Genomic DNA, 57,671 nt, shown 5'->3' on the forward strand with positions numbered 1-57,671 from the left:
CCCCTACACCTGAGATGGGGCAAACATAAGTATTTTCATTGAGGCAAGGATCAGGGTAAAAAATTATATAATTTTTCCGTGAAGTCACTAGACAAAGATGCCTGTTTTTTTACAATGCCATCAGTATCAGAATGCTTGGGTGTTGAAGTTGCTTTCTGGACTTTAAATCACCTTTTGCTTTCTGTGGTTGATGTTATTTACAAACAAAAAAGGGACAACGTGATGAAATTATCTCAGATTCTGCCATTGGTAGTTGGTGGTGCTGTTGCTGGTATTATGGTTAGTAGTGCATCTCCAGCGCAAGCACTAGAATTTGTAAGCAATGGGAATTTTGAATCTAATTTAACTGGATGGACGACGAGTGGTTGGTTCATGGCCTCTGGTAGCATCGGTGGCAACTCTTCTCTTAAGGCTGTGACAAATAACACGAATAGTAATCCAGGAAATCTCTCACAAACTATCAGCGGTCTAGTTGCGGGACAGGATTATAACTTTAGTTTTGACTACTACCAGCAAGCATCCACAAATGCCATCATAGCCACACTGGGTTCTACGACTCTAGCCTCTCTCATTAATACCACTCCGGCTGCTTTTACCAACTTTTCCACAACTTTTACAGCCACAGCACCCTCGGCTGTACTAAATTTCCAAGGTTACAATGATTTTGGTGGTGGTGCTTTTTTAGACAACGTATCCTTGAACGATGCTGCTACCCCAGTACCCTTCGACGTTCCCGGTGGTGCAACCATCCCCACAGTCGGTTCTCTTTTTGCTCTAGGATTGATGAGACAAGCTAAAAAGCGTTTGGCAGTAAAAAAACTTGTTCTTAACCCTGTGGAGACTGTAGCTTCATAGCTTAAATGTCTGAATCAGGATATCCAGGATTTAAGGATTTTCAGGATGGTTGATTAGGGTGCGTTTGATATTTAAGAATATGTTTATTGATATTATTTATATAGTTTAAATTAGCATCAGCTAAACCACAGATAAAACCCTACAAAAAATATGGTTGATTCTCATATTTTAGGTTTATTATTATTTTTTAATTACTAAAATCTTGATGTTAACAAAAAAACCATCCTGTAAATCCTTAAATCCTGGATATCCTGATTCTGACAAAAATTCCTAACTTCTAAAATCCTGATGTTAACAAAAAAACCATCTTGTAAATCCTTTAATCCTGGATATCCTGATTCTGACAAATTATATAATTAAACGCAGATAAACGCAGATAAACGCAGATTTTTAATTTTTAATTTTTTTAAGGAATGATATCTTGAATCCATTAGTCGTTGTTAAATTCACGAAAGTTATCTGGTATGTCTTCTCCTGAACTGCTAACGCTCCAATCTGCCATTCCTGTGGAAAAAATTCGTTACGATGATAAAGGTTTAGTACCGGCAATTATCCAAGATTATCTGGATGGTACGGTTTTGATGATGGCCTGGATGAACCAGGAATCTTTACAAAAGACGTTGGAAACTGGAGAAACTTGGTTTTGGAGTCGTTCCCGTCAGGAGTTTTGGCATAAAGGGGCTACTTCTGGACATATTCAGAAGGTGCAGACTATTCGTTATGATTGTGATAGTGATGCTTTACTGATTGGTGTTGAGCAGTTGGGAGATATTGCTTGTCACACTGGGGAACGTAGTTGTTTTCACCAGGTTGATGGAAAAGTGACACCACCACCAGGGGATATGTTATCACAGCTTTTCCAGGTGATATGCGATCGCCGTGATCATCCCAATGAAAGTTCTTATACCTGTAAGTTGTTAGCAGGTGGTGATAATAAGATTTTGAAAAAGATTGGTGAGGAAAGCGCCGAGGTAGTTATGGCGTGTAAAGATGATGATGCAGATGCGATCGCCGGTGAAGTTGCAGATTTGTTTTATCATACCCTCGTTGCGATCGCTCATCATCAAGTTGATTTAAAAGCCGTTTATCGGAAATTACAAGAACGCCGTAAGTAGGGACTGGTGACTGGTGACTGGTGACTGGTGACTGGGTAAGAGTTTTTACCAATTACCAATTACCAATTACCAATTACCTAAAATGTAAACGTTGTTCTGAGTACACCTACTAATGTAGTGTCGGTGGTGCTGTTACCTTCAGGGTTAAACAGGACAAACGCACCAGGGGTAATACTTACATTGTCATTAATCCGAAAACGTTGCAACCACTAAGAAACAAATTTTCTACAACCACTGATAGTTATATTAAATACTAGTTGTATCAAAAATAGATCCAAAGAATTGTTAAGACTGTTTATACTATACTTTTACTTAGCTTTTTTGGTATAAATTATTTATAAGTAAATTAACTACAAACAGGAGGGTGAAAAAGTCATGCACCAAAAGGCTTTCATTACTGAACGCTGACCACTGTTATAGCTTGATGATTTATTTTGTTATCGAATCTTGATATTTTTGTAATTCTTATCATTAGCTGTAATTATCCTCTTTAATTCCACAGAGTTTCCACAGGAATTTTACCAGTTTTCCACAGATGATTTACGAACCAATCAAGTCTTCCTGACTTACTGGGGATTTTATACTTTCATGACTGAACAAGATCATAGACTGAGTTTATGTTAAGTTATGTAACAAAAATATAGATATAACCCTTATTATTTCGTGAATATTTATTTTTTGTCTCCTAATTTTTAACATTTCGCAGCATTGACAAATCCACCCTCTCTGAGCGCACAATGATTCGACTTGCTTTTTTATGCCGTTCAAGAATGAGCATCAATTCTGCACATTGAACTCAGGTATTAGCACGGCTTATAGGGTGGGTGACAATACTTGTCGGTTAAGGGAGAAGGGAAAGAACAACCTTTAACTCTTAGCATTAGCCTTTTTCCAAGCCAATTAAAAATTCAGGTACGAAACCCCGTGCAGCATTCCTGGTGGTTAGCAATTGTACCGCCAGCCGCATCTTCTGATAAACCTTATAGAAGGAAAATTTTATGAACACAACAGTTAGTATCTTTACACTGGTTCCCGAAGCACTCCACGAATCCTTAAACAACTACTTAGAAACCCATCCTGATTGGGATCAAAACCGAGTATTAACTGCGGCGTTGTCGTTGTTTTTGCTGCAAAATGGAGAGAGCGATCGCCATGCGGCTCGTATCTATTTAGAAACTTTGTTCAATCAGTGCTAAATATAAATGCGCTGAGTAAATGGGGAGATGGGGAGAAATATGAATTTTACTTCTGTGATAATTTTCATACCTACCCTACACCTCACAGCCTAAACCGTACAAGCTTTATCCTAGCACTTAGTCATTTTGTGAATTAGTAGTAGATTCAAACTTGTAACCCACACCACGTACAGTTTGAATTAATGCTGGTTGACTAACATCAATTTCAATCTTCTTGCGGATTTGACCAATATGGACATCGACAACCCGCTGATCTCCTACATATTCATAATCCCAAACCTCTTGTATAAGTTCTGAACGTCGCCAAACGCGACCTGGATGACTGGCTAAAAAATGCAATAAATCAAATTCTAAAGCCGTTAAGGGTACAGGTAAGTCATTAAAAGTTACTTCCCTTCGTACCGGATCAATCATGAGCTTTTCAAAGATGAGGCGTTTATGTTCTGCGGTAGTAACAACCCGCTGTCGCCTCAAAATTGCGGCTACTCTGACTTCTAGCTCTCCTAACCCAAAAGGTTTAGTGAGATAGTCATCAGCACCTTTAGAAAAACCGCGAATTTTGTCAGCTTCGTCAGTGCGACTGGTGAGCATAAGTACAAAAACGCCATTTCGGCTTTGCATTTCCTGACACAGGTTAAAGCCGATTGCATCTGGTAAATTTACATCTAGAATTACCAAGTCTGGGTTAAATTGCTCAAAAACAGCTAGGGCAGTCTTACCATCTTCAGCAGCTTCTACTTGATAATTCTGTTTGATCAAAAAGCGTTGGATTAAATTCCGAACGGCTGGGTCGTCATCAACTACAAGAATCTTGGCAGGAGCCATGACCATCACTTTGCACAAAAATTCATTATGATTAACAGGAAAATTACGTAAAAACGCATTTTCCACTTTGTCAGCACTTAAAAATCTACAAGGGGTAGATACGAGTATCCTGATTGTTCAAATAAACTGTAACTACAATTATGAACGATGTAGACACTAATCTTTTGATCATCAGGTTAAAATTTCAGTATATCTACTAAATATACTCAATGGTTTTTCTGATGCTATGTGTAAATTTTATCTAAACTTGGATAAGGTGTACTTGGTGGGACAACAATTTAAAACTCCGTGATTGTAAATCACTAGCAAATTTATACCATAAAACATAGTGATTAAAATTCATAATTGACGAAAATACTGTGGTGCTAGTATTAAGTCAACTAGATGAAACAGTAAAAATATGGTTGTAATTATAATGATAATCAATACCTATTCAACATTCTCACTGAGAATTCTCGACTCCAACCTTAAATAACAATATGTTAAAGTAACTAAAGTTAAAACTCTTGGGTCGAACAAACTCAGCCGTGCTAACATCCTGTTAGAGGATAATCATCGGTTAGGTTTATTGTTTCGATGACAATACAACCTCAAGTTGTTTTTTCTTCAACATCAACGACTGCTGCTGACTAAGGCTGAAGTAACAAACTGCCATGAGCGATCAAAATCCCTACGAAAAACTTGGGGTATCAGAAGATGCTAGCTTCGATGAGATTCAGGATGCTCGCAATCGCCTGTTGGAGCAACATGGTGGTGAAAGCAATGGTCGAGAATTGATTGAAGCTGCTTATGACGCGATTCTAATGGATCGCTTACGAATGCGCCAAGAAGGGAAAATTAAAGTCCCTGAGCGTATCCGCTTTCCAGAGATGCGAGTACCATCTCCACAGAAAGAACCTCTAGTGCCTCGTGAGCAGTCACCTGAATGGCTGCAACGAATGTTAGATCAACCAAGTCTACCAGATATACTCCTACCAGGAGCTTGGTATCTGGGCTTAAGTGCAATCAGTATATTTGTTCCTGCTGCTGGCGATCAGGTTTTGCAGCTGGCTTTGGCATTGGGAGTGGGGGTAAGTATTTATTTTCTTAACCGCAAGGAAAACAAATTTGGTCGAGCAGTTTTATTGACTCTAGCAAGTCTAATTATTGGCTTAATAGCTGGGGGAATTATTGCTGCTTGGGTATTACAGCAACTACCGATGATCAATATTACCGCAAATCAGTTTTCTACAGTTTTGACGTTTATACTGATGTGGTTAATCAGTAGCTTTCTGCGTTGATGGTGATGATGTAGTCGGCTAGTACCGTAGGGCGGAAGTCAAAAGTCAAAAGTCAAAAGTCAAAAGTCAAAAGTCAAAACGAAGACAGCATAAGATTGTTGGAGATTTAGAATGGTTGGTTTATTTACGCCGTGCTGTACTAGTATATTGCTGATTTAACATCAAATTTTGCCTCACGCAGAGGCGCTGCCTCATATCAGCCTATGGGATAAACTAACTCTCTGACACTGATGGCAGAATCTTGATTTAATGCCACAGAGGCGATCGCTTGAGCTTCTGTGATGGTTAACTGTGAAATTGCTTGTTTGAGAGGTGCGATCGCTTGGGGATTGACACTCAGCTCATCTAACCCTAAACCTAATAAAATGGGTGCTACTAAGGTTTCTGCTGCGACTTCTCCACATAATCCCACCCAAATATTAGCAGCATGGGCAGCTTGTACAGTTTGCTGAATCATTCGTAATACCGGAGGTTGCAAGGCATCAGCTAAAGTTGCTACTCTAGGGTTAGTGCGATCGCCAGCCATCACATACTGACTCAAATCATTTGTACCAATACTAAAAAAGTCCACTTCCCGCGCTAACTGATCAGCAATAGCGACTGCTGCGGGTGTCTCGATCATCATCCCCACTTTAATATTTTCATCAAAAGCTATAGCAGCTTGTCGCAGTTCTTCCTGTACCTGGTTAAAAATTGTTTTAGCTGCTCGTAATTCGGTTAAAGTGGCAATCATTGGCCACATAATTTTAATATTATTCCCCACACTAACCCGTAAAATTGCCCGTAATTGAGTTTTCAAGAATTGAGGATTTTCTAAACAGAACCGAATTCCCCGCACACCTAAAAAGGGGTTAGCTTCCGTAACTGAGGAACTCAAATAAGGAAGGTGTTTATCTCCACCTACATCCAGAGTGCGAATAATTAATGGACGATGATCCAAAACTTTTGTAATAGCCTGATAAACTTCTAGTTGTTCTTCTTCGGTGGGTGGTTTTGTTTTTTCTAGATATAAAAATTCTGTGCGAAGCAACCCCACACCTTCTGCACCATGACTTATAGCAGCTTTAGCATCTGCAACACTACCGATATTAGCAAAAACTTTAATGTGAATACCATCACGGGTAATTGCTGGTTGATGTGCTTGCTTTCGTGCTTCTGCTTGGGCAATTTTCCAAGCCTCTCGCTTAACTTCCAGTATCTCTAATGTTTCTGATGCTGGTTGTACCCACACTTTCCCACTTTCACCATCGAGCGCCATCAGAGTTCCATTTTGCAAGTTTAGCACTTGGGCATCTACACCCAAAACCGCAGGAATACCAAGGGTTCTAGCAATAATAGCACTATGGGAAGTCGCACTACCGGAAGTCATGCAGATACCCATGACTTTGGTTGGATCTAGTTTAACGGTATCTGAGGGACTTAAATCTGTGCCTACAACAATAGATGGTTCTGTCAGTTCCAAGTGGCTGGGAGCATTACCCAGTAATATTCTTAACACCCTCCGCCCGACATCCACCACATCGTCAAATCGTTCTTGTAAATAAGCATCCTCTAGTTTGCGGTAAGAATTTGCCACTTCATCAACTACAGCTTGCCAAGCAAATTCCGCATTGAGACGTTCTTGAACAATATGCTGACGTGCTGCCTCTAGCATCACAGGATCTGCTAAAAATAGGAGATGAGCATCAAAAATAGCTGCTTCCGCATCACCAATTTGAATAGATGTATGGGAGAGTAAAGTTTCTATTTCCTGTTTAGCGACTTGAATAGCAGATTGTAATCTTTGCCACTCTATATTTACATTCTCTATGTAATATTCGGTAAAAGGAATCACAACAGATTGATAATGAACTAATGGAGCGATCGCCACACCTGGAGAAGCCGCAATTCCCTTTAGTTCTCCCTGGGTAGGTGCGGTAAATTCTTGGAAAGGTGGTGTTAATTCTACAAGGCTATCATTTTCACCAAAATTGTGAATAATCAATGTTTGTAAAGCTTGTAGAGCGTCTTGAGCATCAATTCCCGTGGCAGTAATCAGCAATTCATGTCCTTGACGTACTCCCAAGGTGGCGACTTGGTTAATACTGTCACCCCGGACAGCTTCCGTATTTCTCGTTAAATTTTGTACCCGGATTTGCGATTGAAACCTGGATGCAGTGGCGACAAATTGGGCAGATGGACGAGCGTGTAAACCTAAGCGGTTACTGACTTTTATTCTTATTTCTCTGGTTGCAACTTCATTAGTGATGGGGTTACTGACTATTGATAATGGACTACTCACTAAACCTAATTGTGTTGCTTTTGCGACTAATGCTCCTTGTGCTTCAGCGATTACTTGCTGGATATTCCCACCAGCAGCAGCAGCAACAGTAGCAGCAATGGCACCCTCTACTAAAGGTGCTGCACAGAGATATACTTTTTCTCGCTGTTCTGGGGGTAGAAACTCCAGCGCCATTTCCGCACTCATTAAAGCACTACCTAAATCCATCAATACGAGAACACCATCATCAGAGAATACGGAGGCGATCGCTTCATAAACCCTTATCGCATCTGTACCTAGTGGGTTTGCAGGATCATCAATACCTGCTGCAACAGCTAGGGGAACTTTTCCTTGAACCATCTGTGCAGCTAGTTCTCGTACTCCCAGAGCCAATTGTTTACTGTGCGAAACAATAACAATGCCAACCACGGTAATACCTTAGCCAGTTACCCATTCCATTATGAGTTGTGAAAATGCAAAGACCGCATTTATTTAGGTTGTATTTAGGTTTTAGTGGAGAAGATTAATTTTTGTAACAAGAAGCAAGAAAAGGAGTCAGGAGATAAAGTCCCCTGCTTCTACAAGCAGCGGGTTTTGCGTCGGGGTAAAATCCCCGTTGCAAAACGTAATTCTAAATTCTAAATTCTAAATTCTGCATTCTTTTAATAGCTGTTCTGTAACTTCAATAAGCTCAAGTACAGAGTTTAGAGTTATTGTAGTAGTTTTGAAACCGTGAGCGATGGCATTTCGTAACTGACAATTATTCATCAGTAATTGGTAGTCAGTTTGAGAAATAACACCCTCAGTTACTAATAGCTTTAATAAATGCAATGGTGATTCTAGTTTCTGCAACATCAAACCTTCGTTTTCAGCAAGTAGTCTCAGAGTTGCTTCAGCTAAAGACCAAATATAAAGAATTGCTGATTCTGGATGATTACTTGTTAATTGTTTAGCTATTTGTAATCTTGATTTTATTTCCTCTGCTTGCAAAGAATTTTCTATTTTAGAAGAATATAATTCATCCTCTGGATTAGTCATTAATAATTCTAATCTCCAACCAGGATGGGTATTTACTACCTCAGCTAATTTTTTGAAATTTGGTGCAGATGACATAATAGAACGACGTGATTTTACCTCAATTACAGCTGCATCTTCTCCTCGACGTACTATCATGTCAGGAAGGTAACGGTAGTCTCTAAGAAAATCAGGTAATTCTTCCAGCTTGGGTGAAAGTATCACCTCATAGCCTTTTTGACGGTATTCCTGGGCTACTTTGAGTAATCTTTCTCTTTCCAGTTGTTTAGTTTGAGCATTCATCATTCTATCATTACTAAAGTTTCTTAATTTGATTATCCGCTAATTTCAATAATCTTTGTGCCTCATTATAGGAAGTTGTTCCTGTTTTCACACTACTTAATTGATTCATAACTCTGATAATTGCAGCCTTTGTCTGATTCTTATCAGTTGGTGGTGAAGCAATCAAACCTTGAATTTCTTTGTTAGCTTCATCAAGAATTTCCTTAGCTTCACCTTCAGCTTGACGGCGATTTTTAATAGTTCCCAAGTTAGTTTGATACTGTGCCATTAATTTTTTCGCTTCCACATAACTTGGTTCTTGAACTTGAATATTATTTAATTCTTGAATTGCCTTTTCCCACAAATCTGCAATTTGTTCCCATTTCTGCACAGTATGGGGTGGATTTTGAGAAGCTTGCGCTGCTGCTAAAGCATATTGTTTTGCTGCTGCAATTAATGTACTACTACGTGGATCAATTACAGTTTTTTGTTTGACTTGGTAGGAAGCAATTAATTTCTGTGCATCTACATATTGGGGATTTTCATTTGGTACTTTTTCCAGTCTGTAAATTGCTTGTTGCCATAGTTCCGCTGCTACTTGAGAGTTTGTTGGTTGAACTTTTTGAGCTTCTAAATCAAACTCTTGTGCAGCAGTAATATAACTACTAACCCGCGCATTTTCAAAATCGCGTTTGTAAGCTATAAGTTGAGTTTGGGCTGTTTTACCTGCCAATGTTTGTTGAGAAATTTGTTCTAATTGATCTATAGCTGCTTGCCAATTTGCAATGGCATTTTCTCGATCTTTTGTATTTTCAGCCTGTGCATATTGCTGTTTTGCCGTCTCTAGAGCATTTTTCGCTTCATTCAAAGGAACTAAAGCATTTTTGTCTTGAAAAACAACCGCATCCAGTCGCGCTACTCTTTCTCTGGCCTGTTCAAATTCATCTAAGGTAAACTGCCAACTACAACTAAACAAAGTACAATAACGCTGAGGATAGTAACCCAAAAACCAGACTGGTAAATTCTCCAAGTGTTTTTTTGCCGCTTTTACCTTCTCTCCACCCAGTTCAATATCCGCACTGCTGGTAGCGCGACTCACTAACTGATCCGCTTGTTCTAAGGAATCTATCGCACCCCGATAGTGATGATCCATACTGATAAAACTAGGTAACAACAGAATTGGTGCTACCTGTGCGACAGGTCTGCGGATCATAGGATATGGTAAATTGACAAGCCACACAACCCCCGCTGTACCTGCGATGAAAAAAGCTGCAAATTTGATTTTACCGAACATGGTTATACCCTGAGCATACTAAATATCTTTAAATCTAGTATTCCCTCTTCCGACTATAAATAATACAAAGATTACCAAGAATAATTTTCCTGTCTGCACACAACTGCTAGGCAGGGTTGCTACCATAAATAAAGGTGAAAAAATAAATCAGATAATATCTAAAATGTCAACAGCTTTAATTACCGGTGCGTCAGGTGGAATTGGTAAAGCTTTTGCTGAGGAACTTGCTGCACGCAAAACAAATCTTGTTCTTGTTGCACGTTCAGCAGAGAAACTTAACGAAATAGCCACTAAATTACAAAAACAGCATCAAATAAAGGTCGAGTTTATAGCCAAAGACTTGACAGAAACTAATGCTACAAATGAGGTATTTGATTTCATTAAACAAAAGGAATTAACCATTGATTTGTTAATTAATAATGCTGGTTTTGGCGACTATGGAGAGTTTGCCGAACGAGACGGAGAACGGCAATTAAAAATGATTCAATTAAATATTATGGCATTAGTAGATTTAACCCACAAATTTCTACCTTTAATGCGTCAACGTCGTTCTGGTAGTATTATTAATGTTTCTTCAATTGCCGGTTTTCAACCAATGCCTTATATTTCTATTTATGCTGCAACTAAAGCTTTTGTTCTCAGTTTTAGTGAAGCAATTTGGGCAGAAAATAAAGATTATGGTGTGAAAGTTTTAGTAGTTTGTCCTGGTCCCACAGAAACTGACTTTTTCACTGAAGCTAAGTTTCCTGAAAGTTTGGCAAATCCAAATAATAAAATAGCAACTCCTGAACAAGTTGTACAAGATGCTTTACAAGGTTTAGAAAAGGGAGATTCTACTGTGGTTAGCGGTGGTTTAGGAAATCAAATCATCGTCAATATGCACCGATTTTTACCACGAGAATCTTTGGTAAGTGCGATCGCAAAACAGTTTAAAAAAGGGTAATTGGGAAAGAAGGGAACAGGGAACAGGGAACAGGGAACAGGGAACAGGGAACAGAATTTTATTTTTGACTTTTGAACTGATTATTCCCAGTCACCAGTCACCAAGCCCTACATATATCTAGTCAATTGCACGCGGTAACGGTCTTTTTTAGTAACAGCAATTTCGCCAACTTCTAAACGTCCTTTACCGCGAATTGCGATTAAATCTCCGGTTTTTAATTGAGAACTAGCTTGAGTAATTTCTTTCCAATTAACGCGCACATCACCGGAGTCGATAAAATCAACCATTTTGCTGCGGGACATTCCAAAACCAGCGGAGGCGATCGCATCTAATCTTAAAGAAGCTTCTACTGTAGTTAATTCTTTCTTTTTCGGTTCTCTAATTTTTAATTCGTTGATATCAATAGGTTGGGTTTTCACAGGAACAGAACGCACTTGCTGCAAACTCATCTGCAAAAATTCTGCGAGTTCAGGAACTACAATTGCTTGCGCTCCCCTTTCTCCCAAAATAATAATATCTCCCGTTTTTTCCCGCACAATTCCTGTACCCAACATTGCACCTAAAAAGTCACGATGGGTAGCAGTATCAAATAGGAAATTTCCAGCAATTTCGACAACGGTAATAGCAACTTGAGATTGATCTAATGGTAATTCAGAACGAGCGATCGCCACTCTTTGACGTTCAGCTTGAGGATATCCACCCCAGGCTACTAAATGCACATCTGTTAATCGACTAAAAACCCGTTGAATTTCTATTAACTCCGGCGGAGATAAAAAATCAGTGAAAACTACTTCCCAGGTCTTTATAGCTTGCTCTGCTTGGTCAATTACACGAGCAATGCTATCACGATTTTCAACACCTTTTAAAAGTTCTTCTCTGGGTAACATGGGGACTGAGGACTGGGGACTGGGGACTGGGGACTCTTAAGAAAGCATGGGAGGTAGGGGAAGCAGGGGAAGCAGGGGGAGATTATTTACATTTTCCCAATTACCAATTAGCAATTACCAATTAGCAATTACCAAACATTAGTTTGTTTCCGCATAACCTTGGATATTTTCTGGGTCAAACTGGCGTAAGATGCGGGTAGCTTGGCGAGTCAGAGTTTCTGAACCCTGAACTACAATTATGTATTTACCAGCATTCAAGCGGTTGCGGTAAGGTAAAGCATCTCCACCACCGGAAACCAAACCTACACCACCACCAACAAAGACGCTACCCATAGCACCGCTACCAGCACCAAGCAAGCCACCAATAAAATGATTACCTATTTCTCCAGCCCAAGCAAAGGTATCTAAGCCAGTGATAAGACTGAAGGTAGCACCAGCAAAAAAGCCGAATGGTACTAGCCAGAATGCCATGAACCGTGCTTGTTTTGTAGCTTCTTCTTTAGGGTCAATTAAACCAAACTCGTCAGCGGTTTTGTATCCTCTACCTAAGATACTGCTATTTATGCCTTCTTTTTCTAAGTCTAAGTAAGCAGCTTCAGCTTGAATACGGTCTGATAATACGGCAACAAGGTAATTCATTAGTCTAAAAATTGTGATCTGAAAAAAATTGTCCTTAATTAACAGCGTATCAGCACTAGTTCCACCGATACTCGACACTAAATATTATTTTAGAGAATCTAACGGTTCACAAAAATTATTCACGCCTTGCTTGAGGACATATATTAAAACTGGAGTTGCCAAAATTTTGGGAAACTCTGGGATACTTCTCAAGTGTGACATCATCTTGGGAATCGAGCCATTGACCAAATCATCGCGATATTCTTGTTCACATATCACTGCACGCCATTTTTTTGCCAAAGCGTCTAACCACTCAGAATTTGTTCGTCCTGGTTCTTGTCCGGCTTTAATGGCCAGGGTCATAGCTACATCTTCTAAGTCTCCCTCACAATCTTCAATCAAGTCTAATACTTCCATTGCTTGGGAATCATCTGCAAATTGAGAGCGAAATTTGGCAATTTCTTGTGATGTTATTTTAGTCATTATTATTAGTTATTAGTCATGGTAGGGAATAGGGAATAGGGAATAGGGAATAGGGAATAGGGAATAGTAAGAATTTAGTTTTTACCCAGTCCCCAGTCCCCAGTCCCCAGTCCCCAGTCCCCAATCCCCAATCCCCTGTAATAAATATAGCGTTTTTAACTAAAAAGCCTCATTTAACAGTGTAATTACTGGCAATGAGGCTTTTTGTAGCTTTTAAAAGTTTTTATTTATTTACTTCTGAAAAGCTCTGGATGTAACGTAGCGTTGCAGCTCTGTCAAAGCACGATTATAATCCAGGATGGCGTTAATGCGATTACCTTCTGATCTTGTTAGTTCATTTTCAGAGTTAATGACATCTGTTTGCGTGCCTACACCAGCTTGAAAACGCAAACGCGCTAATCGTAACGACTCTTTAGCTTGCTCTAGAGCCGCATTAGCAGTTTGTACATTTTCCAAATTGGCAATCTGTCGAGAATAAGCATCTTCTACCTGAAGGCGGATTTGGTTGCGTTGTTCAGCAAAGTTAGTTTCGGCGATCGCTATATTACTTTTAGCCTGAGCCGCTCTTGCTTTTGCTGCACCACCATCATACAAATTCAGGGTTGCTTGTACTCCCACAGAATAACCATCGCTCACATTAACACTGTCATTGAAAACATCAAGCAAATTATAACTGCCAACTAAACTAATTTGTGGACCTAAAGATGCCACGGCTTGTTTTCTTCGTGCTTCACTAATATTCCGTTCTGCCAACCGCTGTTGTAGTTCGGGACGGTTTTGATAAGCTAACACAATGCTATCTTCTAAGCCCCGCTCCCACAGACCAGCTAACTGTACAGGATCAGCCGCACTAATATTGATTGACTGGGGCAGATTTAACCGGGTAGCTAACCGACGACGCGCGATAACTTGCTGAGAACGGGCGTTAGTTAAGTCTTGTTGGGCATTGGCTAAATTGACTTGCGATCGCAACACATCAAACCTTGTACCCACTCCAGCCCGTTCTAGAGCCATTGCATCTCGCAAACTAGCCTGAGAATTCTCGACTGCGGACTGAGCAATCCGTACTTGTTCATCTCTTTGCTGCAAATTATAGTAATCTGTGGCAACATTCAGGCGAATTTCCTCAGATTCTCTTTCTACATCCAATTCCTGAAAACGTACCTGTTCCTCAGCCTCTGTAATCGCCGCGTTTCGTCTCCCAGATGTGTAAAGGTCATATCTTATTTGTGCCTCACTATTGAAGCTAGTATTGGCTTCAGCGTCAGGTGCATTAGGATTTAACCGCTGTGTTTGTTTAGCTGCCAATGTACTGTTAACACTGCGGCTATTAGTGACACTACCATTTAATCCCACGGTAGGTAACAAAGCAGCTTGAGCTTCTTTCAAAACAGCTTGACTGCGTTGCAACTGCAATATGGACGCTTGTAGTTCGTTATTATTACGCTTGGCAAGTTCTAAAGCCTGTTCCAAAGTAATGGGCTGATTTGCCTGAAGTCTCACTTCCTCTGGTTTCGTGGGAAATTGTAGAGGGTTAGGACTAGGATTCAGGTGTTCCAGTGGTGATTCTGGAGAACTTGTTACAGGTGTTACAGTTTCTGAATTTTGAGGTGTTTCTGATTCAACAGGAGTAGTCACCTGGGCTACTTTTATGGTGTCCACATTTTTTTGTGAACAAGCCTTTAAAGCTAGAAGCAAAGCAGCTTGGCTTTTTTGATAGGACTGTAAACATTTTTTCGCCTCCACTGACTGTGTTAATTTTGCGCCAGTCACTGAAATTGGTAAAACTGTTTTCGGGCTGTTGTCTTTTGCCAAATTGGGATGATTAACCACAGTAACTTCTGTCACATTGTGATTAGCCCCAGGCTGCACACTAAGATTACTAAAATCCAGAGTAGGTAACAAAGCTGGAGAATTATCAACTACAGTATTTAGCTGTTGTCTGTTGGTGCTGTCTACAAGAGGGTTTTTCCCATAGGTTGTAGTCAACACGGTAGGAGAAGACACCAGCTTTACTTCACTGACTTTTACGGTTCCAGCCCAAGCTGACTGAGTTGTTAATACCGCTGCTGTTACACTAGGTAAGAAACTATGAAATAATTGTTGTCCTTTCACCGCATCCCCTCACACGAAAATCTATCTAGCGGCAGAAAACTTGTCTTCACACAGAATATAGCACGATACTAAATGAAGCAAATAATATACTACTATAGTTACTAAAAATATAGTCAAATATTTCTAGCTTGGTAAGGCTTACACCTTACAGGGCTAACTACAAGCCTCTCTATTGAGTTTCTATCAAAGATAGACTCCCCAACTACCTTTCTTAATATATTCAGAGAACCGTTTAAATCGGCAGCATAAGTTTGACCCGATTTGGACTTAAATAAACCTCTTTTAACTCTTTTGCCTAAATATTGCTCATGCTTTTTGATTGGTTCAAAATCCAGAAAACTACATTTTGATGTGTAGCTTTCCTCTGTCATTTGTACCTTGATTCCCACAAGTTTAGCTTTATATTCTAACTGCTGTATAAATCGCCCATGCGGAATATTGACAAAGTTTTGGTTAGTTTTACTCCCTAAGTTAATGCTTTGTTTCCAATTTTCGTTTTTACCTATAATCAAATGTGTTATATTTTGACTAACTAGCTGATTAATAATAAATCTACTAGCTGTGTGGAGGTAGTAATCCACTTTATTATTACGCTTGAGTGTTAATGATTCTATCTTTCTTGAAGATTTTTGATTTTTAGGTAATTGAGATTGAAGACTAGCTTTAACTTTATTGTAGAACTGATTACCAGATTTAATAGCTTTACCGCAAACAATAAAAGGTTTAAAATCTAAACAATTACTACTAACAGTAGCTAAGTTATTTAAACCTATATCAATTGCTGCCATTCTATTATTATTCACTTCTATAGTGGTTTCTTCTTGTTCATAAACTGCCTCAATAACGTAGACATTATTTTTAGGAATAATTCTCACTTCTTCAATTTGTGTAAGTTTAGTTTTCACCAATATGGGTAATCCAGAAAGTGAGATGAACCCCTGTTTTAAGGCTTTCTTGGAAACAGCTTGATTGTTAAAAGTTAAAACATTTCTCCCTTTTTGTTTATGCTTATATTTAGGTAATTTGGGTTTACCTAAAAACTTTTCTGGATTTAAGTTATATTCTTTCTTCGCCTCCTGGTAAGATCTAAAGCATTTATCAACTTGTTTGAATACTAATTGAGCAACTTTACTAGGTAATGCTTTATAATCATTAGTATTCTTGAGTGAATGGTATATTTGATTGAATGTTGGTATTGGTTGATTGGCGAAAAATGCTTGACGACATAAATAAACAGCACAGTTAAACAGATTTTTTGAGAAAAAGGACATTTGATCAATTTCTCTAAACCTGATGTTATTGTGTTTAATTAGATGTCGCTCAACCAATTGCATTCTGACTCCCGGTACTTAACAATACACACAGTTTAGTTTCTTGATCATAGCACAGATGATTATATTTGACTACATCTGACTATATTTTTGTTATTTAAACTCAATACCGAATTTAAAAATCAGAAATCTACTTTTCTTCAAAACGTTTGACAATGCGAGAAAGTTCCGCCTTTTCGTCCATGATAACGCGGGTGGGCGCTCCACTGACAATTCGTTCATAATTACGGAAAGAATCTTTGATATTAGGTCCGTCAGCCGTAATATTGTACTCGCGAATCCCCTTATCGTGCCATGAACCTCTCATTTTGAATACGTTAATTGCCCGTGACATTTCACCATGAATTTCTACATACTGCAACATGAGAATTGTATCAGTAATTGTGGAGATATGAGAATCAGTAATTGAATGTGATCCCATAAATTGGTCACTTGTATTGGTAAAGAAGCCTGTGATTTCTTCTTGTTTAGCATAACCTGTGACACCAATTACAAACTGACGAAAAGCATTATTGCTCACGCCTCTAGCCAGTGCAGAAAGGGAATCAATGGCAATTCTGGCAGGTTTAAACTCGGCAATTTCTGATTTAATAATTTGTAAGTGATCTTCTAAACCTGTTGATTCAGGGTAGGTACAAATTATTTTTAATAAACCTTGGTGTTCTAATTCTTCAAAGTCAATTCCCCAAGAATAGGCGTTACGAGACAGTTGAGCGCGGGATTCTTCATAAGCAAATAAAATTGCTCGCTCACCGCTGACACAGCCATCTTGAATAAATTTACTCACTAATAGAGTTTTACCAGTACCTGTAGCTCCTGTGGCCAAAATAATTGAGTCTTTAAAGAAACCACCTCCACACATTTCATCTAGAGTCTTGACTCCTGAAGATACGCGCACATTGGAAGACCTCTGAGTTAAACGCATTGCACCCAAGGGGAAGATGTTTACTCCTGCATTGGTAATTGTGAATGGGTATTCACCTTTCATGTGGGTTGTACCGCGCAATTTGAGAATTTCGATGGTGCGACGGCGGCGTTCTCCTTCTAAAACGTTGCGAACAATGACCACGTTGTCAGAAACAAATTCTTCGACTCCAAAAGAAGCTACAGGTCCATATTCTTCACCCCGCTCCGTTGTAATGATAGTAGTTACATACAACTGTTTTAAACGTGCTACTAAGCGAAAGATTTCTCGCCGCACTACTCCTACAGCTTCATATTGTTGAAATACTGCTGTAATTGAGTCAATAGAAACACGATGAGCTTTGTATTTACGGATTGCATATTGTAATCGCTCAATTAAAGCGGAGAGATCAAAATTACCGACAATATCTTGGCCTTCTGGGTCGGGGGATGCGTCGAGAATAAATAATTTACCTTCTTCAATTAGTTTTTGTAAATTCCAGCCAAAAATATGGGCGTTTTTGATAATATCGCTGGGTGACTCCTCGAAGGTAACAAATACTCCTGGTTCATCAAAGTAGGTGATGCCATTGTAGAGGAATTGCAGGGATAATAAAGTTTTGCCTGTACCAGAAGTGCCGCTAACTAAGGTTGTTCTCCCCACTGGCAATCCGCCATGACTAATATCGTCAAAACCCTCAATCATTGTGCGAATTTTCTCTACACCACCCATTTGGGGCTTTTGTGGTTCTTGTTTTTCTTGGTCACTCATTGCTGATCATATATGGGTATTTAACCCGATTTTTTAAATTACTAAAGTTTGTACTCAGTTTTTATGACTTTTCTGTCCGTCACTAGTACACGGTGGCGTAAGTGAATGAACCGTTTTCAATCTCCGAAAAGTCTATTCTGTTTTAATTTTGACTTTTGACTTTTGACTTTCGCAAAGCGGTACTAGGGTAATTAGGACAATTTTAAATTTGGTAATCTTTGTCAGACAAGCTGTAGAGACTTTCCGATGAAACGTCTCTACTAGATGAATAAGTATTTTACTGTTCCCAGTCTTCTTCACTCAATTCTTCATAAAGTAAGTCTAATCCTATTAAAACTCTTTCTCGATCTGAAAGATCACCGATAATTTTGCGAACAGGCGGCGGCAAAATCTTTGATAATGTTGGTGTGGCTAATATTTTATCTTCTTCTGCTAATTGTGGGTTTTTGAGAACGTCGATTACTTTGAGGGCATATACTCCTTTAAACTCCTGTTCTAATATGTTTTTGAGTGTGCTTAATGCTCGCACAGAGTTGGGGGTGTTCCCTGCTACATAAAGCTTGAGAACATAGGTTTTTTTGATTTTATTCATAAATTTACAAGCTAGATAGGAGAATTAAGAATACAAATTATGCTGAGTCAGGAGTGAAAGCCAGTTGATGTTTGATAGCGCAGGGTTGTCCATGTTTTTATTTTCAGTTGGGATCTCATTCACTTGTAATCTGCTATATCTAAATAAATAACAGATGTCAGTTTAGATAGGATTAATCTTAATGATTTTATCACCAATTCTGTTAATTCTTGAATCTTTAACTCCTGAGCCAAAATCCCCAATAGCATAACTTTATTCAGGTTATTTTAGAACTTGAACATCTATATACTTCACATAAATGCGCCAGAATATCTATCAATGTCAGTCTGTAATCGAGTAATGTTTCATCGCTCCTTCCTTCTAATTTTAGCTGTTTGGAAAATTCGTCAATCAGATCCATGTGAATTTCTATAATTTGTGGCACAGGAATATTAGCATAAAATAAGGCGTTGATAAATTTATCAATTGCTATTTTCAGATTTTTGTCTGTGATAAAGTAATCTATCAGGATGCTGCGGTAATCTGATTTCAACTGCTTTAATATTTCCTGCTTTTCCGATGGACTCATTTTCTGGAACCATTGCTGGCTTTTTTGTTCGTTGCACGCCAATACATGATCATATTGATCATGATGTTCCCATGGTTGATGATAGTTGGACTGTTGCCAATTATGTAAATATTGGATGTTTATAGGAGTGGTAGCAATCAGTGGCAGACCAAAAAATTGGTAATAAATTTCCTGAATAAAAGTCCTGATTTGCCTAACTAAACCTTGTTGCTGATTCACAGTCTCAGGATTATATAAATATTTTTTATATTTTTTAACATCTGGTAGTGGAATCAATAATACAGGTAATATCATTTATTCTTTGTTTATATATTTAGATGATCGTTAGTAGTCTGCTGTCAGTGCTGATTAAGTTTTGTAAAAACTTTTTTTAAATAAATTCCCGACTTGATAACGCTTTGTGTCAACAAATATTGAGAAAATCCCACTCAATTACCAGTTTTTGTGAATGAGTGATATAACTTATTAGATAGTTGATAAAGCGTTTAAGATCAATCGTGTAGTAACTAAATTGTATCTTCTGGATATGTATATCTATCGGAATATAGATTTTTTTATTTTACTCCTTGATAAGATACATAAACAAAGTTAAAGCATTGTCTCATTTTAAATCATTATAATTCCTCAAGGTTCTAAAGCGAATCTTTGGAGCGATAATTGTTTAAGCTGTAACTATCAATCAGGAGTTTCCATACCAGCGGGAGACTGGTGATAATGTCTGCTCGTTCACAAGGGTGGCAAAGGCAAGCGTAGCTACGTTGGGAATTATGGGATTGAGCAATTGCCTATCCAAGCTGAGTTGATTGCGGCGATAGATTTACAGTTTTACCAAGAAGGATTAACAGCATCTTCTTGGAGAACATGGCTTCAGGCATGAAAACCATCAGCACGTTGGCAGATGTTGATGCCAGAGGCAACTACAGGAAGAAAGAACCCTTAAGCCTTATGTTAATGCTACATTACCCGCTTTATGACTTTCTAGCAACCGTACCCAGCTGCTCAGAAACAAGCACTCTGGCAGTGGTGCTGGAGATTTTAGAAAAAGAGCAGTGCGATCGCTTGGTAGTGGTAAATCAACAACAATGCCCGATAGGATTGTTGTACTCTGCCCATTTAATCCCGAAATTACTAGCAGTGGCCAGTGGTGAGACGTTTTTAAATCTCCAGCAGCCAATTTCTACCTTGAGTCCCAGTCTGATTCTGCCAATACAGACAATACCAGCTTCTGAACCACTGGATAAATTAAGTTTGTGTTTACGTTACCAAAACAACCCAAAAAATAGAAATTTAGATTGGGCGTTGATTGACTCAGATGGTAAATTTTTGGGGCTACTGGATGACTTGCGTTTATTAAGTTTTCTCGCGAAAAATAAAGTAATAATTGCCTCTAACTTGCCAGGAATAACAGGGAATAGTGCGGGGGGAAAAACTCGCTCTTACAGGCAAACCCAACATCAGCCAATTAAAAACAACCCTTTAGTGCAGTTACTGGAAAGACTGCCTTGGCCTTTAATGTTACAAACCAGTACAGGAGAAGTGCTAACACAAAACCCAGCTTGGTGGCAACAGTTGGGAATGTTGAAAGATCCAGAAGGAATCAGGTTACAAGTAGAAACCATTCTGTCTCCTGTCAAGTGTAAAGACCCAGAATACAGCAATCAACAAACATTCAAAGTTAATTCTGATCTGGACAGCGGTGAAAGAGAAGATCCTGCCAAGTCGATGAAACGGCATCTCCAGGGCAATAATTTACCCTCTACTAACCAAGCTTCTCATTCCCCATCAGTTTTAGCAATGATGCAGGAAGCAAAAGGAAAAACAAATGCTACAGCTAGTCACTGCTACTTAGATGCTCAACAGGGTACTTGTACTTGTGTTGTGGAAGTGCAGAATGGTCAAGAAAGAATTTGGCAGTTTGCGAAAATTCCTTTGGATAGTCCTGAGTTAAAAGTCTGGAGTGGGGATGCAGAGGTGATTCTGTCCACGGAGAACCCAGAACAAGCAACTGATGATTTGTGGTTAGTTTTAGCTACTGATGTCACCGAACAGCAACAACTTTTCAAAGAACTGGCAGCAAAAAACGCTGATTTAATTCAACTCAATCGGTTAAAAGATGAGTTTTTAGCCTGTATTAGCCATGAATTGAAAACGCCGTTGACAGCAGTTTTGGGTTTGTCACGATTATTGGTAGATCAACAATTAGGAACACTAAACGAGCGACAAGCACGTTATGCGGGTTTGATTCATCAAAGTGGCCGTCATCTGATGAGTGTGGTTAATGACATTTTGGATTTGACACGCATGGAAACTGGACAGATGGAACTCACTTTGTCTCCAGTGCAAATTCGGGAAGTGTGCGATCGCGCTTTAACAGAAGCAAAAACACTCCACGCTCAACCTAGCAAAGCCGCCCAATCTTCATCTGATCACCAATTCAGCCTCACCATTGAACCAGGTTTAGAGCAGATGATAGCAGATGAATTACGCTTGCGGCAAATGCTTGTACACTTACTTTCCAATGCCTTTAAATTTACCGAAACTTCTGGAGAAATTGGACTGCGAGTAAATCGCTGGGAAGGATGGATTGCTTTTACAGTCTGGGATACAGGTATTGGTATTCCTGAACATCAACAACATTTAATCTTTCAAAAATTCCAGCAGTTGGAAAATCCCCTGACTAGACAGTTTGAAGGAACTGGTTTGGGGCTAGTATTAACTAGGGCTTTGGCTCGTTTACATGGTGGAGATGTGAGCTTTTTGTCTAGTGAAGGCAAAGGTAGCCAGTTTACACTCCTATTACCACCGACTCCTCCCAAAACTAGTTTTACCGAATCAGAGGGAGGAAATTCAGAATCACATCAACCTGTTTCTTCACAACGATTAATATTAGTAGTTGAGGCAGTAGCTCGATATATTGAAGGCTTAACCGAACATCTTAAAGGTTTAGGTTATCGGGTAGTAATTGCCAGATCAGGAACAGAAGCACTAGAAAAAGCCCGTCGCTTACAACCAAAAACTATATTTTTGAATCCGTTATTACCCTTACTTTCAGGTTGGGATGTGCTGACTTTATTAAAATCTGACAGTGCAACTCGCCATATTCCCGTAATTGTTACAGCTACGGGTGCAGAAAAGGAACACGCTTATGCTAATCAAGCTGATGATTTCTTGAGCTTACCAGTAGAACATCAAGCTTTAGTACCCATCTTAGAAAGATTGTGTGCTGCACCAGAAGTTGAGCAAATAGGTTTAGAAAATAATGATATCCCGTCCACAAAAACACCGCTGCGAATTTTACGGTTGGTAAATCCAGAATTAGCATCTGTGACTCCCCAACCCTCCCTGCGCGAACATCGAGTTATTGAAGTAGATGATTTAGATCAGGCAGAACTTTTAGCACGGGTTTGGCAGTTTGATGTGATTTTGTTGGATGTTGACAGTTCCATAGCCCAAAATTATTTGCAACAGTTGACTAAGTACCAACGGTTAGCGGATTTACCATTAGTAACTTGTGATGTAGCTACTACTTTGGCAGCTTCGCAAATACCAGGATTGGGTGTATTTCCTTGTTTAACTCCATTAGGGAGAGAAAAAGAAAGTCGCAAAGGAAAACCAGATCCTTTATTGTCTGTGTTGCAAATTGCTTCTGGTATTGGCTGTCCTCCTAATATTTTAGTGGTAGATGTGACTATGTTGCGTGATTTACCACAGGTAAAAAGCAAGCAAGCTCAAGGTTATGGGTTAGATAAAAAAGCTGCTTTTCCCCATCCTCACCAAACACTTAACAGTGATGATCAACGAGGTGATACAGCACCCAATCATGAACGGGGTGCTGAGTGGTTTCAGGCTTTAATTCAGTATTTACAAACTGCTGGCTTTAAAGCGGCTATGGGCAATTATTGGGCGGAAGTTTTGCAACAACTTCGTCATCAAAGTGTTGATTTATTATTAATTTGTTTGGGAGAATCTGCCATTGATCAACAAGTACAGAAAGCGTTAACAGCTTTGTCAGATTTACCATTTAAATTACCTCCCATTTTGGTACTTGACAAAATATTAAATCAGGTAAAACATCCAGAAATTGGGCAACCAAAAAAGCATGAATATCAATCGCGTGAAAATGTTGTTGCTGATTTAGAAAATTTAACTGCAAGTGTCGCTACCCAGATATTACCTCGTTCTATTTCCATGGAAGAATTATTAATTCAGATTAATCAAGCTTTAGGAAAGGGAATAGGCAAGAGTTGATTAATTTTTTCTAGTTCCTCATTACGAATTAAGAAATATCCGATTTGTTGTTTTGTTCTTTTTTAATTCGGTTGAAGGGAATACGAATGAGATCATAAGCTCCTTTGGTGGCAATATTCTTGTAATTATCTGGTGGTAGGTCCATCTCCATCAACTTTTTCTGCTCAGTCAGAAGTAATAATGATGGTGTTTTAAATTTTGTAGTTGCTTGATTGTGAATATAGTCTAGAGCTTCTTGGGAAAAAGTGAGGTAGTTGACAGTTTTTTGCGTGTAGAAAGTTACTGTTGGCTTTTTGAAACCAAGCATGACTAATTCTTCATTGGGTTGTTTTTCTTGAATTGCGATCGCTGATAATTGTCTTAAAGGTTCTTGTCTTTGTTCATCCATCAAGAACAAAGCAGGCATTAAAACAATTGCTAAAAATGCTACAAATCCCACGAAATTAATAGCGATGATAGGACGCAAACGATGATTCAAGATTAAAGCAGCGATGATAATCGCAGTAATCAACCAAATGATACCCCCCAAATTTGTTAACCCTAAATTTTGCATTTTTTGGTACAATTCAGGTGCAGCGGGGTCTGTTCCTACTAACTTGAAGAGGTTAAATAATGCTACTGATATTGTGGATAAAAAGGCAACATTTACCCAACTACTAATGCGGAAGGATTGATCAGTTTGTGTGTTGGAAAATATCTCACTCCAGAACAAGGCCACAAGGATAGCTGCTGCTGGCATTAAAGGTAAAACATAACTGGGAAGTTTGGTGACAGCGATGGTGAAAAAGCCGAAGACACCCAAAAACCAGAAACAGGCAAATAAACCCAGTTGTTGAGAACGTTCTTGATTGAGTAAGTGCGATCGCTGCCAGAATTTTAATCCAGTTAACCTAGCGATGGACGCAGGTATAAAAACTGAATATGGTGCAAAACCCAACAACACGACTAAAAAGTAAAAATACCAAGGGGCTGAGTGACCATTCACAACCTCTGTAAACCGTTCTATGTTGTGATAACCAAAAAAGGCATTAATAAAATTCCAGCCATTGCGCCAAGTCACCAAGGCATACCAGGGAGCAGATATAGCCAAGACTATCCCCATTCCCAAAATTGGGCGCATTTCTCGCCACAGTTGCCAGAATTTGCCTAAGTAGACAGCAAAGGCAATCATAATAAATCCTGGTAAAACTATTCCTACTGGTCCTTTGGTTAAAATTGCCCCAGCCATCAGCACATAACAAGCTAAATACCATTTATTGGGGAAGCGGGAAGGGGTAGAATTTTGAGCGTATCCCAAAAAGAAGCACAGCAAAGCCGAAGCTATACAACCGGTCAGTAACATATCGGAAACGCCGATTCTCCCCCAAACAATCATTTCTGGGTTGAGTGCCATTAAAGCTGATGCTACAGCGGCTGTTAAGTAACGACGGGTAGGATTTGCAACTTGTTCTAATTGATCTTTTTTAGCAAAATGCCACTGGACAGCGTAGAATGCCAAAGCAGTGACTGCTGTTGCTGCTAATGCTGAGGGTATGCGTGCTGCCCATTCATTTACGCCCATAATAGAGTAGGCGATCGCTTGACACCAATAAATTAATGCTGGTTTGTCAAAACGAGTTTCACCATTAAAAAACGGGGTAATCCAATCACCTGTAATTAACATTTGCCGGGAAGCTTCCGCAAAAAGTGGCTCAGTTTCGTCAATTAAGCCAATATTGCCCAAATTCCAGCCAAAAGCGATGAAGTTAATTAACAGCAACCATACTGTGAAAATAGTCACAGCAAGGGCTGGACGCTGTTCTATTTTGTTAAACCATTGGTCAATAAAGGGGCGATCGCTCAATTTTAGCCTCATAAATCCATATTCACAGACACGGTAAATTGTGTCTTTCCCATAAACACAATAATTCAAAAGTCGTTTATTAATTTGATTTTGTTCTCACATCATAGAAGGCAGAAGGCCATCTACCAAAATTTCCTGAAAAATCCCATGACAAGACAACCCCATGATCAACTAGCAAAAGAATATCTAGAGGAATTATTAGCACCTCTAGGAGAGGTTAAAACCAGTAAAGATGTAAAAAGCGAAGTTCAAGAAATAGATGTTTGGTTTGTTCCTAGAACCACATCTGTAAATTCAGGCTTAGGATTATTAGGAAAAATGGCAGTTACAAGTTGTTTGTTTGAACCTTACCGCAATGCTCCTAATGAAATAGAAATTAGGAGTTGTTTGTTAAAATTGTATAGTGTTCAAAGTGATTTGTTACGACAAGCAAAACGGGAAAAACGTTCTATACCAGAAGAAGAATTACCCTGTTTATGGATTTTAACACCAACTTGCTCAGAAAAAATTCTTGAAGGTTTTGGAGTGAAAGCAAAGGAGGGATGGGAAACAGGAGTCTATTTTCTCCCCAAATATCAGAAAACTGCCATTGTTGCCATTAATCAGTTACCCGTGATAGAGGATACACTATGGTTAAGAATACTAGGAAAAGGCAGAACTCAAACGGAAGCTATCAGCGAAGTAGTTGAACTCTCAAAAGAGAATGATAAATGGGACAGACTAATGGAAATTTTCGCATCTTGGCGGAAAAATTTAGAATTGAATAGTAATGTCAACGATGAAGAGGTAAAGGAGTTAATTATGAGTTTATCACCGGCGTATCTCAAACAACGGGAAGAGTGGAAACAAGAGGGAATAGAGGAAGGAAGACAAGAAGGAAGACAAGAAGGAAGACAAGAAGGACGACAGGAAGGACGACAAGAAGGAAGAATAGACGGACAGCGTTTGATGGTAGAGAGTTTATTAGCAGTGCGTTTTGGTAATTTAGATGAGGAATTATCTGCTATTGTCCCTCCGATAATGGAACTTTCTTTGACGGAAAGAACTCAGTTATTAATTAATCTTTCTCGTGAAGAATTGTTGGCAAGATTTAAGATTGATTAGATGTATTGGTAAGAGGCGTTTTAGTCAACGTCTCTTTCAATATTCATGTATCTTGAAGCCAGAAAATAAATTCCTTTACAACTAAAATCAATTAAAACCAACTATTTTTACATCATTTATTCTTAATTTTAAAATCTGTTTTAGCTAACTGCTGACTGCTAGATATATTTCTCTAACCATGATTGTACGGCTGATTTTAATCCTGCTCTTTCAGTTTCTTGAATTCCTTGGGGATCAAAACGATAGCGATAATGAAGCTCAATTAATGATGATAGTTCCTGAATCAAATCAGATGCAGGTATTTCTGCTTTTAGCCTTTCCAACCAATTCTTTAAAGACTCTGAAGGCTGACGTATAAATCCTAACTCATTTAATGCTTTCTCTATTAAATAAAATTCAGAATCATTGGCGATGATATCAGCTTTATGAGTTGCTGTAGATAATACCCGTTGCTTAAATACACGCTTGACTTTGTTTTGCGGTGCAGATTTAGCTATCATGATCAAAAATAATGGCAACAACAGCCACCAAATATATTTAAATAAGTTACTACTTCTAATATTTTTTAACCAACGGGAAATTTGAAAACCCCAAAATGCCCATAAATCAGAAATTATTGATAATTTAGAAGCATTTGCATCTTCAATACTTGTCCAGTCAGGTGGTGTGGTATCAAAGGCTTGCCATTTACTATCAATATATACCATTGTCCAAGCGTGAGCATGACGACTGCGGACAATATATTGCTTTTCTAAATTACTAAATTCGTGAACAGAATAACCAACAGTATAACGAGCGGGAATACCTAACGCACGCAAAATTAATGTAGTCGCACTGGCGAAATATTCACAATGTCCAGAGCGAGTTGTGAGTAAAAATGTGGATAAAGGTGTAGAAGCCGAATCTTTACCTGTGAGTTGGAGTGAATAACGATAATTTTTGAGAAAAAATGCGTCTACAACTTGCAATATTTGCTGCGGCGATTTTTCTTTAATATCCAGTTGTTGAACAATTTCATTGATTGCTGATTTTTCTCCTTTAGTAATTTCTAAATCATCTGCTGTCGGTAAACTATCTAAAGAAAATTGTTGATTAAATTTAATTTTGTAAGCAATATCATTGACTTTTCCTGTGACTCTTACCGTTCCATATTTATTCTTCTCCATTTCACTGACTGGTAAATCATTAATTTCAAATGTGCCATTAGCTAACCTTAAAATACCTTTGCCATGATTTAGTGTACTATAAATCGTTAGACTAGAACTATTATCTGAGTAATTTCCTAATAACCAAGTTGTATTATTAATATCTGGTTTAATAATTGTAAATTCAGGATTTAATGCTATCCATAAAGGAGATTGATATTTGTTGTAAGTTGCTTCTTTCAGCAGTAAAGGAAAATCTTTGATTTTACTTTCAGAAGACACTCTAAAAACAATATCATTGGACTGTTTTAAAACTCCAATTTCCCCCATACTTGTTTCTTTTTTTAAAGCATTTATTTCCTGTCCAATAACATCGCTAAACCATGATACTAGCTGATTTTCTACTTGCAAATGAAGTTGATGTAATCCCATTTGTCCGATAAAACCAACACTTCCCGCAGTGAGAAATAAACACAGCCAGAGTATAGTTGAAAATCTGCGCGATCGCACATTCCAAAGTACAATAGCTGAAATTACGAACATTCCCAGATAAAAAGATATATTTTCAGTATTAGCATTACTAGCAGCTAAAATACAAAGAGCTACATAAGGGTAAGTTAAATTAACACTAAATTGGTTGCTTTGTTCTCCTGTTTTTTCATCGTTAAATGTAAAAAAAAGCGTGGTCAGATTGATGCTTTGTTTAACAGCATAAATGTGAGCAGCAATGAGAGGAAAAAATACAGCAGGTAGCCACTGTAAAATAGTATATATTATATAAAAAGAACGGTTAATAATTAAGAAATAAATACTCAGAGCAACAAGAATAACCAAACATAAATTAGCAATACGCTTGATATCATCAGTAGAAAAATCCCAGCGAGACTGCACAAAGCGAGAACATTCTAAAATTATCGCTATTGGTATAGCACAAATCCATAGTCCAGTTTGCCAACCCCAAAATATTAAAGAAGCACCAAGTAGAAGGGGAGGTTTTTTCATAACTTCATTAATTCCTGTTGTATATTATTGATGTTTAAAATGTGAAAAGTGACTAATTCATATTGCCTTAATTCTTCTGTTTTTAAGTCATCAGGTTTATGAGTAAGAATTAACACTAATGTATGGATACTCATGTTATTGAGATATTCTACTAATTTTTTTCTCTGGTCATTCCAAGAAATAAAAATGCAGATACAACCGCTTAACAGGGAAATTTTTTCTAACACAACTGGGATAATTGAATCAAAATTTTTATCTTGACAAGCACCCACAGAAGCGAGAATTTCTAGCATTTTTTCTGTATGACTTAATCCTCTACCAAAAGTAAAACAATAAGCTTCATTTCCCACAAACATTAAATCTAATAAAGATTCTTGAGTTTGCACGTCAGCAGCTAAAGAAGCAGCTATTGAAATTGCTTCTTCTAATATCTGGCTATATTTTTCAGATTGAAATGTATCTAAAATTAAAGCGTGACGCACAAAAAATTCATCCTGTTCTTCTTTGACGATGGGTTTACCAGTTTTTGCCCAACTTTTCCAGTGAATTTTGCGAATTGAGTCTCCAGAACGATATTCTCTTAAAGAGCGAAATTCTTCTGCATCTCCTACAGAAGAAGCTAACGCTACACCACCAGATTGATATTTTATCAACCCAGGAAGTTGAATTGTTGGTAGTTTATATAACTTAGGGAGAATTAATAAAGATTGGGGTAAAGAAATAGTTTGACAAGCATTCAAAAGACCAAAAGGATCTGGTCTTGCTATTGTGATACTCACAAGACGCATTACACCTCTATAGGTGGGTGTTATTTCTCCAGTAATTTCTGTTTTACTATGGGGTTGAAGTGTTGATAAATTTAGGTTTTTTGCAGTTCCACATTGTTTACGAGAAACTAGCCATAACCACCGATAAGAACCTAATTTAATATCCAGAGGACTGCGTTTATTTTCTTGCGGTTCTGGTGTTTCTTGAAACTCTTTTAAAGTTGGACGAGGGTCAGCAAAGTTTTCAAATAATTTCAGGTTTGTTTCTGTTTTAGCGGTTTTATTATGAATAAAAATTCTATATTTTAATTTCATCCCAACGGTTGCAAATCGGGGTAAGGTGCGAGTAGCACTAAAGCGAGAGCGAAAGAATAGACTAGAAATAGTAGAAATGGTGAGAATAGATACTAAGAAAGTAAATATTTGATAGGTCAAGTTTTGGGTTGTGTCCAAACCAAAAGCTGCTGCAAAGATTAAGCAAAAAATTACTGCAAAGCCACTTATAGTAACTCGTTTATTGAGTTTGTGTTGCAGTGCGGAACTAAAATGATAAATTTGATAGATAAATTTTTGCATTTCATTTTGAGATGTTGGCAATTAAATGTTATAATCTTAATAATAAATCCCGACATTTAACGATTTCAGTAAGTTCAAATTTTCCTAGTACCAATAAATCTTGATCTCCTGTGACTAAAAATTCAGCATTACTATCTTTTGCTAGTGCTAGGAGGTAATTATCTTTCGCATCTCGACGAAGAGAAACTTCAGATGTGATATTTATAAATAGTCCAATAGTTTGCAAAAGTTTAATTAACTCATCTACTTTTTGAGATGGAAAATACTTTTGTAACTTAGGTCTTTTTGTAACTACAATTATTTCTTCTAATATTTGTTCAGAAATAACTATTGTAATCTTCTCTTCAACTAATAGATTTTTTAGTTCTGCTAATTCTCTACCAATTAAAAAACTAATCCACAGATTGGTATCAATGATTGTTTTAATTTCTTTTTTCTCTTTCATGAATTTCTGCACGCACGATTTCAACTTCTTGGTTAATTTCTTCTAGGGATAATTCATCAGTTTGAAATATCTCTAATAACTCTGTTAATTTTTGGTTCAAAGTTTCTTTTTCTAATTCCTTGCTGAGTAACAATTTCTCCGAATCAGAAAGCTGTTTAACTAAAGTGAGAATTTGTTCAAATGTTAAAGGTAGTTGATAGGTGTTGTGTAGCATAATGTCAATTATTCTCCTTTTGTTGATCAATACATTTTTACACATTCATATTTTCAATATCAAGTAGGAACAGGAACAGATTTAATAATCTCTTCTATCACACCTGCGGCGGTTTTTCCAGAGAAACGCGCTTGAGGTTCCATGACTAAACGATGGGCAATTACAGCTACTGCAAGTTCTTGGATATGTTCTGGTGTGACAAATTCATAAGCATCAAATAAAGCTAATGCTTGAGCGATTTTCATTAAAGTAATAGATGCTCTGGGACTTGCTCCTAATTGTACACCTTCTGCTGTGCGTGTAGCGTTAACAATATCAACAATATAACGTTTTAATTCGGCACTGATTCTAATTTGTTTAACTTGCTGTTTTAAGGTGATAATATCTGCTAAATTAACGCATGATTGAATGATATCAATAGGATGTTGTTGAATTTGATCTGAGAGTAGGTTAACTTCTTCTTCTGGTGAAATATATCCTAAACTAAACTGAATTGCAAACCGATCCATTTGCGCTTCTGGTAAGGGATAAGTTCCGCGAGATTCGACTGGGTTTTGTGTAGCAATGACAAAAAATGGATCTTTAAGTTTTCGCAAATTTCCATCAACAGTAACTTGGAATTCTGCCATGGCTTCTAATAATGCTGATTGGGTGCGGGGTGAAGCGCGGTTGATTTCATCAGCTAAAACAATGTGAGCAAAAATTGGACCTTCATGAAAATTAAAGGTTTGTTGATTGGTATTTAAAATCGAAACACCCAAGATATCTGATGGTAACAAATCGGGTGTAAATTGAATGCGTTTAAAACTTACATCTACAGAAAATGCTAAAGCTTTGGCTAAAGTGGTTTTACCAGTTCCAGGAGAGTCTTCTAATAAAATGTGTCCACCACTAGCAAAGGTAGCCAGTAACTTTCTAATTGATCCTGATTGGCCTTTGATAACTTTTTGAATGTTGTCAGAAATTCTTTGATAAATTTCTCGTCCAGACAGTTGAATTTTTGAGTCTCCCATTATGTTTGATCAATTTGATTTATTCATACACATTACACCTTTTACGGAGTTAATATCAATTGCCATTCTTTGGTTTGGGAATTCCAGTTTGGTGAGGAAGTTTCCCCCACGACATAAGGACCCCAATAGCGTCGAGAACCATCTTGAGCAAATGCCACTAAAATATCTCCTTTCTCTAGTTTTAAACTACCCTCTGGAAGGGATAAAATTAAACCTTTCTGACTACCTTCTTGGGGAGCAAAATCCCAATGAGCCGGCAGATTATATTTTTGTTTAGTGGTTGAAGAGCGTTTAACTGCGGATTTTCGCGCTAATAGAGCTAGGCGTACAGGCTGAATTGTTTGATTGCTCATTCGCAAACTACCTAAACCTTGACTTTGGTGAGGTAAATTTTCGGAACTGGGTTTTTTTACTTGTTTGGTTGCTGCATTTGTGACATTAGCTTCATCAGTAGATATTACATTTGCTAATGTGGGGGTTTCTTTCGCTAGTTTTAATAAAACATCTGGCTGATTAGAATCAAAAGATACACTTAATCCTAAGCATCCCGCTACAAGTCCGAGTAGTCCCAATGCACAAGTGATAACCGCCAAATTACGATACACGGAAGATTTCATAATGTTAGTTTTTAGAGATAAGATTTTTCTTAGTTGTCAGTTGTGAAAAAATAGGTAACAGGTAGAAAGTTATTCTCCTTAGTCCCTAATTCCCAGTCCTTAGTTCCCAGTCACGTTCATGCAAAATACTCGTCTTAATAACCTTTTCAATACCATTGCTAGGAGTTTAGGGCAATGGTTTATCAATCCTTGGCGGCGATTATCACTACTTTTAATTAGTTGGTTATTTGGTTTTTTTCTGGGATCAGCAGTATCTACTACCGCTGGACAACAAGCAACATTAGATATTGTCATAGCTGCTTTTTTAGTCCTACTAACAGAGATTACCAGCAGAATATTTTACAGTCGCAGTTTTTTAGCTAGACAAGCTCTTTGGGTGGAAACACTTAACTTCCTGAAAGTTGGTTTCATTTACAGTCTATTTTTGGAAGCGTTTAAGCTAGGTTCGTGACCTGTAAATTTAGTTTGAGGATAGGAGTTAGTTATGCTCAGTAAGTGGTTACATGAATTTCTGCTCACAGGTGAAATAGATACTTTCATGCAGGTTCTAGCACAAGAAGCAGCACTGGCAGATTCTTTGAGAGCAAAGGTTTTTGATATTACACCATACAATGTAGCTCAAGTTATTCAAGAGCGATCGCACCTACTCAAATCAGTTTTTCCTGCTTTTAGCCAATTTTGCGAAACTAACCTGCAAATGCCTACTCAGACTATGTTAGAGGTATTGTGGGATTTATGGCTACCTTTGGCCATCAAAATTGCATCCAGTCGTCAAAAGCTAGGTAGAGCTTTCATCCAGGGGATTTTAGGTGGACAAGGTACAGGTAAAACAACAATGTCCCAGATTCTCAGTTTAATTCTCCACGAGTTGGGATATTTTACCCTTAGTTTATCGTTGGATGACTTGTACAAAACATACAGCGATCGCTTGGCTTTAAAGCAACAAGATCCGCGTTTAATTTGGCGTGGTCCACCAGGAACTCATGATATTGACTTAGGTTTAATTTTATTCGATCAAATTCTGCAAGGCAACAGTCCTGTGACAGTTCCCAGATTTGATAAATCTGCTTATTCAGGTGCTGGCGATCGCACCATTCCAGAAATTATTATTGATGTTGATATAGTTCTTTTTGAAGGCTGGTTTGTGGGTGTGCTTCCCATTGATACCCAAGTCTTTGCTACCGCACCATCTCCTATTAATACAGACAATGACCGGGCTTTTGCTCGTGATATGAATGAACAACTCCAAAACTATCTACCACTGTGGTTACATTTAGATAGTTTAATCATGTTATATCCCACCGATTATCGTTGTTCTTTAGAGTGGCGTAAACAAGCAGAAAAGAAAATGATCACTGCTGGTAAATCAGGTATGAATGATGCAGAAATAGAGGAATTTGTCAATTACTTTTGGCGGGCATTACATCCAGAATTATTTATCCAGCCATTGCTGACATCTCCCACAGTTGATTTTGTTATAGAAGTTGATACTGATCACTCTTTTGGTGCAATATATAGTTATAGACTTGACTCATAGGCAGGAGTTAAAACTTAATTACACCTTATGGGACTATCCCTGCAAGACGCTATGCAAACATTTGTGTAGTAGAGAATTGTATTAGCTAAAAAAATAAAACACAAATTATATATGAATAACAGCTACTTTAAAATACCAGAAACACTCGATTTTAGTAAATATGAACAAGAGCCAATTCATCTCTCTGGACATATCCAACCTCATGGCGTATTTATAGCTTTACAAAAACCAGATTTAAAAATATTACAAATTAGTGAAAACATAGAGCAGTTTTTGGGAATCTCAGCAGAATCTTTGTTAGGGCAAAACTTAAACTGCCTATTATCTTCAGCACAAATACAATTAATTACTAATGGTTTTGAATATGATAAACAAAGTTTGATTCATTTATTAGAAATTCCCAACTATCAACCAAACACCTCTTCACTATTCATAGGGATGTTCCATGAAGCTAATGGAGTTTTAATTCTAGAATTAGAACCTCATGCAGCCATCGAAATAAATCCATTATTAGGATGTACTCATCTTTTAGAACGAGCAGTTTTCCGCATTGGTCATGCTTCCCATCTCTCTGATCTTTATCACATTATTGCTCAAGAAGTGAGAAAAATAACTCAGTTTGACAGAGTCATGATTTACAAGTTTGCACCCGACTATAGTGGGGTTGTAGTTGCTGAAGATAAACAAGATGATTTAGAAAGTTATTTAGGATTACATTATCCTGCTTTTGACGTTCCCAATGAAGCCAGACAACTTTACTACCAAAATTGGCTACGGGTGATTCCAGACGTTAATTATCAACCTGTAAAAATTATTAATAACAATCAGCATCTAACTAATGAACCCATTGACTTAAGTAATTCCATCTTAAGAAGTATATCATCATGTCATAGAGAATACTTGCAGAATATGGGCATTTTTAGTGCTATGTCCATTTCACTCATTAATGAAAATAGGCTTTGGGGTTTGATTGCTTGTCACCATTATTCTCCCAAATATATCAATTATGAAACGCGCAAATTATGTGAAGTAATTGGTCAATTTACATCGATTGAATTAGTTAATAATCGAGAAAGAGCTTTAAATTTTTACCGGCAACAAGTTAAATTAATTCAACAACAACTCAATCAAAATTTAACCAACGAATTAGATTATATAGGCAATGTTTTCAAAAGGAACGAAACCAGCTTACTAAATTTACTAAGTGCAACTGGTGCTGCCATATTATTGCAAGGGCAATTAATCTTAATTGGTAATACTCCGTCAGAGAATGAAACTAGGAAATTAGTAGACTGGATATTAAATCAAAAAAATCAGCAAGAGATTTTCTATACAGATTCTCTATCAACACTATATCCAAATGCTAATAATTTTCAAGATATAGCCTGTGGTATTTTAGCAATTTCCATAGTTATTCATCAGAGGTCTTATCATATTATCTGGTTTCGACCAGAGCAAATTCAAATTGTCAATTGGGCAGGTAATCCTGAAAAAACAATATCTATAGACTCAAATGATAACCAATATTTGACTCCACGTAAGTCATTTGAACTATGGAAACAAACAGTAAAAAATCAATCACTTCCCTGGCAAGCATTTGAAATTGAAGTAGCACAAGAAATGAGAAATAGCCTCATGCTGGCGGCACTAGAGTTTTCCCAAATAGCACTCCAACAAGCTGCGGAACAAGCTGAAATTGCCAACCGAGCTAAAAGTCAATTTCTAGCTAAAATGAGTCATGAATTACGAACACCACTCAATGCTATTTTAGGTTTCACTCAAATATTAAATCGCAATAGTTCCTTATCTGAAGAAGACCAAGAAAACTTAGACATCATTAGTCGTAGTGGTGAGCATTTGCTGGCTTTAATTAATGATGTTTTAGAAATGTCTAAAATAGAAGCTGGTCAATTAACATTAAATGAAAATTATTTTGATTTGCGTCGTCTAATTTACTCTATTCAAGAAATGTTTGCCATTAAAGCCCCAAATAAAGGATTAAATTTAATCACTGAATTTAGTCCAGAAGTACATCAATATGTATTTGGAGATGAAGGCAAACTCAGACAAATACTGATTAATTTAATCGGTAATGCTATCAAATTTACTATTGTTGGCTATGTTAGTATTAGTGTTTCTTATCCTCAAGGTTTACCATTTAAAACCGAAAAAAATGGTAAAATTATGGTAGAAATTGCAATTGAAGATACAGGTACAGGTATCGCTATTGAAGATCAAGAATTAATTTTTGAAGCATTTCTCCAAGCCAAAGGAGGAAGACAATTTATGCAAGGTACTGGATTAGGATTAGCTATCAGTCGTCAATTTGCTAGATTCATGGGAGGTGACATTACAGTTAAGAGTATTTTAGGTGAGGGGACAACCTTTACTTGTCATATTCAACTCAGTCTGGCTGATAAAATAGATGTTATTCCTCCTATTAGAAATACTAAAAGAGTGGTGGGTTTAGAACCAGGACAACCTCAATATAGAATTTTAATTGTTGAAGATATTTTAGAAAATCGGCTCTTGCTCGTTAAACTATTAGACTCTTTTGGTTTTGATGTTTATGCAGTAGAAAATGGGTTAGAAGCAGTTAATATTTGCAGAGATTGGCAACCTCATTTGATTTGGATGGATATACAAATGCCAGTCATGAATGGATATGAAGCAACCAAGCAAATTCGAGCAATGAATCAAGGAAAAGACTTAATTATTATCGCGCTGACAGCAAGTGCTTTTGCAGAAGACAAACAAGCGATATTGCAAGTTGGTTGTGATGATATTGTTGCCAAACCTTTTGAAGAAAATATCCTGTTAGAAAAAATGGCTCAATATCTTGATGTACGTTATGTCTATGCAGAGAATAATCAACAAAAAAAACAGCCTAAATCTGATCGAAAATTAAACAAATTAACTGTATCTCATTTACAAGTTATGTCTCTTGATTGGATTGCTCAAGTCCATGCAGCAGCAAGAATAATTGACGATGCTCAACTTTATCAACTATTTGCACAAATTCCTCCAGAACAGCGACAACTAGCTGAGACATTAAAAACTTTAGTTGATAACTTTCAGTTAGAGACAATTATTAAACTTACTGCTCCTACTTAAAATCAACTAAAATATAATTATGTACTCATTTGCAGATAAACACAATTTTGGTCAAATTTTGATTGTTGATGACAACCCAGACAATCTTCGTTTGTTGTCTAAAATGTTAGAATCAAAAGGATTTAAAATTAAAAAAACTGTCAGTGGTGAAATTGCCATCCAAGCTGCGAGAATAGAACCTCCTGATTTAATTTTACTAGATATAAATATGCCAGATATGAATGGCTATGAAGTATGTCGGCAATTGAAATCTCAAAAGCAAACTCAACATATCCCAATAATTTTTATTAGTGCTTTAGATCAAACTGCTGATAAAATTATGGCGTTTGAGATGGGTGGAGTAGACTACATAACCAAACCTTTTCAAGAGTTAGAAGTTTTAGCCAGAGTAAAAAACCAATTAATCATTTATCAGCAGAATCGGCAGCTTATTCAACAAAATCAACAGTTACAACAAGAAATCAAAGAACGTCAAAGATTTGAAGCAGCTTTGCTGGCTGCGAATCAACAACTACAACTTTTTGCACTTTTAGATGGATTGACAGGAGTAGCCAACCGGAGAAAATTTGACGAATATTTAAATCTGGAATGGCAAAAACTTGCTCGTGAAAAATTGCCGATATCGTTATTATTTTGTGATGTGGATTTTTTCAAAAACTATAACGATACTTATGGTCATTTAACCGGAGATGATTGTTTAAAGCAAATTGCACAAACAATTAAACTATCAGTTAAACGTCCTGCTGATTTATTAGCTCGTTATGGTGGAGAAGAGTTTGCAGTAATTCTTTCCAATACTAATAACCAAGGAGCTATATACTTAGCTGAAAACATTCGCCAAAAAGTATATGATCTCAAAATTCCCCACTCTCAATCTAGGGTTGATGATTTTGTGACTTTGAGTATAGGAGTTGCAACTATTCTCCCTGATGTAGTCATTTCTCCAGATACCTTAATTGAGGTTGGTGATAAAGCACTCTATACTGCTAAAGCACAAGGTAGAAACCGGATTGTAGCTGAAAATTTGGCTTAAAGGCAACATCTGCCTAAGAGGATGTTTGAAAAGTTTTCGGCGAATATAAAGATGCCTCCGGCTCCCGTTAGGGATACGCTACTACACAAGCGAAGTCCACCTATTCCTTCGGTCCCGTAAGGGATACGTGGACTAATGAAAAATCAAGGCTTCTGAACCCACGAAGGTGGGTTTTGTCTGTGTAGCCGCGATTTATAATCGCCCAGAGAGTATGAATTTAGACTTTTCAAACACTCTCTAACAATCACTGAAATGAAGTCTTCACAATACTTTCAAAAATAGGGGTTTTTTGTAAATATTTGGTGAATATGTAATACTAGGTTGCTCTTTGTAACAATAGCATCTATACTAATTAAAGTAAGCATCTCTAAGTTACAGAATTATCAGTAAATATAAATAGATATGGCTACATTCAAGATACTTAACTGTAATCAACATCTAGTCGATTATTTGTAAGTATGATGATCAAAGCTATGTACTACTATTTACTACTCGCTACCAAACAGGCCATATCTACCGTTGTCAGAAATCAGGTTTCGGTAATAATACTTAATCACAGGACATAACAGGATTTTGTTAAATCTGGTTGCAGATTTGACGGAGCGGATATAAATTTTTTTAATAAATTTTTTTATCCGTAAAATTACTGATGAGACGAATAAATGAAAATTTATCCCTAGTCAGATAGATAAACCTGTCAATGTAAAAACGTAAGAATTCAGGTGAGGTGATAAGATCCCCGACTTCTTTTATTTATTGTGTCCATAAATGATAAATTGATCTTAGAAGTCGGGGATCTGGGGATGAACGATTGCTATAGCTCAATACTTACGCAAAAACAGCGATTGAGACAGCAAAGAAACAACGTCCCGATTTGATTTTGCTGGATATAAATATGCCGATAAATATGCCGAAAATAAATGCTTATGAAGTTTATCTGCATTTGCAATCTCAGGTTGAAACTGTGAATATTCCCATAATTTTCATAGAAATACTAGAGCAAATTACAGACAAAATTAACGGCTTTAAGATTACCAAAAGAGACCACATTACAAAATCTTTTCAAGAATCAGATATATTATCACAAATGCAAAATAAATTGATTGTTAACCAGCGAAATCGAGAATTAATTACCTACAAACAGCAGTCAGAAAAAGCAAGAGAGGAATACAAGTTGGTTACAAAAGCTTTAGTTATGGATAATCATAATTTATACTCTGGGGTTCTTTTAAATGCAATGACAAGCACTGCTAATCGAGTCAAGTTTGATGAATATTTAAATCTGGAATGGCAAAAGCTTGCTAGTAAAAAATTACCTCTCTCTCTCTTATTATGCAATTTTGATTTTTCCCAAAATCAAAATCATGCTGATGCTAGTTTAACAGCAGATAATTGCTTACCACTAATAGCTCGAGAGATTAAATTAGTCGTGAAGAGATCAACTGATTTAGTATCTCGTTATGAACAAGAAAAATTTGCTATTATCTTATCTAATACTGATTCTAAAGGCGCTGTTTTTGTGGCCAAATTAATCCAAGAAAGAGTAGATAAGCTCAAAATTAATAACATTCCATTCACAGAAAATAAACTTTTTATCTTAACAATAGGAGTGGCCACGATTGTTCCTAATAAAAAGATGACTCCCAGCAATTTAACTGATATGGTCGAAAAAGCCATTGATAATGCAAAATTACAAGGGATAAATTAAGAAAATTTCATAAATATATCCCCGATTCATGGAAGAACCTGGGGATATTTTTTACATACTTATTAGAGGTTGTTTTACTGAAATTGCTGGACTAAATCATAAAAAGGTTGCCAATTATCTGCTTCAACAATTGGTTCCCAAATTGATTCAATCACAGGTCTTAATAAATTAGCTTGAGGATTGTATTTAGCTAGAGTCTGAGAAATAATTTCCATTTGGTGAGGATCGAAATTATTGAGAACTTTATGATAAAGTACACACCAATTATCAAAAAGTGCTGATGCTCCCAAGGCTGGAACAACCTCAGATTCATTCATCACAAAAGCTGGTTCATCACGCCATTTAATTGAAAAAGTGCGAGCCATATCCGCAAAAAATTGATGATAACTAACTTGACTATCTTTCAAAAAAGCAATTGTCAATTCTAAAAGATGATCAGCTTCTGTAAATTGCCAATCTTCAAAGCCCAATTTTTTCAACATCAAACTTCGATATTCAAGATGATAGTATTCGGCAAATTTAGCCAGACCATTTTGTAAATCACTAATATCAATTATTGCCTTTAAAGGTTCTTGCAACATTTCTAAATTTAATCGGCAAATGCTTGGTTGCTGACCATAACAATAGCGTCGATAATAATCAAAATAGGCAGCGGTAAAGTATAAATCATAGGTAGGAATAAAGGCATAAGGACCATAATCAAAACTCTCCCCTGTAATGGACATATTATCAGTATTCAGGACTGCATGACAAAAACCTGCGGCCATCCACTGTGCTACTAATTCTGCAACTCGCTGTACTAATTCAGCATAAAATAAAGCATATTTATCATTTTCATCTTTGAGATGTTGATAATATTGCTTAATAACATGATCTAACAAATTTTTAGTTAAATCAGGACGTTTTAAATAATGCAGTCGTTCAAAAGTGCCAAACCGGATATGAGATTTACTCATCCGTATCATTACTGATGAACGAGTCGGAGAAGGTTCATCTCCACGCCACAAACCTAAGCCTGTTTCAATCATACTCAAACAGCGGGAAGTTCTTACCCCTAAGCGGTTTAGTGCTTCTGCTGCAATGACTTCCCGTACTCCACCTTTGAGTGTAAGCATACCGTCACCACCACGAGAGTAAGGTGTTCTCCCTGATCCTTTTGTCCCAAAGTCGTATAATTCGTTATCAATTCCTCTGACTTGTCCATATAAAAACCCTCTACCATCACCTAACTGGGAGTTATATTCACCAAATTGATAACCGTGATAACGCAGGGCTAAAAAGGGTTTTCGTCCTTGGAATTTACCAAAAGCTGTGATAAAATCTTCGTCTTTAACTACTTGAGGATCAAGTCCTAAATGCGGTAATATTGCATCATTACGCCAACGTAGTATAAGTTGAGGAAATTCCTCGGCTGCAACTTCATCATAGTAGTCATTACCTAGAGATTCTAAGGCGCTTTCGTAGTTGAGAGATAGTAAAGGATTACCTGAATTTGTGTGGTTGGGAGTTTCAGCTAGTGTCATTATCGGCAAATTTTAATTGTTCTTCTTTTTATCTTACATCTGATATCATTAGATCCCCGACTTCTTAGAGAAGTCGGGGATCTGGATAGAAGTCGGGGATCTGGATATTGGATATTAATAAATACTTGGTTTCCAACTATAATTAGTGAGACTGGTGAGAATATGATCTTCCCATTGACCATTAATTAATAAATAGTCTCTAGCATATCCTTCAATGACAAAATTCAGTCTTTTGAGGACATTACCACTACGTCGATTGTGTGGCATATAATTGGCCATGATACGGTGAAAATTTAATTCTTTAAATACATATTCAGTTCCAGCTTTTAAAGCTTCTGTCATGTAGCCATGACTTTGTGCTGCTTCTGCTAAACTATATCCAACATTACAAAAACTAGCTGCTCCGCGTACAAAACTACTAAAATTGACAAGACCAATAATTTGCTGTGGCTTGATTTTGGGGTATATAAATAGTCTTAAAGAGTAGTCATGAAAGAATTCCCGATGATATTGTTCTATCTGATATTCCCAAAATTTTACTGTAAAAAAACCATCAACCCAACTTGGTGAAAATGGAGTAAGATAGGCTTTATTAATAGTAAAATATTTAAGAATTTGGGGTATATCTTCGGGAGTAGCCACTCTTAATAACAGACGATTGGTTGTAATTAGTGGCAGTTCTGAATTCATATACTAGAATTATTAATTTTGTGTATTTTAGTAACAATCTACAAAAGGATAGTAACGGTGGGAATACGCTACGATTGGCAGCAAGATGAGATTTTGGCAATCTATAATACACCATTTCTAGAGCTTATTTATCAAGCGGCTAGTGTACATCGCCAATTTCATAACCCAAAACAAATACAAGTTTGTAAGCTGATATCTATTAAAACAGGTGCTTGCCCCGAAGATTGTGGTTATTGCGCTCAATCTTCCCGCTACAAAACGGAGGTGAAGCCAGAAGCACTGTTAGAAAAAGAGACGGTGCTAAATATTGCTAAGACAGCCAAAGAAACTGGTGTAAGTCGGGTGTGTATGGGTGCTGCTTGGCGGGAAGTGCGGGATAATTCCCAGTTTGAGCAAGTCCTGGATATGGTCAAGGATGTTACCTCAATGGGTTTAGAAGTTTGCTGCACTTTGGGAATGTTGAATGCAAATCAGGCTAAACGCTTAGAAGATGCGGGACTGTATGCTTACAATCATAACTTGGATACTTCCCAGGAATATTACAGCACTGTAATTACTACTCGCACTTATGGCGATCGCTTGCAAACAATCGACAATGTGCGCCAAACTAATGTTACTGTCTGCTCTGGCGGTATTCTCGGCTTGGGTGAAAGCGTCGCAGATCGGGCAGGAATGTTATACACTCTGTCTAATTTACAACCCCATCCAGAATCTGTTCCCATTAATATTCTCTCACAAGTCCCCGGTACACCTTTGGCAGATCAGCCGGAAGTTCCTATTTGGGAAGTGGTGCGGATGATTGCTACCGCTAGAATTATTATGCCCGCTTCTGATGTGCGTTTAAGTGCGGGGAGGGCGAAACTTTCCCAAGTTGAACAAGCTTTATGTTTTATGGCTGGTGCGAATTCCATCTTCTCCAGCGATGATAACAAAATGTTGACGGTAACTACTCCTTGTCCTGATTATGATGCAGATCGGGAAATGTTGAATTTGCTGGGTTTGGAAATGCGTCCACCATTTCAAAAGCAGGAAAAAACACCAACTCCGGTAATAATGAAATAGTAGTACATAGTATGTAGTACGTATGGTGCGTTAGCGTCACCGTAATGCACCATATAAATACTTACATAAAAATACTGTACGTGTGCAACTACGTATGATTGACTAAATTATTTAAATTAAATTATGTAAATAATTCATCACTTATACCGTAGTGTTAAGAAATAGAAGTGGTGTATGATCATACAATAAGCTTAAGAAGCGATCCAAATTTTAATTTTCATCTTTGTATTACAATACAACAGGTAAATTCACTATGTATAAGATTCTTATTGTTGAAGATGAGCTTCAAATCAGAGAAAACATCCAGCAAATTCTTGAATTACAAGATTTTGCTGCCATTACCGCAGAAAATGGATGGGAAGGGTTACAAATGGCTCAAAAACATCAGCCAAATTTGATTATCTGCGATATCATGATGCCTTTATTAGACGGCTATGGACTGCTGAAAACATTACGTCAAGATGTTAATACGTCCGATATTCCCTTCATTTTTCTCACAGCTAAAGCTGAACACGCTGATTTGCGTCAAGCAATGAAACTTGGTGCAGATGATTATTTAACTAAGCCTTTTCAAGTAGATGAACTACTCCAAGTAATTTCAATTCAATTAGAAAAACATCAAATAGTTAATCAACAATATAAAGGTAAAATTGAGCAGATGGAAGCTCAAATTAATTATCTAGCACGTCATGATACCTTAAGTAATTTACCCAATCAACTCTTTTTAGAAGAGTATTTTAATCAAACCCGTGTTCAAGTTTATAATCAGGATGATCAATTTTTACCATTATTACTACTTGATATCAATATTCTCTACCAATCAAAATTATTATTGGAACCGAGTTTGAGACACTTTTTATGCAAAGATATAGGGGAACGACTCAACAACCTAAAGCACAATAATCAGGCTATTGATTTGATAGCTTATTTAGAAACCAATCAACTGGCATTATTATTAAAGCCCAGTCAAGATAGTAAAGTTGTTGCCGAAATTGCTCAACAAATTTTAGAAAGTCTATCGGACCCTTTATGTTTGAATAATCAGCAAATCTTGATTCAAACTAGAATTGGTATTTCCTGTTACCCAAATGATGGGTTACAACTAAATGAATTACTGACTCATGCGGAAATTACTCTAGAACATTATAAATTAGACAGAACAAATCGCTATCATTTTTATCATCAAGAAATACTCAATATTGTCTTTAGAAAAGTTATTTTAGAATGTGATTTTTTGTCGGCCATAGAAAACGGAGAATTTGAACTTTACTATCAACCTCAAGTCAATAGCAAGACTGGTAAAACTATGAGTGTTGAAGCTTTAATCCGTTGGAATCATCCTGAACATGGTTTTATTTCTCCGGCAGAATTTATTCCTATTGCTGAACAATCAGGTTTTATTATTTCCTTGGGAGAATGGGTTTTAAGAACCGCTTGTTTACAAATAAAAAATTTACAATTAGAAGAATTTGGCAATTTAAAATTAGCTGTAAATATATCTGCTTATCAGTTTCAAGAAGAGAATTTTATCCACCGAGTTGTAGAAATTGTTGAAGAAACAAATTTCGACATGAAGCAATTAGAATTAGAACTGACTGAAACTGTATTTATTCAAGACATTGAAGCAGTGAAATTAAAAATGAAAGAACTGAAATCTCAAGGTATTGAGCTATCTATTGATGATTTTGGTACAGGCTATTCATCTTTTAAATATTTGCGAGAGTTTTCTTTTAATAACCTGAAAATAGATAGATATTTTATTACCAGCATTGACAAGCTGACGGATAAGCAGTCAATTATAAAAGGTATAATTCAGATGGCACATCATCTGAACATCAATATTATTGCTGAAGGAGTAGAAACTCAGACAGAGCTAAATTGGCTAAAACAAAACGGTTGTGATGTTATTCAAGGCTATTTTTTCAGTCGTCCGTTACCCATAGAAAACTTGAAGATTTTTTTACTAGCTGAACATCAAAAATAAAATACAGCAGGGAACAGAGAACAGGGAACGGGGAACGAGGAACAAAACCAAATACCTGGAAAAAAATTATGATTCAGATTGTTATCCCTCAATAAGAAATCTATTTATTCAAATTTAAGAATGCTTATTTCTACCTCTGATCCTACTCAAACCAAATTAATGTCAGCTATCATTCGTCAACCCCTCATAGTGGCAGCGAATACAACTGTGATGGAAGTTATAGCCCAAATGAGTGGTGTAAGAACAGTTTGTGCAGTTTCCCATACTACTCATAGTCAAGAGGCAGATTTCGTCATAGATGCACGCTCAAGCTGTGTTTTAGTTGTCGAAAATAATGAACTAATAGGTATTTTCACTGAAAGGGATGTTATTAGATTAAGCGTCCAAAAACGAAATTTAGAGAATTTAGCCATTGGTGATGTCATGTCCCATCCTGTCGTCACCTTACGCGAGTCAGATTTTACTGACTTGTTTTTTGCGGTTAATCTCCTTAAACAACACAACATTCGCCATTTAGCAGTGGTTGATGAGCAAAATCAACTGCTGGGAATACTGACTCATGAAAGTTTGCAAAAACAAACCCGGCCTGTAGATTTGTTGCGGTTGCGGTTAGTGGATGAAGTGATGACGACAAAGGTGATTTGTGCGGCTGCGGATGTTTCTATATTCGAGATTGCTCGCTTAATGGCAGAGAATCGCATTAGTTCTGTGATGATTGTGGAAACAAAGGAATCCTTAACAATTCCCATTGGTATTCTCACTGAGCGCGATATTGTCCAATTTCAAGCCTTAAACCTGAATTTTGAAACCTGTCAAGCACAGACTGTCATGAGTACCCCCATTTTCTGTGTCAATTCCCATGAATCTCTGTGGAATGTACAGCAGATCATGGAACAGCGATTGATTCAGCGTTTAGCGGTGACAGGAACACAAGGTGAACTACTAGGTATCGTTACCCAAAGCAGTATTTTACAATCCCTCAGCCCCTTAGAATTATATAAATTAACGACAGTATTAGAACAAAAGGTATTGCAGTTAGAATCTGAGAAAATAGAACTGCTAGAACATCGCACTGTTGAACTAGAAGAACAAGTAGATGTGCGAACCGTTGCACTCAGGAAAAAAGCGGAGCAAGAGCGGTTAATTGCCACAATTTCTTCTCAAATTCGCTCATCTCTAAATTTACAAGATATTTTAGATACAGCAGTTACAGAAATTCGCGGATTGTTGCAATGCGATCGCGTAATTATTTACCAGTTCTACCCGGACTTTAGTGGTATAGTCCTCGCTGAATCTATTATTGCAGGTGGGCTTTCTGTTCTACATACACACCCCAATGATCCTTGTATTACTCCAGAATATATTGAACCTTACCGTCAAGGGCAAATTCGCGTAGTTAATGATATTTATTTGGAATCCATGACGCTTTGCCATCAGGAAATGCTGATAGGGTTGGATATTCGTGCCAAATTAATGATTCCCATCGTTGTGGAAGAGCAACTTTGGGGATTGATGTTAACAAGTTACCGTGATACTCCCCACTATTGGGAACTTGATGAAATTGAACTGGTACAGCAACTGTCAACTCAAGTGGCAATAGCTATTCAACAGGCAAATACTCACAACCAGCTAGAAACGGCTCTGAATCTATTACACCAAACAAATCAAAACTTAGAAAAGAAAGTTGAAGAACGGACTCAGGCGTTGCAAAATAGTGAGATAAAATATCGCAACCTTTCTGATCGTCTACAACTAGCAGTTAAATCTGCTCAAATCGGTATTTGGGATTGGGATATAGTTAATGATTGCTTAGTTTGGGATGAACAGATGTATAAAATCTATGGATTCAAAACATCAGAATTTTTGGGTGCGGTTGAAGCTTGGGAAAGGAGCTTACATCCAGATGATGCCACAAATACTAAGGCAATTTTACAGCAAGCTATTAGGGGCGAAAAAGATTTTGATCCTGAATTTAGAATAGTCTGTCCAGATGGTACAGTCCGGATCATTCAAGGTTACGGAATCGTTCAGAGAAATTCCCAAGGGCAAGCAGAACGGATGATTGGGGTTAATCTTGATATTACAGAACGCAAACAAGCAGCACGAAAAATTAAGCAACAAGCTGAAAAAGAATATTTGTTAAATCAAATTACCAAACGCATTCGTGAATCTCTTGATTTGGCAACTATTTTTAATACTGCTACTCAAGAAATCCGGCAAGTTATGAATGCAGATCGAGTAGGTATTTTCAAATTCGATCCTGACAGTAATTTTAACGATGGTGAATTTGTCGCTGAATCTGTAATTGCTGGTTTTCAATCTGTCCTAGAGATAAAAATTCATGATCACTGTTTTGGTGAAGAATATGCTGCTTACTATCAGCAAGGGAGAATTCAAGCAGTAAGTGATATTGATAATGCCGGATTACTAGATTGTCATCGTGATGTTTTAGCACAATTTCAGATTCGGGCTAATTTAGTAGTTCCATTAATTCATGAACAACATTTGTGGGGTTTATTGTGTGTTCATCAATGTGATCAAATCCGTCATTGGCAAGAGTTTGAGATTGAACTTATCCAACAATTAGCTAATCAATTAGCGATCGCTATTCAACAATCTAGTTTATATCAGCAAGTACAGTCAGAACTGAGCATTAGAAAGCAAGCTGAAAATGAGCTTTCCCTACAACTACAACGGCTAAAAATCACTCAGGAGATTACCCAAGAAATTCGCTCTACGCTGAATTTAAACGATATTTTAGCCACTATCACTCAAAAAGTTAAAGAATTAATGCAGGTTGAGCGGGTGATTGTCTTCCGTCTGTTTCCTGATGGTAAAAGTAAAATTGTGGAAGAAGTTATTGCTAACGGTTATGAGGCTTTAAAGGATCTTCATTGGGAAGATGAAACATGGTCAGAAGAGATTTTAAACTACTATTGGCAGGGAAAACCTCGGATTGTGCCTGATGTGATGAACGATATCTGGGCAGATTGCTTAAGAGAATATTCCTTAAAAGGACAGATTAAATCGAAAATTGTCGCTCCCATATTACAGGATTTAGGAGAAAATGAGTCCAGTCCCTGGGTAAATTCTAATAATAAGCTATGGGGCGTTTTAGTTGTTTATGCTTGTAGGACAAAACGCATCTGGGAAGATGCTGAAGCCCAATTATTGCAACAAATAGCCAATCAATTAGCGATCGCTATTCAACAAGCGGATCTATTTTACCAACTACAAACCTCCCTATCTAAAGAAAAAGAAGTTAGCGAAATGCGATCGCGTTTCATTTCTATGGCATCCCATGAATTTCGCACACCTTTAGCCATTATTGCCTCATCTACAGGCATTTTACAAAATTTTAGCGATCGCTTGACGGAAGATAGAAAACAAGGACACCTAGACACTATCCAAAAAAGCATCAAGCATACTGTTCAACTTCTCGATGATGTCCTGATGATTAATCGGGCTGAAGCTGAGAAGATGGAATTTAAACCAGAAATATTAGATATCATTGCCTTCTGTAGTAGTCTAAAACAAGAAATACAATCTACCACTGACAAACATATAATCGAGTTTACTGTTAATTCCCAAGATCCAATATTAGATAATAGTTTGTTTGTCCAATTTGATCCCAAAAATATCCGGCAAATTCTTACCAATCTCCTCACTAATGCCATAAAATACTCCCCTGAAAATAGTTTAATTGATTTTAGTTTGACAAAAGAAAATGAACAACTAATTTTCAAAATTAAAGATTCTGGTATTGGCATTCCTGAAGCAGATCAAGTAAATTTATTTAACTCTTTTCATCGTGCTTCAAATGTTGGTAATATTTCTGGTACAGGTTTGGGTTTGGCAATAGTCAAAAAATGTGTTGATTTACACAAAGGAGAAATTACGCTAGATAGTGAAGTATATCAGGGAACAACATTTACTGTGATCATTCCCCTAAAATACTAAGTAATCGTGCAAAATAAATTTTATTGATTTTGCATACTAGATACTATTGACAAAAATATTATTTGCTAATGCTAGATAATGCCAATACAAAATATAGGACTAATATTTAATTATTGGAATATATTTACAATACGTAGGGTAGGCATTGTCCACGGGATAAAACCCACATTGTGTGGGTTTAATTAGCGTCTAACTGTAAGCTTAGATTATCTTGGCTCCGCGTAGACCAAATAACAAGCCAACAGCTACACCCATGAACACGCCTAAAAAGACAATGTATTCAACTACAGCCATTTCGGTTTCTCCTCTTTTCTTTAGTTACTTATTTATATTGAATCACTAATAATTCGTAATTTGTAATTCGTAATTCGTAATTCACAAATATTCGTCCCAGTCCCCAGTCCCCAGTCCCCAGTCCCCAGTCCCCAAACTGCGGTAAAATACGCGGACGTGTGATCATATCAGGGTTGTTAAATGAGTTCTGTAATTAAAGTCGATATACCAGAAAAGTCTTATGAAATCACTGTTGCACCTGGAAGTTTAGATCAACTGGGTGAACAGATGGGGAGTTTGCAACTGGGTAAGAAGGTATTGCTGGTTTCTAACCCGATGATATTTAAACATTATGGCGAAAGAGCGATCGCATCCCTAAAAAATGCCGGCTTTGAAGTCATAACCTATAACCTCCCACCAGGGGAACGCTACAAAACTTTAAACTCCATCCAAAAAATCTATGATGTAGCCTTAGAACATCGGTTAGAACGTTCTTCGACGATGGTTGCTTTAGGTGGTGGTGTCGTTGGTGATATGACTGGGTTTGCCGCTGCTACCTGGTTAAGAGGAATTAACGTTGTCCAAATTCCTACAAGTCTGTTAGCAATGGTAGATTCAGCTATTGGCGGTAAAACCGGGGTAAACCATCCTCATGGTAAAAATTTAATTGGTGCTTTCCACCAACCCAGCTTAGTATTAATTGATCCTGAAGTCTTGAAAACCTTACCGGCAGCCGAATTTCGGGCGGGAATGGCGGAAGTGATCAAGTATGGCGTAATTTGGGACGCTGAATTGTTTACTCAATTGGAAGCGAGTAAGCACCTTGACCAACTCCGCTATGTAAAATCCGACCTGATAAATTACATATTAACTCATTCTTGTCAAGCGAAAGCAGATGTTGTGAGTAAAGATGAAAAAGAATCTGGACTGCGGGCAATTTTAAATTATGGTCATACTATCGGCCATGCTGTGGAAAGTTTAACCAATTATCGGATGTTTAAACATGGTGAAGCTGTGGGTATTGGCATGATAGCGGCGGGTGATATTGCTGTAAAATTAGGACTTTGGCAAAAAGCCGACACAGAACGTCAAAACGCACTGATTAAAAAAGCAGGTTTACCGACAAAATTACCAGCAAATTTAGATATTGCAGAACTTATTGATGCTTTGCAATTAGATAAAAAAGTCAAATCTGGGAAAGTGCGGTTTGTGTTACCCACTCAAATAGGTGAAGTGAAGGTGACAGATGAAGTACCCACAGATATTATTAGGCAAGTATTAGAGGAAATGGCAGGTTAGAAAGTTTCCAGATAATATATAGAGTTGACACTCCCCGGTCTAAAGACACGGGGATTCTGAAGCAGCCCAAAAACGGACTCATAAAACCTGCAAACGCAGGTTTATATCAAGACAGCGACAATGATGCACTCAGTTTAGCGATCGCCATTGCACCTATACATGGTAATGCCGATGCTCAACCCCTACCTATAAAATCAAACGATTAAGCCATTTTGAGTATATTGTGAAAACAGAAGGGCGGAATTTCAGATACAATAAATAATTTCCAGTTCGGGTAAGCTAAAAAAAGCAGTTTTTTACCTCAGAACAATGACAGCCAATAGTCCCACAATTTTAGCCTTAGACTTTGATGGAGTGATTTGCGATGGACTAATTGAATATTTTGAGGTAGCATGGCGTACCTACTGTCAAATTTGGTCATCTGCTAAGGACACACCACCGGATGATTTAGCTTTAAGATTCTATCGTTTGCGTCCTGTAATTGAAACCGGTTGGGAAATGCCTGTTTTAATTAAAGCCTTGATTGAGGGTTTTTCTGATGAGAAAATTCTGCAAGAATGGGTAAATATTACCCCCCATATTTTAGCAGCAGATAATCTGGAAGCGAAAGCAGTTGCTAGGAAACTTGACAGTTTGCGAGATGAATGGATAGCTACAGATTTAGATGCTTGGTTAAGTTTGCATAAATTCTATCCAGGAGTGATAGAAAAACTCAAAATGACTCTTGATAGTGGAGTACAGTTATTTATTGTGACAACAAAAGAAGGGCGTTTTGTTAAACGATTGTTACAAAAAGAAGGAGTTGATTTACCAGATACAGCAATTTTTGGGAAAGAAGTAAAACGCCCAAAATATGAAACTTTGCGAGAATTAATTGAGAAAGCTGAACATAAACCTGTGAAGTTGTGGTTTGTTGAAGATAGACTAAAAACATTACAATTAGTGCAACAACAGTCAGATTTAGATCATGTGCAACTTTTCTTAGCAGATTGGGGCTATAATACGCAACCAGAAAGGGAAGCCGGACAAAATGATGCACACATTCGGGTAATTTCACTTTCTGATTTTTCTCAAGATTTCTCTAGCTGGTAAAAAACTAGATCCCCGACTTCTTGGAGAAGTCGGGGATCTGAATCTTCAAAATTATGAATTACGAATTAATTTATTATGCTTGATTTAACAAAAATAGCAGGACAAATGCAAGGTTTAAGTGAGCATCTTTCCTCAGAAGTTGCTGAAAGTAACCGCAGGTTGGAATTAGCAAAGGAATATTTAAAACAAGCTTGTGAATGTCAAAAAGAATTACTAGAACGTCAAGAAAAATGGCGCGATCGCATACTTTTTGCTAATGCTACACCCATCGAACCTTTAGAAACCTGTATTGATATTCCCACTCCCCCCAAAGTTCATACTGTCATCGCTACCGATGGTTCTCAAATTGCGCCTAACCATCATGAAATTGCGTATTGTTACTTATTAAATATCGGACGAGTAGTTTTACATTATGGTCAAAATCGCCACCCACTTCTCGATAGTTTACCGGAGGTATTTTATCGCCCAGAAGATTTGTATATCGCCCGTCAGTGGGGTTTAAGAACCGAAGAATGGATGAGTCATCGCCGTACTGCTGATGAAACTACGGTATTAGCAGAACTAGCTTGTAGTGAAAAAACCGAAGCACCAGCTTTAGCGATGGTTGATGGTTCCTTAATATACTGGTTTTTAGATCAATTACCAATGGATGCCCGCGATCGCATCTTACCCCCCATTTTAGAAGCTTGGCAACAATTACGTAAAGCGGAAATTCCCGTTATGGGTTATCTTAGCGCCGCCCGTAACATCGAAGCCACAAACTTTTTACGGTTGTTAGCTTGTCCTCATCCCGTCCCTGACTGTATCAGTTATTGCCCCGATCAACTAGAAGCTGTACCGTGTAAAAAATTTGATAATTTACGAGATACAACTTTATCTACAACCCAACTGCAACCAGGACAGAGAGGACCCCTATGGCGTAGTAACAACCGCATTTTACAACTTTATGAAGACCAAACTATTTATTTTTGCTACGTTCACGTAGGTACGGAAATTGCCCGGATAGAAATTCCTATGTGGGTAGCAGAAAATTCTAGTATGTTAGATCAAGCATTGGGGTTAATGTTAGCACAGGTACAAAAAGGATACGGTTATCCTGTGGCAATTGCGGAGGCGCATAATCAAGCTGTAGTCAGAGGTGGTGATAGAAACCATTTCTTTGCGCTTTTGGAAAGAGAAATGATTAAAGCTGGTATAAAAAATGTCGGAACTTCCTATAAAGAAGCCAGAAAACGAGGAAGTATCGCTTAATAAAATTTTGGATTTTGGATTTTGGATTTTGGATTGTAAAAATATGTTCAATAACCGCAGATGGACGCGGATGAACACAGATAAATTATCTAACGATAAGATCCCCGACTTCTTTTGTTATCTTGTAAATAAATTATGAATTGATGTCAGAAGTCGGGGATCTGGATATGTTAATCTGCGTTTAAAACACGTTTAAAACATCATTTACCTAAACATTAAATCGGAATAACATCACATCCCCTTCCTGCACAATATACTCCTTACCTTCACTTCTGACTAACCCTTTTTCCTTTGCACCATTCATTGAACCATGAGTTACTAAATCATTATAAGCAACGGTTTCTGCACGAATAAAACCCCGTTCAAAATCAGAGTGAATGACACCAGCAGCTTGAGGTGCAGACATTCCCGCGTTAATTGTCCAAGCACGGGTTTCTTGAGGACCACAAGTGAAATATGTCCGCAAACCTAAAAGAGCGTAAGTTGCACGAATTAAAGATTTTAAACCGCCTTCTTTTACACCCAAAGATTCGAGAAAATCAGCTTTATCTTCTTCTGGTAATTCGACTAATTCCGCTTCAACTTGTGCAGAAACAATCACAACTTGGGCATTTTCTCCAGAAGCAACTTGTCGCACTTGTTCAACAAAATCATTACCTGTTGCTAAGTCATTTTCAGAAACATTAGCAGCGTAAATAATTGGTTTATTTGTGAGTAGTCCTAAACCTTTAATAATTGCAGCTTCTTCTTCATTTAAACTCACTTGACGGACAGATTTACCTTCATTTAAAGCCGCAGCTAATTTTTCCAGCACAGTGATTTCAAATTGTGCATCTTTGCTGGTGCGTGCTTGTTTGCGAGTTCTGTCAATGCGTTTTTCAATTTGCGATAAATCTGATAAACCAAGTTCTAAATTAATGATTTCAATATCTCGCGCTGGGTCTACAGAACCGGCAACGTGAATGATATCATCATTTTCAAAACAACGCACAACATGAACTATTGCGTCAACTTCACGAATGTGGGATAAAAATTGATTACCCAGTCCTTCACCTTGACTTGCACCTTTCACCAAACCGGCGATATCGACAAACTCAACACGAGCAGGTATAATTTGTTTAGAAGTGGCAATTTTGGCGAGAACGTTTAACCGGTCATCTGGTACTGAGACAATGCCAACATTCGGTTCAATTGTACAAAAAGGGAAGTTAGCAGCTTCGGCTTTAGCGTTAGCTACGACAGCGTTAAATAAGGTTGATTTTCCGACGTTGGGAAGTCCGACTATTCCGGCTCTTAGCATTGTAGATTTTTAGATGTTGATTGCAATTATAAGGATAATTTAAACAGGTCGAGGAATGGTTTGGGGAATTGGACCAGGTACTGTTTGGGGAATTGGTGCTGGTACTGTTTCCGGTACTGGTTCTGGGAACGGTGGAGGAATAGTTGGTTCTGGTCGAGGTTCGGGACTGGGTAGGGGGTTGGGTCCAGGAGTTGGTATTTGCGGTTCGGGTATGGAGATAGCGGTGGGATAAAGCATGGTAAGTCTAATTGATTCGACTTTTCCAAGCTAGATGATAACTTAAACCGTTGACATCTTCCCAAATGGCTATACTCAAATTTTAGTTATTACGATTTTCCCACAACTCTAATAAAGCAACTGTCCCTACAAAAAATGTATAAATTGCATATTTGATGGGGTTGTGATTTTGAGCAGGTGCATAAAAAGCTGCAATTATTCCTTCGACAAAATGCGCTGAGAGTGCAATATGAGCAAGTATTAAAGCGGGAGTTAATATAGTTGGTAGTTGGCTGTTAGTTGTTACTGTTTGGATGTTCCATAATTCTAATCCTATGGCGCTGGTGATGAGGGGGATGGAGATGAATTTGATGATGGTGAATAATTTTTGTTTGATAGGTTTGATGTCTTTGAATATCATTTCGCCTGTTTTTCTCTAGTAATTACATTGTACATTTTACTTCATTAAATTATTAATTAATTCATCAATTATTAAAATTTCCTGAGTAATTTGTTTGACGGTATTTATTTCTGTTGCTGGATCTGGGGGTCGTATAGTAATGTAAGATGTAGATGATTTATGCGCTACTTCACCTCGATTTTCTCCAAATGTATTCATAATAGCCAGCCAAGCTGGATCTAAATCATCACTATCTATACCAATTGGTAATAGCAAAGCCAAAATATTTTCTTCTTTGACTCCATGATTTTGATTAATCACCCTATTAAAATGTTCTAATGATAAATCTATTTTTTTATTGATTTTTATTTTCTCTTCTTTAACTGTTTTGCTGCCTTTTTTTGGTGTTAGTGTATCTGGTGGTTCATCCATATTTAAACTAGAGAAACCAAGTAAACATATTAGAGTACGGCGGGTTTCTCCTTTGTTATCCCAGGCTTTTTTTGCATCTAGAACTACTTCCCTAACTCTATCTTCTAGATATGATTCGATTTCAGCATGAGCTAAAACTCTATATGCAAGAGTTCTCATTAACTGTCTATCAGAATATAAACCTGTAGGACTAATTTTAGGTAAAAATTGCTTTTTTAACCTATTTAACTCCTTGGTTAAAGTACGAAATCTAGCAGATTTTGGCATATTATATAAATACCCTACCTCAACCCGTTAAAAATTATCCGATTATCAACAAGTTCAGGTAGGTTAAAATCTACATCCAAAACTGTTAATAGACTTTCACCCCATAATCTTAGACGATTATACGTTTCAGTAATATTCTGTGTTCTCCGTTCAATAGCTTCCTGAAAACTTCTGTCTGTTGAACATAAATCTTTAAAAGCATTTTCAACGTTTTTCTGATTTCTTTCCGCAGAGTTCCTAATATTTTCATCTTTAAAGTAAAAAACCATCACATCTAAAATTGCTCGATTGAATTGGATTTGATATTTTTGTTGTTTACTTGACCACATACGAGAGAAGTTTTTTTCTCCAAATATATTAATAGTTGTTTGTACTGCTGCTTCAAATTCATTGACTAAATTTTCAATTTCTTGTTGCTGAAATCTTTCATTAAGCTTTTCACAAGTCATATCAAGAAATTTTTTTAAATTGCCACGATATTCATTGAGAAAATAATGAAAAGCTATATAACGCAGTAGTAATTCAACATCACGCATCCGAAAATCAGGATCTGGTGATTTAAATATTTGTCTTAAAGCGTTGCTTTTAATTGATTTGTCATCTAAAAAATCAATAAAATCACCGGGATGTAATGCTTGTCTGAGTTCTTGCGGTGATAGTGGAGTGCTTTCTACATTCAATCGTAAGAAGATTTTATACAGTAAATTTTCATTTTTCCAATTGCGAACTAATATAGTACGAATAGTTTGGTTATCTAGTGAGTTTAGTTCTGAATTTAGAACAATATCATGTTTTAAGTTTTCATATTTTTTACCTATTAAATAACGTTTAAATTCTAAATCTCTCAGAGCAAAAGCATTATTGGGAGTTTCTTCACTTCTTCCATAAAATTGCAGAATGGTTAATAACCTTTGTTTTCCATCAAGAACAATAAACTTACTTTTTTGTTTGGGTAGAACAGCTAATACTATCTGTGGTACAGGAAACCCTAGTATTAGTGATTCTATAAATCTACTTTTACGCTTTATACTCCAAGCGTCTCTGCGTTGAAATTTAGGATTTAGCTGTATATTTCCACGCACAATTTGGTCAAATATTGTTGCGGTTGTCCAGTCACTACCAGAAATAACTATTTGTGATATTTCCTCTAATTCAGGATTTAAGTTACTCTGAGAATCATACTCAATTTCTTGGTCTTCATCTTCAAAAAATATTACTTCTTCTTCTGTTGTAAATTTAGTCTGCATAGAATTTCATCAGAAACCAAAATAGTCTATTAATTAATTATATGCGATAACTTATCAATTTCTACCTTGACATCTAAACGCTTCATTTCCCCCCAAAATGCTCAACCAAAACCAAACCCCCCTCATAGATGCCTTAAAAGCCTCCATCTCCCGTCCCCATGCCCCATTTTACACCCCAGGACACAAACGCGGTGCGGGAATTTCCCCAATTTTAACTGATTTACTAGGTAAAGATGTCTTTCGTGCTGATTTAACAGAACTGGCAGAATTAGATAATTTATTCACTCCTGAAAGCGCAATTTTAACAGCACAAGAATTAGCAGCAGAGGCTTTTAGTGCTGAGAAAACTTGGTTTTTAATTAATGGTTCAACCTGTGGAATTGAAGCCGCAATTATCGCAACTTGCGGAACAAATGATAAAATTATTCTGCCTAGAAATGTGCATTCTTCAGTTATTTCTGGATTGATTCTTTCTGGTGCAATTCCTATTTTTATTAATCCCGAATATGATGAAGATTTAGATATTGCTCATAGTATTACACCGGAAGATTTAAAAACCACTTTAGCAAAACATCCTGATGCTAAAGCAGTGTTAACAGTTTACCCTACTTATGACGGTGTTTGTGGAGATTTAAAAAGTATTGCCCAAATCACCCATCAATATAATATTCCCTTACTCGTAGATGAAGCACATGGCGCACATTTTGCTTTTCATAATAATTTACCTACCTCAGCTTTAACCGCAGGTGCAGATTTAACAATACAATCAATTCATAAAACATTGGGTGCAATGACACAAGCATCAATGTTACATATTCAAGGAAATAGAATTAATATTGATAGATTAAATAAAGCCTTACAATTAGTTCAATCTACAAGTCCCAGTTTTATTCTTTTAGCTTCTCTTGATGCTGCACGTCAACAAATGGCTATCAATGGCGAAAAGTTGATGTCTCAAACTTTGCACTTAGCTGAA

Annotated in this window: 46 protein-coding genes and 1 pseudogene (1 of these 47 cut by a window edge); 19 read left to right on the forward strand and 28 right to left on the reverse strand. The window is 37.2% G+C overall.

What is annotated here, in order from left to right; all coding sequences use genetic code 11:
* Window positions 1–222 precede the first annotated feature (222 nt).
* Together VB694_RS13285 and hisIE are read left to right on the forward strand one after the other, a co-directional pair.
* Complete coding sequence (locus VB694_RS13285; protein ID WP_323360795.1) at window positions 223–855, forward strand: carbohydrate binding domain-containing protein; 633 nt, start codon at window positions 223–225, stop codon at window positions 853–855.
* Between the two features lie 464 nt (window positions 856–1,319).
* Window positions 1,320–1,970: a bifunctional phosphoribosyl-AMP cyclohydrolase/phosphoribosyl-ATP diphosphatase HisIE gene (gene hisIE, locus VB694_RS13290; protein WP_323360796.1), complete on the forward strand. Its 651-nt coding sequence runs from the start codon at window positions 1,320–1,322 to the stop codon at window positions 1,968–1,970.
* Window positions 1,971–2,047: 77 nt separating this feature from the next.
* Here the strand turns inward: hisIE and VB694_RS13295 are convergent.
* Window positions 2,048–2,170: pseudogene (locus tag VB694_RS13295) on the reverse strand (carbohydrate porin); the annotation flags it as partial.
* Window positions 2,171–2,968: 798 nt separating this feature from the next.
* Here VB694_RS13295 and VB694_RS13300 point away from each other — a divergent pair.
* A complete protein-coding gene (locus VB694_RS13300) occupies window positions 2,969–3,166 on the forward strand; it encodes a DUF2811 domain-containing protein (protein ID WP_323360797.1) in 198 nt (65 codons plus the stop codon).
* 117 nt (window positions 3,167–3,283) lie between these two features.
* On the opposite strand, the gene VB694_RS13305 is transcribed toward VB694_RS13300, so the two are convergent.
* Window positions 3,284–3,991, reverse strand: a complete 708-nt coding sequence (locus VB694_RS13305; RefSeq protein WP_323360798.1) for a response regulator transcription factor — start codon at window positions 3,989–3,991, stop codon at window positions 3,284–3,286.
* Between the two features lie 653 nt (window positions 3,992–4,644).
* On the opposite strand from VB694_RS13305, the gene VB694_RS13310 reads away from it, so the two are divergent.
* On the forward strand, window positions 4,645–5,271 hold the full coding sequence (locus VB694_RS13310) for a CPP1-like family protein (protein WP_323360799.1): 627 nt from the start codon (window positions 4,645–4,647) through the stop codon (window positions 5,269–5,271).
* Between the two features lie 196 nt (window positions 5,272–5,467).
* Here the strand turns inward: VB694_RS13310 and ptsP are convergent, their stop codons facing one another.
* The 3 genes from ptsP to VB694_RS13325 form a co-directional block, all read right to left on the reverse strand.
* Window positions 5,468–7,960 carry a phosphoenolpyruvate--protein phosphotransferase gene (gene ptsP, locus VB694_RS13315; RefSeq protein ID WP_323360800.1) on the reverse strand — a complete coding sequence of 831 codons (2,493 nt, stop codon included), beginning with the start codon at window positions 7,958–7,960 and terminating at the stop codon, window positions 5,468–5,470.
* A gap of 216 nt (window positions 7,961–8,176) precedes the next feature.
* Complete coding sequence (locus VB694_RS13320; protein ID WP_323360801.1) at window positions 8,177–8,851, reverse strand: hypothetical protein; 675 nt, start codon at window positions 8,849–8,851, stop codon at window positions 8,177–8,179.
* A 10-nt stretch (window positions 8,852–8,861) separates the two neighbouring features.
* Window positions 8,862–10,121: a hypothetical protein gene (locus VB694_RS13325; RefSeq protein ID WP_323360802.1), complete on the reverse strand. Its 1,260-nt coding sequence runs from the start codon at window positions 10,119–10,121 to the stop codon at window positions 8,862–8,864.
* A gap of 163 nt (window positions 10,122–10,284) precedes the next feature.
* Here VB694_RS13325 and VB694_RS13330 point away from each other — a divergent pair, with 163 nt between their 5' ends.
* Window positions 10,285–11,064: an SDR family oxidoreductase gene (locus VB694_RS13330; RefSeq protein ID WP_323360803.1), complete on the forward strand. Its 780-nt coding sequence runs from the start codon at window positions 10,285–10,287 to the stop codon at window positions 11,062–11,064.
* A 107-nt stretch (window positions 11,065–11,171) separates the two neighbouring features.
* Here VB694_RS13330 and VB694_RS13335 read toward each other — a convergent pair whose 3' ends face one another.
* The 8 genes from VB694_RS13335 to VB694_RS13370 all read right to left on the reverse strand — a co-directional run bounded on the left by VB694_RS13335 (window position 11,172) and on the right by VB694_RS13370 (window position 19,627).
* Window positions 11,172–11,951: a photosystem II S4 domain protein gene (locus VB694_RS13335; RefSeq protein ID WP_323360804.1), complete on the reverse strand. Its 780-nt coding sequence runs from the start codon at window positions 11,949–11,951 to the stop codon at window positions 11,172–11,174.
* A gap of 138 nt (window positions 11,952–12,089) precedes the next feature.
* On the reverse strand, window positions 12,090–12,590 hold the full coding sequence (locus VB694_RS13340; RefSeq protein ID WP_323360805.1) for a hypothetical protein: 501 nt from the start codon (window positions 12,588–12,590) through the stop codon (window positions 12,090–12,092).
* Window positions 12,591–12,674: 84 nt separating this feature from the next.
* The gene (locus tag VB694_RS13345; protein ID WP_323360806.1) at window positions 12,675–13,052 is read right to left on the reverse strand and encodes a hypothetical protein; all 378 of its coding nucleotides are present in this window, start codon (window positions 13,050–13,052) and stop codon (window positions 12,675–12,677) included.
* 231 nt (window positions 13,053–13,283) lie between these two features.
* On the reverse strand, window positions 13,284–15,167 hold the full coding sequence (locus VB694_RS13350; protein ID WP_323360807.1) for a TolC family protein: 1,884 nt from the start codon (window positions 15,165–15,167) through the stop codon (window positions 13,284–13,286).
* 113 nt (window positions 15,168–15,280) lie between these two features.
* Window positions 15,281–16,501: a transposase gene (locus VB694_RS13355; RefSeq protein ID WP_323360808.1), complete on the reverse strand. Its 1,221-nt coding sequence runs from the start codon at window positions 16,499–16,501 to the stop codon at window positions 15,281–15,283.
* 127 nt (window positions 16,502–16,628) lie between these two features.
* Window positions 16,629–18,173, reverse strand: coding sequence for a circadian clock protein KaiC (kaiC, locus tag VB694_RS13360; RefSeq protein ID WP_323360809.1), 1,545 nt, complete (start codon window positions 18,171–18,173; stop codon window positions 16,629–16,631).
* A 277-nt stretch (window positions 18,174–18,450) separates the two neighbouring features.
* Complete coding sequence (kaiB, locus tag VB694_RS13365) at window positions 18,451–18,765, reverse strand: circadian clock protein KaiB (RefSeq protein ID WP_323360810.1); 315 nt, start codon at window positions 18,763–18,765, stop codon at window positions 18,451–18,453.
* Between the two features lie 256 nt (window positions 18,766–19,021).
* Window positions 19,022–19,627, reverse strand: a complete 606-nt coding sequence (locus tag VB694_RS13370; protein ID WP_323360811.1) for a KaiA family protein — start codon at window positions 19,625–19,627, stop codon at window positions 19,022–19,024.
* A 651-nt stretch (window positions 19,628–20,278) separates the two neighbouring features.
* Here VB694_RS13370 and VB694_RS13375 point away from each other — a divergent pair.
* The gene (locus VB694_RS13375) at window positions 20,279–23,581 is read left to right on the forward strand and encodes an ATP-binding protein (RefSeq protein ID WP_323360895.1); all 3,303 of its coding nucleotides are present in this window, start codon (window positions 20,279–20,281) and stop codon (window positions 23,579–23,581) included.
* Between the two features lie 28 nt (window positions 23,582–23,609).
* Here the strand turns inward: VB694_RS13375 and VB694_RS13380 are convergent, their stop codons facing one another.
* Window positions 23,610–25,436, reverse strand: a complete 1,827-nt coding sequence (locus VB694_RS13380; protein WP_323360812.1) for a glycosyltransferase family 39 protein — start codon at window positions 25,434–25,436, stop codon at window positions 23,610–23,612.
* A 135-nt stretch (window positions 25,437–25,571) separates the two neighbouring features.
* Between VB694_RS13380 and VB694_RS13385 the strand changes: the two genes are divergently transcribed.
* Window positions 25,572–26,528, forward strand: a complete 957-nt coding sequence (locus VB694_RS13385; RefSeq protein ID WP_323360813.1) for a hypothetical protein — start codon at window positions 25,572–25,574, stop codon at window positions 26,526–26,528.
* 158 nt (window positions 26,529–26,686) lie between these two features.
* Here VB694_RS13385 and VB694_RS13390 read toward each other — a convergent pair whose 3' ends face one another.
* From VB694_RS13390 to VB694_RS13415, 6 genes are read right to left on the reverse strand one after another with little or no spacing between them, the layout of a single operon-like run.
* Window positions 26,687–28,675 (reverse strand): transglutaminase-like domain-containing protein, encoded by a 1,989-nt coding sequence (locus VB694_RS13390; protein ID WP_323360814.1) that lies wholly within the window; start codon window positions 28,673–28,675, stop codon window positions 26,687–26,689.
* On the reverse strand, window positions 28,672–30,018 hold the full coding sequence (locus VB694_RS13395) for a DUF58 domain-containing protein (protein WP_323360815.1): 1,347 nt from the start codon (window positions 30,016–30,018) through the stop codon (window positions 28,672–28,674). The genes VB694_RS13390 and VB694_RS13395 overlap by 4 nt, the downstream gene beginning before the upstream one ends.
* Window positions 30,019–30,046: 28 nt before the next feature.
* Complete coding sequence (locus tag VB694_RS13400; protein ID WP_323360816.1) at window positions 30,047–30,463, reverse strand: putative toxin-antitoxin system toxin component, PIN family; 417 nt, start codon at window positions 30,461–30,463, stop codon at window positions 30,047–30,049.
* Window positions 30,441–30,677 carry a type II toxin-antitoxin system VapB15 family antitoxin gene (gene vap15, locus VB694_RS13405; RefSeq protein WP_323360817.1) on the reverse strand — a complete coding sequence of 79 codons (237 nt, stop codon included), beginning with the start codon at window positions 30,675–30,677 and terminating at the stop codon, window positions 30,441–30,443. Before vap15 ends, VB694_RS13400 begins: the two co-directional genes overlap by 23 nt.
* 59 nt (window positions 30,678–30,736) lie before the next feature.
* Window positions 30,737–31,690, reverse strand: coding sequence for a MoxR family ATPase (locus VB694_RS13410; RefSeq protein ID WP_323360818.1), 954 nt, complete (start codon window positions 31,688–31,690; stop codon window positions 30,737–30,739).
* Window positions 31,691–31,731: 41 nt separating this feature from the next.
* Complete coding sequence (locus tag VB694_RS13415; RefSeq protein ID WP_323360819.1) at window positions 31,732–32,307, reverse strand: hypothetical protein; 576 nt, start codon at window positions 32,305–32,307, stop codon at window positions 31,732–31,734.
* 118 nt (window positions 32,308–32,425) lie between these two features.
* On the opposite strand from VB694_RS13415, the gene VB694_RS13420 reads away from it, so the two are divergent.
* From VB694_RS13420 to VB694_RS13440, 5 genes are all read left to right on the forward strand, one after another.
* The gene (locus tag VB694_RS13420; RefSeq protein WP_323360820.1) at window positions 32,426–32,758 is read left to right on the forward strand and encodes a DUF565 domain-containing protein; all 333 of its coding nucleotides are present in this window, start codon (window positions 32,426–32,428) and stop codon (window positions 32,756–32,758) included.
* 33 nt (window positions 32,759–32,791) lie between these two features.
* Window positions 32,792–33,844, forward strand: a complete 1,053-nt coding sequence (locus VB694_RS13425) for a glycerate kinase (RefSeq protein ID WP_323360821.1) — start codon at window positions 32,792–32,794, stop codon at window positions 33,842–33,844.
* A gap of 111 nt (window positions 33,845–33,955) precedes the next feature.
* Entirely contained in the window at window positions 33,956–36,958 is a 3,003-nt protein-coding gene (locus VB694_RS13430; protein ID WP_323360822.1) for an ATP-binding protein, read from the forward strand.
* Between the two features lie 19 nt (window positions 36,959–36,977).
* The gene (locus tag VB694_RS13435; protein ID WP_323360823.1) at window positions 36,978–37,991 is read left to right on the forward strand and encodes a PleD family two-component system response regulator; all 1,014 of its coding nucleotides are present in this window, start codon (window positions 36,978–36,980) and stop codon (window positions 37,989–37,991) included.
* A gap of 844 nt (window positions 37,992–38,835) precedes the next feature.
* A complete protein-coding gene (locus VB694_RS13440) occupies window positions 38,836–39,699 on the forward strand; it encodes a diguanylate cyclase domain-containing protein (protein ID WP_323360896.1) in 864 nt (287 codons plus the stop codon).
* Between the two features lie 74 nt (window positions 39,700–39,773).
* Here the strand turns inward: VB694_RS13440 and VB694_RS13445 are convergent, their stop codons facing one another.
* Entirely contained in the window at window positions 39,774–41,222 is a 1,449-nt protein-coding gene (locus tag VB694_RS13445; protein WP_323360824.1) for a protein adenylyltransferase SelO, read from the reverse strand.
* Window positions 41,223–41,336: 114 nt separating this feature from the next.
* Window positions 41,337–41,912 (reverse strand): GNAT family N-acetyltransferase, encoded by a 576-nt coding sequence (locus tag VB694_RS13450; RefSeq protein WP_323360825.1) that lies wholly within the window; start codon window positions 41,910–41,912, stop codon window positions 41,337–41,339.
* Between the two features lie 57 nt (window positions 41,913–41,969).
* On the opposite strand from VB694_RS13450, the gene bioB reads away from it, so the two are divergent.
* The 3 genes from bioB (at window position 41,970) to VB694_RS13465 (ending at window position 48,918) form a co-directional block, all read left to right on the forward strand.
* On the forward strand, window positions 41,970–42,974 hold the full coding sequence (bioB, locus tag VB694_RS13455; protein ID WP_323360826.1) for a biotin synthase BioB: 1,005 nt from the start codon (window positions 41,970–41,972) through the stop codon (window positions 42,972–42,974).
* Between the two features lie 253 nt (window positions 42,975–43,227).
* Window positions 43,228–44,958, forward strand: a complete 1,731-nt coding sequence (locus VB694_RS13460) for an EAL domain-containing protein (protein ID WP_323360827.1) — start codon at window positions 43,228–43,230, stop codon at window positions 44,956–44,958.
* Window positions 44,959–45,078: 120 nt separating this feature from the next.
* Entirely contained in the window at window positions 45,079–48,918 is a 3,840-nt protein-coding gene (locus VB694_RS13465) for a GAF domain-containing protein (RefSeq protein ID WP_323360828.1), read from the forward strand.
* A 201-nt stretch (window positions 48,919–49,119) separates the two neighbouring features.
* Here the strand turns inward: VB694_RS13465 and petL are convergent, their stop codons facing one another.
* A complete protein-coding gene (gene petL / locus VB694_RS13470) occupies window positions 49,120–49,212 on the reverse strand; it encodes a cytochrome b6-f complex subunit PetL (protein WP_039203706.1) in 93 nt (30 codons plus the stop codon).
* A 180-nt stretch (window positions 49,213–49,392) separates the two neighbouring features.
* Here petL and aroB point away from each other — a divergent pair, with 180 nt between their 5' ends.
* The 3 genes from aroB (at window position 49,393) to VB694_RS13485 (ending at window position 52,833) form a co-directional block, all read left to right on the forward strand.
* On the forward strand, window positions 49,393–50,490 hold the full coding sequence (gene aroB, locus VB694_RS13475; protein ID WP_323360829.1) for a 3-dehydroquinate synthase: 1,098 nt from the start codon (window positions 49,393–49,395) through the stop codon (window positions 50,488–50,490).
* A 309-nt stretch (window positions 50,491–50,799) separates the two neighbouring features.
* Entirely contained in the window at window positions 50,800–51,582 is a 783-nt protein-coding gene (locus VB694_RS13480) for an HAD family hydrolase (RefSeq protein WP_323360830.1), read from the forward strand.
* 75 nt (window positions 51,583–51,657) lie between these two features.
* The gene (locus VB694_RS13485) at window positions 51,658–52,833 is read left to right on the forward strand and encodes a DNA double-strand break repair nuclease NurA (protein ID WP_323360831.1); all 1,176 of its coding nucleotides are present in this window, start codon (window positions 51,658–51,660) and stop codon (window positions 52,831–52,833) included.
* Window positions 52,834–53,041: 208 nt separating this feature from the next.
* Here the strand turns inward: VB694_RS13485 and ychF are convergent, their stop codons facing one another.
* From ychF to VB694_RS13510, 5 genes are all read right to left on the reverse strand, one after another.
* Window positions 53,042–54,133, reverse strand: a complete 1,092-nt coding sequence (gene ychF / locus VB694_RS13490) for a redox-regulated ATPase YchF (RefSeq protein ID WP_323360832.1) — start codon at window positions 54,131–54,133, stop codon at window positions 53,042–53,044.
* A gap of 39 nt (window positions 54,134–54,172) precedes the next feature.
* Window positions 54,173–54,370 carry a hypothetical protein gene (locus VB694_RS13495; RefSeq protein WP_323360833.1) on the reverse strand — a complete coding sequence of 66 codons (198 nt, stop codon included), beginning with the start codon at window positions 54,368–54,370 and terminating at the stop codon, window positions 54,173–54,175.
* Between the two features lie 82 nt (window positions 54,371–54,452).
* Window positions 54,453–54,770, reverse strand: a complete 318-nt coding sequence (locus VB694_RS13500) for a hypothetical protein (protein ID WP_323360834.1) — start codon at window positions 54,768–54,770, stop codon at window positions 54,453–54,455.
* Window positions 54,771–54,806: 36 nt separating this feature from the next.
* Entirely contained in the window at window positions 54,807–55,448 is a 642-nt protein-coding gene (locus tag VB694_RS13505; RefSeq protein WP_323360835.1) for a HEPN domain-containing protein, read from the reverse strand.
* 14 nt (window positions 55,449–55,462) lie between these two features.
* A complete protein-coding gene (locus VB694_RS13510) occupies window positions 55,463–56,695 on the reverse strand; it encodes a DUF262 domain-containing protein (protein ID WP_323360836.1) in 1,233 nt (410 codons plus the stop codon).
* Window positions 56,696–56,792: 97 nt separating this feature from the next.
* On the opposite strand from VB694_RS13510, the gene VB694_RS13515 reads away from it, so the two are divergent.
* Window positions 56,793–57,671: the 5' portion of an aminotransferase class I/II-fold pyridoxal phosphate-dependent enzyme gene (locus VB694_RS13515; protein ID WP_323360837.1), read on the forward strand. The gene runs 585 nt beyond the window's last position; only the first 879 of its 1,464 coding nucleotides appear in the window; its start codon is at window positions 56,793–56,795; its stop codon lies beyond the right edge, outside the window.

This window comes from Anabaena sp. UHCC 0451 (assembly GCF_034931405.1).
Classification (GTDB): Bacteria; Cyanobacteriota; Cyanobacteriia; order Cyanobacteriales; family Nostocaceae; genus RDYJ01.

What these genes read in the sequence shown, in the direction of transcription:
- VB694_RS13285 (WP_323360795.1), top strand. Translation starts at nt 223, where the DNA reads ATGAAATTATCTCAGATTCTGCCATTGGTAGTTGGTGGTGCTGTTGCT.
- hisIE (WP_323360796.1), top strand. Translation starts at nt 1,320, where the DNA reads ATGTCTTCTCCTGAACTGCTAACGCTCCAATCTGCCATTCCTGTGGAA.
- VB694_RS13300 (WP_323360797.1), top strand. Translation starts at nt 2,969, where the DNA reads ATGAACACAACAGTTAGTATCTTTACACTGGTTCCCGAAGCACTCCAC.
- VB694_RS13305 (WP_323360798.1), bottom strand. Translation starts at nt 3,991, where the DNA reads ATGGCTCCTGCCAAGATTCTTGTAGTTGATGACGACCCAGCCGTTCGG.
- VB694_RS13310 (WP_323360799.1), top strand. Translation starts at nt 4,645, where the DNA reads ATGAGCGATCAAAATCCCTACGAAAAACTTGGGGTATCAGAAGATGCT.
- VB694_RS13320 (WP_323360801.1), bottom strand. Translation starts at nt 8,851, where the DNA reads ATGATGAATGCTCAAACTAAACAACTGGAAAGAGAAAGATTACTCAAA.
- VB694_RS13325 (WP_323360802.1), bottom strand. Translation starts at nt 10,121, where the DNA reads ATGTTCGGTAAAATCAAATTTGCAGCTTTTTTCATCGCAGGTACAGCG.
- VB694_RS13330 (WP_323360803.1), top strand. Translation starts at nt 10,285, where the DNA reads ATGTCAACAGCTTTAATTACCGGTGCGTCAGGTGGAATTGGTAAAGCT.
- VB694_RS13335 (WP_323360804.1), bottom strand. Translation starts at nt 11,951, where the DNA reads ATGTTACCCAGAGAAGAACTTTTAAAAGGTGTTGAAAATCGTGATAGC.
- VB694_RS13340 (WP_323360805.1), bottom strand. Translation starts at nt 12,590, where the DNA reads ATGAATTACCTTGTTGCCGTATTATCAGACCGTATTCAAGCTGAAGCT.
- VB694_RS13345 (WP_323360806.1), bottom strand. Translation starts at nt 13,052, where the DNA reads ATGACTAAAATAACATCACAAGAAATTGCCAAATTTCGCTCTCAATTT.
- VB694_RS13355 (WP_323360808.1), bottom strand. Translation starts at nt 16,501, where the DNA reads ATGCAATTGGTTGAGCGACATCTAATTAAACACAATAACATCAGGTTT.
- kaiC (WP_323360809.1), bottom strand. Translation starts at nt 18,173, where the DNA reads ATGAGTGACCAAGAAAAACAAGAACCACAAAAGCCCCAAATGGGTGGT.
- kaiB (WP_323360810.1), bottom strand. Translation starts at nt 18,765, where the DNA reads ATGAATAAAATCAAAAAAACCTATGTTCTCAAGCTTTATGTAGCAGGG.
- VB694_RS13370 (WP_323360811.1), bottom strand. Translation starts at nt 19,627, where the DNA reads ATGATATTACCTGTATTATTGATTCCACTACCAGATGTTAAAAAATAT.
- VB694_RS13375 (WP_323360895.1), top strand. Translation starts at nt 20,279, where the DNA reads ATGTTAATGCTACATTACCCGCTTTATGACTTTCTAGCAACCGTACCC.
- VB694_RS13380 (WP_323360812.1), bottom strand. Translation starts at nt 25,436, where the DNA reads ATGAGGCTAAAATTGAGCGATCGCCCCTTTATTGACCAATGGTTTAAC.
- VB694_RS13385 (WP_323360813.1), top strand. Translation starts at nt 25,572, where the DNA reads ATGACAAGACAACCCCATGATCAACTAGCAAAAGAATATCTAGAGGAA.
- VB694_RS13390 (WP_323360814.1), bottom strand. Translation starts at nt 28,675, where the DNA reads ATGAAAAAACCTCCCCTTCTACTTGGTGCTTCTTTAATATTTTGGGGT.
- VB694_RS13395 (WP_323360815.1), bottom strand. Translation starts at nt 30,018, where the DNA reads ATGCAAAAATTTATCTATCAAATTTATCATTTTAGTTCCGCACTGCAA.
- VB694_RS13400 (WP_323360816.1), bottom strand. Translation starts at nt 30,463, where the DNA reads ATGAAAGAGAAAAAAGAAATTAAAACAATCATTGATACCAATCTGTGG.
- vap15 (WP_323360817.1), bottom strand. Translation starts at nt 30,677, where the DNA reads ATGCTACACAACACCTATCAACTACCTTTAACATTTGAACAAATTCTC.
- VB694_RS13410 (WP_323360818.1), bottom strand. Translation starts at nt 31,690, where the DNA reads ATGGGAGACTCAAAAATTCAACTGTCTGGACGAGAAATTTATCAAAGA.
- VB694_RS13415 (WP_323360819.1), bottom strand. Translation starts at nt 32,307, where the DNA reads ATGAAATCTTCCGTGTATCGTAATTTGGCGGTTATCACTTGTGCATTG.
- VB694_RS13420 (WP_323360820.1), top strand. Translation starts at nt 32,426, where the DNA reads ATGCAAAATACTCGTCTTAATAACCTTTTCAATACCATTGCTAGGAGT.
- VB694_RS13425 (WP_323360821.1), top strand. Translation starts at nt 32,792, where the DNA reads ATGCTCAGTAAGTGGTTACATGAATTTCTGCTCACAGGTGAAATAGAT.
- VB694_RS13430 (WP_323360822.1), top strand. Translation starts at nt 33,956, where the DNA reads ATGAATAACAGCTACTTTAAAATACCAGAAACACTCGATTTTAGTAAA.
- VB694_RS13435 (WP_323360823.1), top strand. Translation starts at nt 36,978, where the DNA reads ATGTACTCATTTGCAGATAAACACAATTTTGGTCAAATTTTGATTGTT.
- VB694_RS13445 (WP_323360824.1), bottom strand. Translation starts at nt 41,222, where the DNA reads ATGACACTAGCTGAAACTCCCAACCACACAAATTCAGGTAATCCTTTA.
- VB694_RS13450 (WP_323360825.1), bottom strand. Translation starts at nt 41,912, where the DNA reads ATGAATTCAGAACTGCCACTAATTACAACCAATCGTCTGTTATTAAGA.
- VB694_RS13460 (WP_323360827.1), top strand. Translation starts at nt 43,228, where the DNA reads ATGTATAAGATTCTTATTGTTGAAGATGAGCTTCAAATCAGAGAAAAC.
- VB694_RS13465 (WP_323360828.1), top strand. Translation starts at nt 45,079, where the DNA reads ATGCTTATTTCTACCTCTGATCCTACTCAAACCAAATTAATGTCAGCT.
- petL (WP_039203706.1), bottom strand. Translation starts at nt 49,212, where the DNA reads ATGGCTGTAGTTGAATACATTGTCTTTTTAGGCGTGTTCATGGGTGTA.
- aroB (WP_323360829.1), top strand. Translation starts at nt 49,393, where the DNA reads ATGAGTTCTGTAATTAAAGTCGATATACCAGAAAAGTCTTATGAAATC.
- VB694_RS13480 (WP_323360830.1), top strand. Translation starts at nt 50,800, where the DNA reads ATGACAGCCAATAGTCCCACAATTTTAGCCTTAGACTTTGATGGAGTG.
- VB694_RS13485 (WP_323360831.1), top strand. Translation starts at nt 51,658, where the DNA reads ATGCTTGATTTAACAAAAATAGCAGGACAAATGCAAGGTTTAAGTGAG.
- ychF (WP_323360832.1), bottom strand. Translation starts at nt 54,133, where the DNA reads ATGCTAAGAGCCGGAATAGTCGGACTTCCCAACGTCGGAAAATCAACC.
- VB694_RS13495 (WP_323360833.1), bottom strand. Translation starts at nt 54,370, where the DNA reads ATGCTTTATCCCACCGCTATCTCCATACCCGAACCGCAAATACCAACT.
- VB694_RS13500 (WP_323360834.1), bottom strand. Translation starts at nt 54,770, where the DNA reads ATGATATTCAAAGACATCAAACCTATCAAACAAAAATTATTCACCATC.
- VB694_RS13505 (WP_323360835.1), bottom strand. Translation starts at nt 55,448, where the DNA reads ATGCCAAAATCTGCTAGATTTCGTACTTTAACCAAGGAGTTAAATAGG.
- VB694_RS13510 (WP_323360836.1), bottom strand. Translation starts at nt 56,695, where the DNA reads ATGCAGACTAAATTTACAACAGAAGAAGAAGTAATATTTTTTGAAGAT.